The organism is Rhodanobacter sp. B04 (assembly GCF_002001125.1).
In the GTDB taxonomy this organism is placed as follows: Bacteria; Pseudomonadota; Gammaproteobacteria; order Xanthomonadales; family Rhodanobacteraceae; genus Rhodanobacter.
Genome location: NZ_MUNV01000006.1, coordinates 1 through 56461 on the forward strand (window position 1 = coordinate 1; position 56461 = coordinate 56461).

Here is a 56461-nt window from a genome sequence, read left to right on the forward strand (position 1 = left end):
ATCTCGGAGCCGGCGTGCTTTAAGCTTTGCTCCCTCCCCTGCTGGCAGGGGAGGGAGCAAAGCTTAAAGCACGCCGGCTCCGAGATCGGCCGTGGTCGCGGCTTGCCGGAACAGACCGAACAGTTCACGGCCCATGCCGCTGTGCTGGGAGGACAGGTCGGCGGTGTGCGGTAAACGTGCATCCAGTTCGTGCTGTTCCATCAGGACGTCCAGACGGCCATTCAAAGCGTCCAGGCGAATCATGTCGCCGTTGCGTATCTTCGCGATATTGCCACCGGCCACCGCTTCCGGCGTCACGTGGATCGCCGCTGGCACGCGGCCGGACGCACCGGACATGCGCCCATCGGTGAGCAGCGCGATGCGGTGACCGCGGTCCTGCAGCAGCGTCAGCGTCGGGGTGAGCTTGTGCAGCTCGGGCATGCCGTTCGCCTGCGGACCCTGGAAGCGCACCACCGCCACGAAATCGCGATTCAACTCGCCACGCTTGAACGCGGCGGGCACTTCATCCTGATCCTGGAACACGATCGCCGGTGCCTCGATCACCAGCCGGTCGTCCGGCACGGAAGAGACCTTGATCACCGCACGACCAAGATTGCCCTGCAGCATGCGCAGCCCGCCGTCGGCGCGGAACGGTTCGTCGATGCCGCGCAGCACGCCGCGGTTGCCGCTTTGTTTCGACACCGGCATCCAGTGCAATGCGCCGGCCGCGTCCAGCTGCGGAATCTGCGCATAGCCGTCCATGCCGGTACCGAAGATGGTATTCACGTCGGCATGCAGCAGGCCCGCACTGAGCAGCTGGTCGATCAGGAACGCCATGCCGCCGGCGTCGTGGAACTGGTTCACGTCGGCGTAGCCATTCGGATAGACGCGCGCCAGCAGCGGGATCACGCCGGACAATGCATCGAAATCATCCCACCGCAACGCGATGCCAGCGGCGTGAGCGATCGCCACCAGATGTAGCAGGTGGTTGGTGGAGCCGCCGGTGGCGTGCAGGCCGATTACCCCATTGATGATCGCGCGCTCGTCGATGATGTGGCCAATCGGCAGGAAGTGCTCGCCCAGCGCACTGAGCGTGTTGACCCGCCGCACAACGTCGGCAGTGAGCGCATCGCGCAGCGGCGTGTCTGGTGCGGTGAAGCTGGCACCGGGCAGATGCAGGCCCATGATCTCCATCAGCATCTGGTTGGAGTTGGCGGTGCCGTAGAAGGTGCAGGTGCCGGGGGCGTGATACGACGCGGCCTCGACTTCCAGCAGCTCGGCCTTGCTCGCCTTGCCGTCGGCCCAGGCCTGGCGCACTTTCGATTTCTGTTCGTTCGGGATGCCGCTGGGCATCGGGCCGGAGGGTACGAACGCGCCGGGCAGATGACCGAAGCTCAAGGCGCCGATCAGCAGGCCCGGCACGATCTTGTCGCAGATGCCCAGGTACAGCGCGCCATCGAACATGTCGTGCGACAGCGACACCGCGGTGGCCATCGCGATCAGGTCGCGCGAGAACAGCGACAGCTGCATGCCGGGCTGGCCCTGGGTGACGCCGTCGCACATCGCCGGCACGCCACCGGCGACCTGGGCGGTGAAACCGGCGTCGCGCGCGATCTGCCGGATCAGCGCGGGATAACGCTCGTACGGCTGGTGCGCCGAAAGCATGTCGTTGTAGGCGGTGACGATCGCGAGGTTGCCGCGGCGGCCGTTGCGCAGCGCATCCTTGTCCACGCTGCCGCAGGCGGCGAAGCCGTGCGCGAGGTTGCCGCAGGACAGATGTTCGCGTTGCGGTCCAGCGCGGTCGACGGCGTCGATCCGCTTGAGGTAGGCCGCCCGTGTTTCGCGGCTCCGCTCGCGCAGGCGTTCGGTGACTTCGGCGATGACGGGATGCAACGTGCTCATGATTCAAATCCAGTAGTGAGTGGAGAGCGGTGAGAAGTGCGGGAAGGCGCAAGTGGTCGGTGCATTTCTCTCACTTCTCGCCTTCACGGGCACCAGTACACCGCCACCGGCACGCGTGGCTGGGTCAGCACCGCGCGTACCGGATAATCCTTTGCGGCATCCAGGCCCAGCCGCACATCGGCGAGCAGTTCGCGCTTGTGCTCGCCCGTCACCAGCAGGTACAGCGCGTGGGTATCGAGCAGGGTCGGCAGGCTGAGCGTGATGCGCGGCTCGCCGGCGCCCGGCGCATGCATCGGCAGCACGCGGGCATGGCCGTCGAGGTCCAGTGCCGCGGCGAGATGGTCGCCACCGGGAAAGAACGAGGCGGTGTGGCCGTCGTCGCCCATGCCCAGCACCACGGCGTCGAACGGCAACGGCAGTGCGGCGATGCGTGCGGCGGCCACGGCCAAGCCTTCTTCCGGCGTGGCCGCGCCGGTGTAGAGCGGCACGAACGTGGCGGCTGCGGCGTGGTGCTGCAAAAGCAGCGATTTCACCAGCCGCGCATTCGAGCGTTCGTCGCTGTCCGCCACCCAGCGCTCGTCGACCAGGGTGACTTGCACGTGCTGCCAGTCCAGCGCCTCGCGCGACAGTCGTGCGAAGAAATCCTTCGGCGTGCTGCCGCCGGAGACGGCCAGCGTGGCGTGGCCGCGTTCGGCCAGTGCATGGCGCAGGCGTTCGGCGATCCGCTCGGCCAGCGCCACGGCTTGCGCGTTGCCGTCGGTGAAGCTGTGCGTGGTGACGTTCAGATGGGTAGTCATGGAAGGATGGTGGCGCGCCCGCTGATCAGTGGATGCCGGCGCACTTCGCTGGGATAGGGGAGGCAAAGTTTGCAGCACGCGTCGGCATGGTCGGGTGAAGCGACAGTAAAGATCGTGGGTTATTCACTGTCTTCATTCCAGGTGCGGCCGTCGCGCTCGATCAACGCCACCGCCGCGCTGGGTCCCCAGCTGCCGGCGGCGTACGGTCGCGGCGCCTCGCCACTGGCCGACCAGGCGGCGAGGATCGGGTCGGCCCAGCGCCATGCCGCTTCCACTTCGTCGCGGCGCATGAACAAGGTGGGATTGCCGCGCACCACGTCGAGCAGCAGGCGCTCGTACGCATCCGGCTGCTGCACGCCGAAGGCCTCGGCGAAGCTCATGTCCAGCGGCACGTGGCGCAGGCGCAGCCCGCCGGGGCCGGGATGCTTGATCGTCAGCCACAGCTTCACGCCTTCGTCCGGCTGCAGGCGCAGCACCAGCCGGTTCTGCTTCAGCGTGCCGGCATCGGCATTGAAGATCGAATGCGGCACCGGCTTGAAGGTGACCACGATCTCCGAGACACGGCTCGGCAGTCGCTTGCCGGTGCGCAGGTAGAACGGCACGCCGGCCCAGCGCCAGTTGGCGATTTCCGCCTTCAGCGCGACGAAGGTTTCGGTATTGGACTTGGTGTTGCCCAGCTCGTCCGGATAGCCGGGCACGCTGGCGCCTTCGGCCACGCCGGCGCGGTACTGGCCGCGCACGGTGAGCTGGGCGGCGTTGCTGTCGTCGATCGGTTTCAGCGAGTGCAGCACCTTCAGCTTCTCGTCGCGCACGGCATCGGGTGCCAGCGATGACGGCGGCTCCATCGCCACCATGCACAGCAGCTGCAGCATGTGGTTCTGCACCATGTCGCGCAGCGCGCCGGCACGGTCGTAGTACGCGCCGCGATGGCCGACGCCAAGGGTTTCGCCGACGGTGATCTGCACGTGGTCGATGTGCCCGGCGTTCCACAGCGGCTCGAACAGGGCATTGCCGAAGCGCAACACCAGGAGGTTTTGCACCGTCTCCTTGCCGAGATAGTGATCGATGCGGAAGGTCTGCGATTCGCTGAAGACCTTGCCGACCGCGTCGTTGATCTGGTTCGCGCTGGCGAGGTCGCGGCCGATCGGCTTTTCCAGCACCACGCGCGAGGCGCCCCGGTTGAGTCCGTAATGACCGAGTCGCGCACAGATGTCGACGAACAATTCGGGTGAGGTCGACAGGTAGAACACGCGGATGTGGTCGGGCTGCGTGCCGATGAAGCCGGCGAAATCGTCCCAGCCATCGTCCTTGCGCGCGTCCAGCGGGCGATAGAACACCTGCTGCAGGAACACGTCGAGCTTTGCCGCGTCGCAGATGCTGACCAGTGCCTCGCGCAGCAGTGCACGATAACCGCTGTCGTCCAGCGCCTCGCGGGCGACGCCGACGATCCGGCTGCTGGGCGGGATCTGGCCGTCGAGGAAGCGATGGAACAGGGCCGGCAGCAGTTTGCGCACGGCGAGGTCGCCGGTGCCGCCGAAGATCACCAGGTCGAACGGTTCGACCGATTGGGAGGAAGCACTCACGCAGTTACCTCGACTCGATGCCGGATGGCGGGCAGAGAGGGCCTGGCGGCGCGTCTTGCCCGGGGTGTGGATGATCGTACCAGTGAAATACCAGATCAGCTACCGCTATGCATACGAATTCATGGAAACGGGCTGCAACAACGAATGAATCGCAAACTTGCCGGTTTGCGCAGGTGGGCTTGCGGTTAGTGGTTTGCTATTGGTATCTTTACTGGAATGGAAACCGCACTGGCCAACGAATACCGCCGGATCTGCCACGACCCGGCCACGCATCAGCCGCTGGCATACCTGCGCCTGCGCCGGGCGATCCGCAACGTGGTCGAGCATCGCGACATCGAGCCGGGCCAGGCGCTGCCCAGCGAGCGCGACCTGTCGCAGGCGCTGAAGCTGTCGCGGGTGACCGTGCGCAAGGCGATCGCCGGCCTGGTCGAGGAAGGCCTGCTGACCCAGCGCCATGGCGCCGGCACCTTCATCGCCGAACGCATCGTCAAGCCGATGTCGCGGCTGACCAGCTTCACCGAGGACCTGCGCGAGCGCGGCCTGTCGCCACGTTCGGAATTCTTCGAGCGCGGCATCGGCGAAGTGACGCCGGAAGAGTCGATGGCTTTGAACCTGTCGCCCGGTTCGCTGGTGGTGCGGCTGCACCGGGTGCGCTACGGCCAGGACGAGCCGCTGGCGATCGAGCGCAGCGTGGTGCCGGCCAGCGTGCTGCCCGATCCGATGCTGGTGCACGACTCGCTGTACGAAGCGCTGGAACATCTCAATTGCCGCCCGCGCCGCGCGCTGCAACGGTTGCGTGCGGTCTCGCTGAATGCGCAGCAGGCGCGCCTGCTGCACGTGGCGGCGGGCAGCGCCGGCTTGAACATCGAACGGCGCAGCTTCCTGGACGACGGCCGCGTGGTCGAGTTCACCTGTTCCTGGTATCGCGGCGACATCTACGACTTTGTCGCCGAACTGCAGACCGACTGAGGCCAGCTTGAACACACATGCCCGCGACACCCTGATGTACCGCGAAGCGCACGAGGCGGCCGACGTGGTCGCGCGCCAGTTCGCAGCCAACGACAATGTGGTGACGACGCTGGCGCAAGCGCTGCGCGCGCAGCCGCCGCGCTTCATCGTCACCTGCGCGCGCGGCAGCTCCGATCATGCCGCGGCGTACGCGAAGTATGTGTTCGAGACCCAGCTGGGCATCGTCACGGCGTCGGTATCGCCATCGGTGACCTCGGTCTACGCGGCTCCGCAGCAATGGGAGGGCGCGCTGTTCATCGCGATCTCGCAGTCGGGCAAGAGCCCTGACCTGGTGCGCAATGCGCAGGCGGCCAAGCTGGCCGGTGCGCGCGTGGTGGCGCTGGTGAATGTCGAGGATTCACCGCTGGCGGCGATCGCCGACACGGTGATCCCGCTGCATGCGGGGCCGGAACGCAGCGTGGCGGCGACCAAGAGCTATATCGCCGCGCTGGCGGCCGTGCTGCATCTGTGCGCACGCTGGCACGGCGACCGCGCCCTGGCGGATTCGCTGCACGCGCTGCCCGATGCCTTGCGTGCCGGCTGGGACGCCGATTGGTCGGCGTTGAGCGATGGCCTGGTCGATGCGCACAACCTGTTCGTCGTCGGTCGCGGTTTTGGCTTCGGCATCGCGCTGGAGGCGGCGCTGAAGTTCAAGGAAACCTGCGGCCTGCATGCCGAGGCGTTCAGTGCAGCCGAGGTGAAGCACGGCCCGATGGCGCTGGTCGGGCCGGATTTTCCGGTGCTGTGCTTCGCCCAGGACGACGACACGCTGGCCAGCACGCTGGCGATTGCCGACGAGTTCCGCCAGCGCGGCGCGCAGGTTTTCGTGGCCACACCGGGCATGCAGGGCGCAGGCATGCTCCCGGTGCTGGCGGGACTTCCGGCGTTGTGCACGCCACTGCTGATCATCCAGAGCTTTTATCGCGCGGCGAGCGAGCTGGCGCTGCGCCGCGGCTTCAATCCCGATGTGCCACCGCATCTGAACAAGGTGACCGAAACGGTCTGAGCAACGCCATGACCCTCGCCCTCATCAATGGCCGCGTACTCACCGCTGACGGCTGGCGCAACGATCTCGCCGTGTTGCTGGAGGGCGAGCGCATCGTCGATCTGCTGCCGCCGTCCGACCCGCGCGTAAGTCGTGCGACCCTGCACGATCTGCACGGCGCGATGTTGCTGCCGGGCTTCATCGATACCCAGGTGAACGGCGGCGGCGGCGTGCTGTTCAACGACGCGCCCACGGTGGAGACGATCCGCCGCATCGGCGCGGGGCACCGGCGTTACGGCACCACCGGCTTCCTGCCGACCCTGATCAGCGACAGTGTGGACGTGATGCGCGCCGCACTCGCCGCGGTGGAGCAGGCGCTGGCCGAAGGCGTGCCGGGCGTACTCGGCATCCATCTGGAAGGCCCGTACCTGGCGCCGGCACGCAAGGGCGTGCACGACCCGAAATTTTTCCACGCGCCGGGCAGCGAGGAGCTGACGCTGCTGTGCGCGCCGCATCGTGGCGTGCGCCTGCTCACGCTGGCGCCCGAGCGGGTGCCGCTGGCCAGCATCGGCGCACTGGCCGCGGCCGGGGTGATCGTCTGCGCCGGCCATACCGCGGCCGACTACGCGACCACGCGCGCCGCACTCGCCCGCGGCGTGCGCGGTTTCACCCACCTGTTCAACGCGATGACGCCGTTTGGCAGTCGCGAACCGGGCGTGGTCGGCGCCGCGCTGGAGGATGCCGAAAGCTGGTGCGGGTTGATCGTCGACGGCCATCACGTGCATCCGGCCAGCCTGCGCGTGGCGATCGCGGCGAAAGCACGCGGCAAGATGCTGCTGGTCACCGACGCGATGCCGCCGGTCGGTGCGGACGATCCGACCTTCGTACTCAATGGCGAAACCATCATCGCCAAGGACGGTATCTGCCAGACCGCGCAAGGCGTGCTGGCCGGCTCCGCGCTGGACATGGCCGGCGCGGTGCGCAACGCCGTGCAGCTGCTCGGCCTGCCGCTGGACGAGGCGGTGCGCATGGCCAGCACCTATCCCGCCGAGTTCCTCGGCCTCGGCGCCAGCCATGGCCGCATCGCCGCCGGCTATCAGGCCGATTTGGTGGTGCTGACCGACGACTATCGCGTGCAGCGGAGCTGGATCGGCGGGATGATGCAGGGCGAGGAGTGAGAAGTGAGAGAGAGCCAGAGCCAGAGCTCCCGCCCCACGCCTCGACACCGCTTTCTCTCACTCCTCAATCCTCTCCACTCACTCCTGCTCCATTGCCCCAATAGCCGTCCGAAGCTAAAGTGGCGCGGTTCAGGTGTCCCGAAGGCTTAGCGCCGGAGGGATGAAACGGGAAGCCGGTGCGTGGTGTTCGACAACACTGCAAGGCCGGCGCTGCCCCCGCAACGGTAAGCGAGATCCACGTACGGCGAATGCCACTGTGCCTGAGCACGGGAAGGCGCCGTTCGGGACATGCGGATCGCCGCATGTCGCTCGCAAGCCCGGAGACCGGCCCGAACGATTCCTGGTGGCTCGCGGTGGGCGAGGCCGAACCACGCGTGTGGCGACCATGCCTGCCCGTCGTTCCGTCTCTTTCCTGCGTCTGCCGCCAGCTCATTGAAACCATGAGCCGTGCGCGGGTGCGCGGCCGAGGAACGACCTTGAACAAGACCTTGCTGGCAGCGGCACTCCTGAGCTGCATGACGGTTGCCCACGCAGCCGACCAGAACGACACGACCGCCCAGAACAATGCGACGACGTTTGATCCGGTGATCGTCACCGCCACGCGCACCGCGATCACCGTGAACGATGCGCTGTCGTCGGTCAGCGTGATCACCCGCGCCGACATCGAGCGGCTGCAGCCGGTGTCGGTGCTCGATCTGCTGACCGGCCTGCCGGGCGTGAACTTCACCCAGAGCGGCGGCCTCGGCCAGCAGAGCTCGCTGTTCCTGCGCGGCACCAATTCCACCCATACGCTGGTGCTGATCGACGGCGTGCGGATCGGTTCGGCGACCGCGGGGCTGGCCTCGCTGGAGCAGATTCCGGTGGAGCAGATCGAGCGCATCGAGATCGTGCGCGGTCCGCGCTCGAGCCTGTACGGCGCCGACGCGATCGGCGGCGTGATCCAGATCTTTACCCGCCATGGCCAGGCCGACGGCGGCATCACGCCGTCGCTGAGCATGACAGCCGGCAGCAACGGCCTGTTCGGCAGCCAGGCCGGCCTGTCCGGCGGCGACCAGCATGCCTGGTACAACGTCAGCCTGGGTGGCGAGTACACCAGCGGCTTTCCCGGCTGCAAATTCGGTGCGGCCGAGGCCAATGGCGGTAACGGCGCCGGCTGCTACGTCGACGACCTGCGCGATGACGCCTACCGCAACTGGAACGGCTCGGCGAACGCCGGTTACCGCTGGGACAACGGCACCGAGCTGGCCTTCACCTGGCTGCGCAGCAAGAACGACGTGGAATATGCTGGCAGCCCGTACGGCGGCAACGACGCCGTCAACGAGCAGCGCGTGGCTGGCGTGCGCTTGAGCTTCTCGCCGCTGGACATCTGGAAGGTCACGTTGAATGCGGGGCAGAGCAAGGACCTCGCCACCACCTATTACCAGGGCACCTATTACGGCACTTGGTACCCGTTCGCGCAGACGGGCTACTCGAATTCACGGCGCGACCAGTACTCGTGGCAGAACGACATCGCGTTGGCTTCGAACCAGCTGCTGACGGTCGGCGTGGATTACCAGCAGGAGCATGTCGACAGCAGCACCGGCTATCTGGCCGACCACCGCAACGACTCCGGCACCTATGTGCAGTACCAGGGCACGTTCGGTCGCAACGAGTTGCAGGCGTCCGTGCGGCATGACGACAACTCGCAGTACGGCGGCCACGATACCGGCGCACTGGCCTGGGGCTACAATTTCGACCACGACCTGCGCCTGATGGCCAGCTACGGTACGGCCTTCCACGCGCCGACCTTCAACGACTTGTACTACCCGCCGTACTACGGCATCCCGTCGGCCAATCCCAATCTCAAGCCGGAGAAGTCGCGCAGCGGCGAACTGGGCCTGAGCCAGAAGCTCGGCATCTGGAACTGGGCGGTGAATGCCTACCAGACCGACATCGACGACCTGATCCTGCTCGACCCCAGCCAGAACTACGTGCCGTTCAATGTCAGCAAGGCACGCATCCGTGGCCTGGAAGGCCAGCTCGGCGCGAACCTGGATGGCTGGCAGGTGCAAGGTTATCTGACCCTGCAGCAACCGAAGGACGACGGCGGCGCTGCCGATGCCAACAGCGGCAACCTGCTGCCGCGTCGCCCGGAGCGCACCGCGCGCATCGACATCGACCGTCGCTTCGGCGACTTCGGCGTCGGCACCACCTGGTATGTCGCCGGCAGGAGCTACGACGATGCCGCCAATGTGAATCGCCTCGGCGGCTACAGCACGCTGGCGCTGCGGGCCAGCTGGCATTTCACGGCCGACTGGCAGGTCGAGGCCAAGCTCGCCAATGCGTTCGATAAGGAGTACGAGACCGTTTACTACTACAACCAGCCCGGGCGTACCTGGTACCTGACCCTGCGTTACAGCCCGTCCACGCACTGAGTGGTTGCATGAACCGCCGGCATGGAAGCCGGCGGTGTCGATGCATGGAGTGAAGGGGGAGGCTGCATGGGCCGGGCGGCACGTATAGGGGAAGCCGCACCCATGCCTTCCGACAGGGTGTGGACTTCAGGCACATACGCCGGGACCCGACTGCTGGCATAAAGCCGGCATGATCGAGATACCATTCCCCGTTGTGGCCAGCACGCTGCCTCCGGCAAGGCTTTATGGCTGCCACATTTCGCCGCCATGCTGGCCGGCCATGGACGCGCCGTGAATATCTTCGCACCCCTGATCCGCCGTCCGGCGGGGACCTCGCTGCTGGCGCTGGGCCTGACCCTGGCCGGCATCTGCGCCTATCTGCTGCTGGGCGTGGCCGCGTTGCCGTCGCTGGATTTCCCGGGCGTCTACGTGGTGGCCAACCAGCCGGGCGCCAGTGCGCAGACCATGGCCAACACCGTGCTGGCGCCGCTGGAGCGTCATCTCGGGCAGATCCCCGGCATCGACGACATGTACGGCAACGCCACCGAGGGTGCCGCTTCGGTGAGCGTGCGCTTCAACTTCTCGCGTACCGCGGACAGCGCGGCGCGCGACGTGCAGGCGGCGATCAATGCCGCCGCGGTCGACCTGCCGTCGGGCATGCCGTCGCCGCCGCAGTACTTCAAGTTCGACACTTCGCAGATCCCGATCGTGTTCATCACGCTCACTTCGAGCGGGTTGCCGCAGGACAAGCTGTACGACCTCGCCGATACCTTGCTCAAGCCCGCGGTCGCGCAGATCGACGGCGTGGCGCAGGTGCAGGTATTCGGTGGCACGCCGCATGCGGTGCGCATCGAACTGGACAACAACGCGCTGGCGGCGAAGGGACTCACCTCGAACGACGTCGCCAATGCGCTGCGTGCAGCCAACGTCACCTCGCCGCAGGGGGCGCTGAGCGATGGTCACACGCAGATGACGGTGACCGCCAGCGATGGCCTGCAGGAGCCGGCCGAATTCGCCCGCCTGCTGATTTCGGTGAAGAACGGCACGCCGGTACGGCTGTCCGACGTGGCCAAGGTCTACAGCGGCGAGCAGGACGAATACCAGGCGGCATGGTTCAACCAGGAGCACACGGTCGGCCTGCAGATCACCAAGCGACCGGAAGCCAACGCGGTAGCCACGGTGGAGGCGATCCGCGCGCGACTGCCGCAGCTGCGGGCTTCGCTGCCTTCCAACATCACCCTCACGCCGGTGTTCGACCTCACCCAGACCACCAAGTCGGCGCTGCACGAGGTGAAGGTGGCGCTGCTGATCTCGATCGTGATGGTGGTGCTGGTGATGCTGGTGTTCCTGCGCCGGCTGCGACCGACCATGATCGCCACCTTGAGCGTACCGCTGTCGCTGGCCGGTGCGTTCGTGGTGATGTGGGCGCTCGGTTATACGCTCAACACCTTGTCGCTGGTGGCGCTGGTGCTATGCATCGGCTTCGTGGTGGACGATGCGATCGTGGTGATCGAGAACATCGTGCGCCACATGGAACATGGCATGTCGCCGATGCAGGCGGCGCTGACCGGCGTGGGCGAGATCGGTTTCACGGTGATCTCGATCACGCTGTCGCTGGTGGCGGTGTTCGCGCCGCTGCTGTTCGGCAACAACATGTTGATCATGTTGTTGCGCGAGTTCTCGGTGACGCTGACCGCGGCGGTGGTGATCTCCGCGCTGGTCTCGCTCACGCTCACCCCGGCGCTGTGCGCCTATCTGCTCAAGCACGAACCGGCCAACCCGCCGCCGCCGGGCCGGCTGGAACGCGCGGTGGAGCGTTTCGATCGCGGTATGCTGCGCATGTACGAGCGTGCGCTGGACTGGGCGATGCGGCACCGGCGGATCATGCGCTGGCAGCCTTTGATCCTGCTGATCGTCACCGTTCTGCTCGGCATGGCGGTGGTGAAGACCGCAGGCGGTACCTTCATGCCGGAAGAGGACACCGGGCAGTTGCAGGTGGAGATCAGTGCGGATGCCAACATCTCGCCGGCGCAGCTGACCGAGCGCACCCAGTCTGTGATGAAGATCATGCTGGCCGATCCGGCCGTGCTCGACCAGCTGACCATGCTCGGTGGCAACGACGCCGGTGGCGCGGTAGGCAATACGGCGCAGATGTTTGTCGACCTGAAGCCTCGCGGCAGCGGCCCGGGCGAGCGGCCGGAGAACATCAAGAAAGTCATCGAGCGGCTGTCCAAACAGTACGACAAGCTGGCCGACGTGAAGGTTTCGGTCAGTGCCTCGCAGTTCCTCGGCGGTGGCGGCAGCGGCGACAAGGGCGGCCAGTACGAATTCCAGCTGGTCGACAGCAACGGCGGCGACCTGCAGCCGTCGGCGCTGAAGATGGTGCGCCAGATGCGCACGATGAAGGAATTCCGCGACGTCAGCAGCAACTTCGACCAGGTCGGCAAGCAGCAACTGCTGAAGGTGAATCGCGAGGCAGCCAGCCGCCTGCAGGTCAGCATGGGTGCCGTGGATACGGCGCTGTACAACTCGTTCGGGCAACGCCAGGTCTCGACGATCTATTCGGACATCAACCAGTACTTCGTGGTGCTCACCACCGGCTCGGCCGACAGCGTCAGCCCGGAGGGCCTGCTGAATTTGCGCGTGCGCAACAACCAGGGGCTGATGATTCCGCTGTCTGCGTTGGCGCACATCGAACCCAACAGCACGCCGCTGCGCATCCGCCATCACAACCAGATGGAAGCGGCCACGATCACCTACAACCTCGCCAAGGACGTGCCGCAGGACAGCGGCATCAAGCTGGTCGAGCAGGCCGCCTATGCGGCCGGGCTGCCGGCCGGCATCCGGGTCGATTTCACCGGCCAGAACCAGCGCCTGCAGCAGGCCCAGTCCAACGGCATGGTGCTGCTGATCGGCTCGATCATCGCGATGTACATCGTGCTCGGCATCCTCTACGAGAGCCTCGGTCATCCGCTGACGATTCTTTCCACCCTGCCGGCGGCCGGTGCCGGCGCGTTCCTGGCGATGCTGGTGACGCAGACGCAGCTCTCGCTGATGGCGATCATCGCGATCCTGATGCTGATCGGCATCGTCAAGAAGAATGCGATCCTGATGGTCGACTTTGCCCTGGTCGGCGAACGCGAGCGCGGGCTGCCTGCGCCCGAGGCGATCCGCGAGGCCGCGCTGGTGCGCTTCCGCCCGATCACCATGACCACGCTGGTGGCGATGGGGGCGGCGCTGCCGCTGGCGATCGGTTTCGGCATCGGCTCGGAAATGCGCCAACCGCTCGGCATCGCGATCGTCGGCGGCCTGCTGGTGTCGCAGCTGTTGACCCTGCTCAGCACGCCGGCGATCTACCTGTGGAACCACGACCGCAAGATCCGCAAGGCGGCGCGGCGCGAGCGCCGCGCCGAGAAGCGCCGGCTGAAGGCGCTGCCGGCGACATGAGCGGCGCAGTCAGTCGGGCATGACGAGAGTGGAGAGGGCGGGGCCTTTCAGGCACATTTGCAGGTACGCCGCCGCAGGCATGAAGCCGGCATGACCCGAATGCCGACCATTGTCGTTACCCTGTCGTCCACCGCGGGCATGCCTGACCATGGCGACTCACCGTTATGCTTGCGGGCCAGGGAAGCGCCATGAATATCTTTGCACCACTGATCCGCCGCCCCGCCGGCACCTCGCTGCTCGCCATCGGCCTGATGCTGGCCGGGATGTGGGCATACCTGCTGCTGGGCGTGGCGGCGTTCCCGTCGATCGAGTTTCCCGGCGTGGCGGTGTTTGCGCAGATGCCCGGCGCCAGCGCGCAGACCATGGCGACCACCGTGGTGGCGCCGCTGGAACGGCATCTGGGACGGATCGCCGGGGTCAAGCAGATGTTCTCCAGCGCCAGCGAGGGCGGCGCGCAGATCCAGGTTCTGTTCGACACCAGCCGCAAAGTCGACGCCGCAGCGCGCGACGTGCAGGCAGCGATCAATGCCGCCTCCGCCGACCTGCCGTCGGGCCTGCCCAGCCCGCCCAGCTACATCAAGTTCGACACCTCGCAGATTCCGGTGCTGCTGGTCTCGCTGACCTCCACCAGCCTGCCGCCGGACAAGCTGTACGACCTCACCGACACCTTGCTGAAGCCGGCGGTGGCGCAGATTCCAGGGGTGGCGCAGGTGACCGTGTCCGGCGGTGCGCCGCACGCGGTGCGCATCGCGTTGAACGCCGCGGCGCTAGCCAACAAGGGCATCACCGCGAACGACGTGGCGAACGCCTTGCGCGCGGCCAATGTCACCTCGCCGCAGGGCACGCTCAGCAACGGCGTCTCGCAGATGACGGTGACCGCCAGCGATTCGCTGCATACCGCGCAGGAGTTCGCGCAGCTGGTGATCGCCAGCCACAACGACATTCCGGTGAGACTGTCCGATGTGGCCACGATCAGCAGCGGCCAGCAGGACCAGTATGCGGCGGCGTGGTTCAACGGCACCCGTGCGGTGACGATGCAGATCAGCAAGCGGCCGGAGGCGAACGCGGTGGCCACAGTGGAGGCGATCCGCGCCGCGCTGCCGACGTTCCACAACCTGCTGCCGGCTGACGTGCAGATCGTGCCGATCTTCGACCTCACGCCGACCACCGAGTCCGCGCTGCACGAGGTGGAGGTCGCGTTGTTGATGAGCATCGTGATGGTGGCGCTGGTGATGCTGGTGTTCCTGCGCCGGCTGCGGCCCACCGTGATCGCCATGTTCAGCGTGCCGCTGTCGCTGGCCGGCGCCTTCGTGCTGATGTGGCTGCTCGGCTTCACCCTCAACATCTTCTCGCTGGTGGCGCTGGTGTTGTGCGTGGGCTTCGTGGTGGACGACGCGATCGTGGTGATCGAGAACATCGTGCGCCACATGGAGCGGGGCATGGCGCCATTGCAGGCGGCGCTCACCGGCGTGCAGGAGATCGGCTTCACGGTGATCTCGATCACGCTGTCGCTGATCGCGGTGTTCGGCCCGATGGTGTTCGGCGACAACATCTTCACCACGCTGATGCGCGAGTTCGCGGTGACCCTGATCGCCACCATCGTGATCTCGGCGCTGGTCTCGCTCACGCTTACGCCGGCGCTGTGCGGCAGCTGGCTGCTGCACGAGCCGCAGGGCGCTGTGCGCGCACCGGGCCGGCTGGAGCGCATGGCGGAGCGTTTCGACAACGGCATGCTGCGCATCTACGAGCGCGGGCTGGATTGGGCGATGCACCATCGCCGCGTCATGCGCTGGCAGCCACCGATCCTGCTGGTGCTGACCGTGCTGCTGGCGGTGGTGGTGGCCATGGTTGCCGGCGGCGGCCTGATGCCGAAGGAGGACACCGGCCTGCTGCGCGCAGTGATCGTCGCCGACGCCAATATTTCGCCGACCCAGCTGGCCCGCCGCACGCAGGCGATGGCCACGGTGTTGCAGGCCGATCCGGCGGTGCTCGACGTCTCCACCATCCTGGGCGGCGGCAACAACAACAGCACGGTGACCAACCGCTCGATCCTGTTCGTCGATCTCAAGCCGCTCGGCGATGGCCCCGGCGACCGCCACGATTCGGCGCAGGCGGTGGTCGACCGGCTGGCCAAGTACTACAAGACGGTGACCGACCTCAACGTGTCGCTCACCGCGGTGCAGTTCATCCAGGGCGGTGGCCCCGGCGACAGCAGCCAGGGCCAGTACGCGTTCCAGCTCAGCAGCAACGACGGCACGCCGCTGCAGCAACCCACGCTGCAGCTGGCGCGGGTCATGCGCGGCATGAAGCAGTTCCGTGACGTCAGCACCAGCTTCGACAGCGTCGGCAAGCAGCAGATGCTGCAGGTGGATCGCGACGTCGCCGCGCGCCTCGACGTCAGCATCGGCCAGGTCGATTCGGCGCTGTACGACGCGTTCGGCCAGAACCAGGTGTCGACGATCTATTCGGACATCAACCAGTACCGCGTGGTGCTCACCGCCGACAATGCCGACGCGCTGAGCCCGGCCACCCTGCTCAACACCTACGTGCGCAGTTCGACCGGCAAGATGATTCCGCTGTCCGCGCTGGCGCGGATCCAGCCCGGCATCGCCCCGGTCACCGTCAGCCATTACAACCAGCTCGAATCGGCCTCGATCAACTACAACCTGGACAAAGGCGTCAGCCAGGCGGACGGCCTCAAGCTGGTCGACCAGGCGATGTTTGCCGCCCACCTGCCGCCGGGCGTGCAGAAGCAGTACACCGGCGACAACCAGAACCTGATGGATGCGTTGAGCAATGCGCTGATCATGCTGCTGGCGGTGATCCTGGTGATGTACGTGGTGCTGGGCATCCTCTACGAGAGCCTGATCCATCCGCTGACGATTCTTTCCACCTTGCCGGCCGCAGGCATGGGCGCGTTCCTGGCGATGCTGGTCACGCACACCCAGCTCACCCTGATGTCGGTGATCGCGGTGCTGATGCTGATCGGCATCGTCAAGAAAAACGCGATCCTGATGGTCGACTTCGCCCTGGTCGCCGAACGCGAGCACGGCCGCACGCCGCCGGAGGCGATCCGCGAAGCCGCGCTGGTGCGCTTCCGCCCGATCACCATGACCACCCTGGTGGCGATGGGCGCGGCGCTGCCGCTGGCGATCGGTTTCGGCTACGGCTCGGAGATGCGCCAGCCGCTCGGCATCGCCATCCTCGGTGGCCTGTTCGTGTCGCAGCTGCTGACCCTGCTCAGCACGCCGGCGATCTACCTGTGGCAGCACGACCGCCGCGAACGCAAGGCGAAGCGCCAGCAGCTGCGCGCCGAGATCCGGCGCCAGCGCCTGCTGCAACAGCAGATGCCGGCATTGCCGAAATAGCGGCTTCCCGCAGTCCGCGCAGGGATAAGGATGGTCTGAAGGACTCGCCATCCCGGTTCTTGCCCCCTGTTCGGGGTTCGCCGGGATGACGAGCAAAATGTATTCAGGCCATCCCTGGCAACCGCGGTCTCTCTAGATCATTGATCGGATGCATGGCTGAGCAGTCATCATCTTCACGCCTCGGCCGGTCGTGCCGCACCGATGCTGCGCAGCGCCGGGCTGGTCATGCAGCCGAGCGCGATCGCGCTCAGCGTCAGTCCCGCACCGACGAACAGCGCCGGCAGCGAGATCACCTTCAGCAGGCTGCCGGCGATCGCCGCCGACAGCGGCCCGAGGCCCATGAAGGTGAACATCAGCACGCTCATCGTGCGGCCCATCATCTCCGGCGCCACCCGGCGCTGGATCCAGCTGACGATGGCGATCTGCGCGATGCCGCCCAGCATGCCGGTGGCGGCCAGCAGCGCGGCACCGCCCACGGTCGAGTGATCCAGCGCCAGCGTGGCCAGCACCAGTCCGACGAGGCTGTCGATGCCCAGCACCATCAGGCCCAGCCGGCCGCGTACCAGCTTGCTGGCGAAGCCGGACAGCGCGCTGCCCAGCAGCATGCCGACACCGTTCGCGGTCATCAGGATGCCCAGCGAGGCTGCGCCCAGATCCAGCCGGGTATCGGCCAGCACCGGCAGGCCGACCTGGATCGGGCCGCCCACGAACACCGACACCACCGCCGCATACAGGATGAAGGCGCGCAACGGCAGGTCGGCCCAGATGGTGCGGATGCCGCTGGCGACATTGCCCAGCACGCTGCCGACCGGTGCCTTCGGGTGATGGTCGCTGTGGATGCGCACCAGCATCAGCGAGCCGAGCGAGAACAGGAAGCTCACCGCATCCACGCCGAAGGCCAGCCCGAGTCCGCTGGCGTCGGCGACGACCTGCCGCTGTCCCGCATGCGCACCGGTGCCGATCACCAGGCCGGCCAGCACCGGGCCGACGATCATGCTCAGCTGGCGCATGCCCATGAACAGCGCATTGGCCGGCTGCAGCTGCGTCGGCTCCACCAACTGCGGCAGGATCGCCGAACCCGCCGGATAGGCAAACGCGGTGGACAGGCCGATGCCCAACGCGATCACGTAGATCATCCACATGTGGATGGCCCCGGCCAGCACCAGCAGCGCCAGCAGGCTGACCAGCAGGGCGTTGACCGCGCGTCCGGCAAGCAGCACCCGTCGCGGCGACATGCGATCCACCACCGCGCCGCCGATCAGCATGAACACCGCACGCGGCAGCGCGATCGCCGCCAGCACCAGGCCCAGCGCGGCCGGGTCGCCGGTGAGCTTCAGCACCAGCCACGGCAACGCCACCAGGGTGAACTGGTCGCCGATCGCCGAGATCGTGCTGCCGCCGAACAGCAGGGTGAAATTGTGGTTGGCGAACAGCGAGCTGCGCGGAGTGGGCTGCATCGGGAAGTCCTGGGGCGCCGCTGCTTATCGGCGCTGTCGTGGAGGGACGTACTTGGAAACGGCGTTGCATGGTAGCTGGGCGAAGCGGTCAGCGACCACCGCGGGACGACCTTGGCCATGCATGAACGCATGCGACGAGGCTTTGACAACAAACGAGGATGGCGCGAGGACTGATGAAGGCCTGAAAGCCCAAGACAAGGGCATCAAGCGCGTGGCGTTGACGGGAAGTCTGTTGCGGCGTTTTCAGGCCGCAGGGAGCGCACTGATCATCACGTAGTACCCGTCGGGATCGCGCAAGGCGAATTCTTCGGTGCCCGTGCTTGGATTCAGGTGAGGCTCCTCTTCCAGCGCTGAAGCCAGAGCACGTGCCCGCGGCAGCGCCGCGGCAAAATCATCGACGCGGAAGAACAGAAGCAGTCCGTTTCCGGGCGGCGAGCGGTCAGGGCTGGTCAAGGGTGGGTGCCCGTGGGCCCCCCACTGGTGCAGGCAAAGCAGGACCGTCCCATCCGTGTCGAGGATTTGCCCGAAGTAGTCGTGGGCGGGACGTGTTGCCGGTTGGCCAAACAGCGACTGATACCACGCGAAGCTGCGCGCAACGTCGGCGACTCCGATGATTGTCCATGTGCGTTTCATTGCCTGTTCCTGCGGCCTAATGCTGGAGTTAAGCTGCGCCGGAGGCGTCCGCCTTGAACGAATTGTTACGCTTAGCCGGTTTCTGCATTAAAGCAAGAAGGCTTGACTTGATGAAGGTTGGGTACGGCTTTTGGATCACCATTCTCGTGCGTGATCAAGACCCCGCAGACTAGCCCGGATTTGCGAAAACTCACCAGATAGTGCTCTTTCGCGGCTGGGATGAAGGACTCTGTGATGCTGCAGCTTTTTGTCTCCGTAAACCCTGGTGCGCCTGACTGATAGATATAACTGACAACAGCGGTACGTCCAGCCGGCATCAATCTAGCAACTCCGTCATGAGGATCCCCCTTACCCTGAATTGCCTTAGTCGTGAAGGTGGCTAAGCGGGTTCCGGAATCACTTGGCGCGCAGCCATCGTTCTTGAAGCTTTGAACAAGAATCCAGTCCCCGTGATCTATCCCACTTGCGGAGAACGTGACAGTTGCCACCGGTCCGGTCGTTGGTTCTACGTAGTGCGAGGCGCAGCCGGTAAGAAAAGCGGCGACCGCAAGAAGTAACATTCCTTTCATGTTGCCCCCGACGCTTGATGGAACCTAACGCTGGAGTTAAGCGGCGGCGGAGCCGTCCGCCTTGAACGACTGGTTAGGGCGGCTGCCCCGAAAGAACGAGCCAGTTTTTGCACTAAGGAGCGCCCACGCGTTGATAGCAATTTCTAAGGTATTGCGTATGACATTAGCCCAGAGCTTCGGTGCAGCCTCGGCCGGCAGTGATGCTCCGGATGAAACGAGAAGAGCCAAGCTTTGAAAGCCAAGAATGCCAAAAAATATTAACGCGGCAGCCAACATGAGCCAACGAGCGAATTGAAGGCGGAGCAATGCAAGTACAGAAGCGACGATGAGGAGGCCGGCGGTGCCAAGGGCAAGCAACGTTGTTGAGAGTCCTGGCCTCATGCTCTCGGGAATATTTGGGTTCGAGCTGAGCAGAAGAAACGCAACAGCTGCAACGCTGATGGCCGCAACGAGAATATTCATGATTGCCGCAACCCAAAGTCTTTTAGGACGCGGAAGTTCCGTGACAGTCATTGTCTGATGAGCCCTAACGCTGGAGTTAAGCGGCGGCGAAGCCGTCCGCCTTGAACGATCAGTTAGCTGGGAACTGCCACGTTCGACCATAGCACCACGATACGTTGGTTGTTACGGCGTTTTTTTGAGGTTTGAACTGCCACAGCTGAAACGCAGCAGACAACGGAGCTACTAGAGATTTTGGCAAAGGCGTAAGTGCCGTGGCTACTGCAATGGAGCCTTGGCGGTCGATGATAAGTTCGAAAATGACCATTCTTGGAAGGTCATTTGATGCACGGCTCGACAGGACTGGCTGAATGACGCGAGTAAGAATTGCGGTGGACTTGCTGGGGGCCTGGTTCCAGTGCGGACGCCAGTAAACAGACGTCAAACCGTGTGCGTCTCCTACTTCAGTTGGAGACAGCTCCTTTTCGTCTGGGCAGAGCGGCGCACTCGTTGCCCCCGAGGTAGCCAACGCTGAAGAGATAAGTAGGCCTGCCAATATGCTCATAGAAGCTAACGCTTATTAGACCCCGCATCGGGGCATGTGCACGGATGTTGGGCTGCCCTGCAATAAGCCGTCAAGCGGGAAGTCGATGCGTGCGACAAGGGGTTGTGAGTGATGCGCCGAAGATTGCCGAGTTGCATGTCGCACGGATCGAGGCGCCAGGTCTTATCTGCCCGAAACAGCAATACGCACCCGTCCAACTGGGCCAGAAGTCATGGGTGCGCTGGCGGGTCGGCTTGCTATGGTTGACCTTTCACCTGAAGGGAAGAAGGGGATGACCATGCGTCTGCGTCCGGCCGCCTTGCTGGCCTCGATCACCTTGTTCACGGCGGCGCTGGCGCCGCCGCTGGCTGCCGCCGAACTGGAGATACCGCCGATCCAGTACCACCAGCGTACCTTGCCGAACGGCCTGCAGGTGATCAGCGTTGAGGATCACGCCAGCCCGAACGTGGCGGTGCAGATGTGGTACCACGTCGGCTCGAAGGACGATCCGCAGGGGCGCTCCGGCTTCGCGCATCTGTTCGAACACCTGATGTTCAAGAGCACGAAGCACATGCATGCCGAACAGATGGACCGGCTCACCGAGGATGTCGGTGGCGAGAACAACGCGTCCACCGGTGATGACGTCACCAACTACTTCGAGGTGGTGCCGAGCAATTATCTGCAGACCCTGCTGTGGGCCGAGGCCGAGCGGCTGTCCAATCTCAACGTGGACGAACCGAACTTCAAATCCGAGCGCGCGGTGGTGGAGGAGGAATACCGCCAGAGCGTGCTGGCCAACCCGTACGGCAAGCTGTTCAACGCGATCGACCCGTACTCGTACACGGTGCACCCGTACAAGCGCCCGACCATCGGCAGCATCGAGGAGCTGGAGGCGGCCTCGCTGCAGAACGTGATTGATTTCCACGGCACCTTCTATCGGCCGGACAACGCGACCCTGATCGTCAGTGGCGATTTCGATCCGAAGCAACTCGATGCCTGGGTCGACGCGTATTTCGGTGGCATCGCGAAGCCGGCCACGCCGGTGCCGCAGGTCACCGTACAGGAGCCGGCGCGCAAGAAGAACCAGCATTACACCGTCACCAGCGAGACCGCGCCGCTGCCCGCGGTGGCGATGACCTGGCTGATTCCGCCGGCATCCGACAGCACGGACCTGATTCCGCTGCAGATTGCCGCCGCGCTGCTGTCGCAGGGCGATTCGTCGCGGCTGTACCAGTCATTGGTGTATCGCCATCAGGTTGCCCAGCAGGTGGGTGCCGATGCGGATGGCCGGGTCGGGCCGGGCTTGTTCACCGCATACGCCATTCTCGCCAGCGGGCATTGGCCGGCCGAGGCGACCAAGCTGCTGAACGAGGAAATCGTCTGGCTGGCGACCCAGCCGATTCCTGCCGCCGAACTCGACAAGGTGAAGACGCAGCTGCTGACCCGCGAGTTGCTGCAGCGACAGACCGCGCAAGGCGTCGCGTTCGCGCTGGGTCAGGCCAGCCTGATCAATGGCGGCGTCGAGCACGTCAACACCGATCTGGCCGCGCTGCAGAAAGTCACCGAGGCCGACGTGCATCGCGTGCTGCAGAAGTACGTCACCGGCGCGCACAGCGTCACCATCGATTACCTGCCGCAGGCCGCCACGGCCGCGCCGGCCACCGGCAAGGGAGCAGCGCAATGAACCGTCCGATGAAGATGTTGCGTCTGGCTGCCCTGACGGTGGCCCTGTTCGCCGCCACCCATGCGCTGGCGACTTCGCCGATCGCACCGGCTTTCCCGACCGAGCCGCCGGCACCCGGCCCGGCTCCCACGCTGACCGTGCCCACGCCGTCCGTGCAGGTTCTGGCGAACGGCCTGCAGGTCGTCAGTGTACGCCGCGCCGGCCTGCCGCTGGTCACCGCGCAGCTGGTGTTGCGCAGTGGCGGCGAGATGGATCCACCGCAGTTGGCCGGCCTGGCCGACCTCACCGCGAACCTGCTGAGCAAGGGCGCCGCCGGCAAGAGCGCACCGCAGATCGCCGGCGCCGCCGAGGCACTGGGTGGTTCGCTGGCCGCCGCGGCGGGGTGGGATGAAAGCGGGGTCGGCATCACGGTGACCACGCCGAAACTGCCGCAGGCGCTGGGCCTGCTGGCCGAGGTGGTACGTCAGCCGGATTTCAGCGCGGACGAACTCAAACGCGCGCAGGCGCAGGCGATCGACGATCTGCATCTGTCGCTGAGCCGGCCGACCGCGCTGGCTTCGCTCGCCGCCGGTCGCGGCGTGTTCGGCGAGGGTGCCTACGGACATTCGCGCAGCGGCACGCCGGCCTCGCTCGCGCGGATCAGCCGTGCCGACGTGCAGCAGCTGCATGACCGGCTGTACCGGCCGGACAACGCGATCCTGGTGCTCACCGGCGACATTACCCCGGCGCAGGCGCAGCAGCTGGCGCAGACCAGCTTCGGCGACTGGCAGAAGCCGGCCACGCCGCTGCCGGTGCGGCCGGCCGGCACCCGTGCCAGCCATGTGCCGGCGATCCTGCTGATCGATCAGCACGGCGCCGGTCAGGCCGGCGTGGTCGCCGCCCATGCCGCGCCGCCGCGCAACGACGCCGACTACTACGTCGGCACGGTGGCCAACGCGGTACTGGGTGGTTCGTACTCGGCGCGTCTGAACGAGGAGATCCGCATCAAGCGCGGGCTGTCCTACGGCGCCAGCAGCCGGTTGCAGTCGCTCGGCGATGCCGGCATGTGGCTGGCATCGGCGCAGACCAAGAACCCGTCGGCGCCGCAGGTGGTGGATCTGATGCTGGGCGAGTTCAACCGCCTCGGCACGACCAGGGTCGATGTGCAGGAACTGGCCGCGCGCAAGGCGACCCTGATCGGCAGCTACGGACGCAGCCTGGAGACCACGGCCGGACTGGCCGGGCAGGTCGGCGACCTGGCGGTCTATGGCGTGAAGCTGGACGAGATCGGCAAGTACATCGCGCAGGTGCAGGCCGTCACGCCGAAGCAGATCGAGGCGTACGCGCACAAGCATCTGGATGCCGCCGGCAGCAAGGTGGTGGTGGTCGGCGACGCGGCGCAGTTCGGCGACGCGATCCGCAAGGCGCATCCGAAGGCGGTGTTGTTGTCATCGACCGCGCTCGACCTGGACAGCCCCAGCCTGCAGCCGGGGGCTGCGCCGGCGGCGACCGGCAAGCACTAGCCGCATATCGTCTCCGGGGATCGCCGGGAATTCTTGGCGATCCCCTATGATGGGCGACTCATCGCGGTCCAGCCGGTCTATTGAGGGGCGAGCCTTTTGTTTGTCCATGTCGAAACACGCCGCCGCCCACGCTGGCACTGGGCCACCTTGCTGGTGGTCACCCTCTGCGTGGTGTGTTTTGTCGCGTTGGCGCTGACCCCGGCGCCGCAGCGGATTTCGTTGCTGCTGGAATGGGGCACCGTACCGGCGAACATCTTCAATCCGCATGAGGCCTTGTTGCCGCAGTTGGCCGATCCCGCCTTGCTGCGACTGTTCACGGCCTTGTTCATCCATGTGACCTGGCTGCATCTGCTGAGCAACCTGCTGTTTCTCGCCATCTTCGGCTTGCCGGGCGAGCGCGCGCTGGGCTCGTTGCGGTTTCTGTTGCTGTTCGTGCTCGGCGGGATCGTGGCCAACCTGATCGGCGCCTTGTCGCTGGCGGGCGTGCGCCTGCCGATCATCGGCTGCAGCGGCGCGGTGTCGGCAGTGGTCGGCACCTACGTGGCACTGTTTCCGCGCGCCAAGCTGGGGCTGGTGTTGCCGCTGGGGCTGTATCTGGAATTCGTGCGGGTACCGGCCTTTCTGCTGATCGGTATCTGGGTATTGCTGCAGCTGCTTTTCAGCTATGCCGGACCGAGCTACGGCGCCTATGTGTGGTGGGCGCATATCGGCGGCTTTCTGTTCGGCGTGGTGTTTGCCCTGTTCTCACGCGACGCGATCGCCCGCCGCCTGCGCGGCTAGCGCAGGCGCGTCACGCTGCGGCGTGGCTCCAGCCATGCCGGCGGGCGAATTGGCGTAGTAGCCGGCGGGCGATCGGCGTGGCCGCGACGTTGCCGAAAGCCTGCCGCGGATCCGCCCCTTCGCGCTGCATGTCGGCATGCTTGCGCTTGATGTAGGCACGCATCACATCGGCATTGAACTCCGGGTGGAATTGCGTGCTGATCGCGTGCGGCCCATGCCGCAGCAACTGGTGCGGGTCGCGCACGGAGCGGGCCAGCACGGTGGAGTGGCGCGGCAGTTCGAGCACGCTCTGTTCGTGGGTGGTGTGCGCACGGAAGCTGGCCGGTAGGGTGCTGGCCAGCGGATCGCTCGCGGCCTCGTCCAGCAGTTCGATCGGTTGGGTGCCGATCTCGCGACCGCCGGGCAGGTAGTCGACGTGCCCGCCCAGCGCATGCGCCATCAGCTGGTGGCCGTAGCAGACGCCGAACAGCGGCAGTTCTGCATCCATCGCGTTGCGGATCCAGCCGGCGGCGCGTTCGCTCCATGCCAGGCGTTCGGTGACCATCGCCGCCGAGCCGGTAATCATGGCGCCGGCCACTTCGTGCGGCGGCGGCAGGGCTTCACCCGCGGCGACATCGACCACGCTGATCTGGCGGGGCAGCAATTGCGCACCGAGGCGGAACCAATGGGGGAAATCGCCATGCCGGCCGCGGATATTGTCCGGCGCGCGGCCGGTTCGGATGATCAGTACAGGTTTCATGCAGGACAGGGTCGGGTACGCAATGGACATCTTTACGGCGGGGTATCGTCGAAGGCCTCGATCGGCGGCAGGACGGTGAGGATTTCCTGCACGGTGGTCAGGCCGGCGGCCACCTGGTCGGCGGCGGAGATGCGCAAGGGGCGCATGCCTTCGGACAGCGCGGCCTGGCCGAAGCTGCCCAGGTCGAGCTCGGCCGAGATGAGCCCGCGCAAGCGCGGCGAGAGCTTCATCATCTCGTAGATGCCGGTACGACCCATGAAGCCGGTATTGCGGCATTCCAGGCAGCCGACCGGCTCGAACACCTTGTCCGGCACCGGTATCGACCAGCCGTGGGTAAGGACCAGCCACGCCTGCGGGTCCTGCGCGGTTTCCCGCTTGCAGTGCGGACACAGCGTGCGCACCAGTCGCTGCGCGACCACGCCGGTGAGGGTGGACTGGATCAGGTAATGCGGCACGCCCAGATCGAGCAGGCGGGTGACCGCGTTGGGGGCGTCGTTGGTGTGCAGGGTGGACAGCACCAGGTGGCCGGTCAGCGACGCCTGCACCGCCATCTGCGCGGTTTCCAGGTCGCGGATCTCGCCGACCATGATGATGTCCGGGTCCTGGCGCAGCAGCGTGCGCACGCCGGCGGCAAAGTCCAGATCGATCGCGGCATGCACCTGCATCTGGTTGAATTCCGGCGAGACCATTTCGATCGGGTCTTCCACCGTGCACACGTTCAACTCCGGTGTCGCCAGGTGCTTCAGCGTCGAATACAGCGTGGTGGTCTTGCCCGAGCCGGTCGGGCCGGTGACCAGCACGACGCCGTGCGGGCGCTCCACCATGGTGCGCCAGTTCGCATCCTCGCTTGGCGAGAAACCGAGCTGGGCGAAGTCCTTCACCACCAGGTCGGGGTCGAAGATGCGCATCACCACCTTCTCGCCGAACGCGGTGGGCATGTTGGAGATGCGCAGCTCCACCTCGCGGCCGCCGGATGAGCGGGTCTTGATGCGGCCATCCTGCGGCCGGCGTTTCTCGGCCACGTCCATGCGCGCGAGGATCTTGATGCGCGCCGTCACCGCCGTCATCACCGGCGACGGCAGCTCGAATACCTTGTGCATGATGCCGTCGATGCGGAAGCGGATATGCCCGGTTTCGCGGCGTGGCTCCAGGTGGATGTCCGAGGCGCGCTGCTCAAATGCATATTGCAGCAGCCAGTCGACGATGTGCACCACGTGGCGGTCGTCGGCGCCGATCTCGCCGCTTTTGCCCAGCTCGACCAGCTGCTCGAAGTTGAGGATTGCCGAGGCGTTGTTGTCGTTGGCCTTGGCATCCCTGGCCAGCTGGATCGAGCGCTGGACGCCGTAGAACTCCTGCAGATAACGGTTGATGTCGATCGGGCTGGATACCACGCGCCGCACGTCACGCCGCAGCATCTGCGCCAGATCGCCGGCCCAGCCCGCATCGAACGGTTCGCAGGTGGCGAACGTCACCTCGCCGGTGGCGACCGCCACCGGCAGGATCCGGTGGCGCTGCGCATAGGCATGGCTTACCACCTGGGTCGCCGAGGCGACGTTGATCTTCATCGGATCGATTTTCAGGTACGGCAGGCCGGCGTGATTGGCCAGCCATTCGGTCAGCGCCTCCAGTTTCAGCGGCCGGCCCGGCTCGCGTTGATTCGCCAGCTTGGCGTTGGCGATCAGCACCAGCGGATGCAATTCCACCGTGCTGCGTCCGGCGCGCGCACCCATGCGCACCTGCTTGGCGTCGTCGGCCAGCAGGTAGCCGTCGACCACCAGCGCGGCCAGCAGATCGTCCAGCTCCAGTCGGCCGCGACGGCCAAGCAGAGATGCGATTTGCGGTGATGCGGCCATCCTGATGTAACCCTCGTGGTGCTTTTTGCCGGCCGGAGCCCAGTGGGAAAGCAAGCTGCCGCTATACTAACGCGCTTTACCCACGGTCACGGAAAGCCATGTCCGCGCGCACCTTTCAGGATGTGATCCAGACCCTCAACCGCTATTGGGCGGCGCAGGGTTGTGTGTTGCTGCAGCCGCTCGATACCGAGGTCGGCGCAGGTACATTCCACCCCGCCACCTTCCTGCGCGCGCTCGGTCCGGAGCCGTGGGCGGCGGCTTATGTGCAGCCTTCGCGCCGGCCCACCGACGGCCGCTACGGCGAGAACCCGAACCGCCTGCAGCATTACTACCAGTACCAGGTGGTGATGAAGCCGAACCCGGAAAACATCCTCGATCTGTACATCGGTTCGCTGAAGGAACTCGGCCTCGATCCGCTGGTGCACGACCTGCGCTTCGTCGAGGACAACTGGGAGTCGCCCACGCTCGGTGCCTGGGGCCTCGGCTGGGAAGTCTGGTTGAACGGCATGGAAGTGACCCAGTTCACCTACTTCCAGCAGGCTGGCGGCCTGGAGTGCCGTCCGGTGACCGGCGAAATCACCTATGGTCTGGAACGGCTGGCGATGTACCTGCAGAACGTGGACAACGTCTACGACCTGGTCTGGACCGATGGCCCGCGCGGCACCGTCACTTACGGCGACGTGTTCCACCAGAACGAGGTGGAGCAGAGCACCTACAACTTCGAGCATGCCAATGTGGCCGATCTGCTGTACTGGTTCGACGCGTGCGAGGCGACCGCGAACCGGCTGATCGCCGCGAACCTGCCGTTGCCGGCCTACGAGCAGGTGATGAAGGCCAGCCACACGTTCAACTTGCTCGATGCGCGCCGTGCGATCAGCGTCACCGAGCGCCAGCGCTACATCCTGCGCGTGCGCACGCTGTCGCGCAGCGTCGCCGAAACCTATGTGGCACAGCGCGAGAAACTCGGTTTCCCGGGCCTCAAGCAAGTGAAGGAGCTGGCCCATGGCTGAGCACAAGCCGCTGTTGATCGAACTGGGTACCGAGGAACTGCCGCCCAAGGCGCTGGATGAACTTGCCGCTGCATTTCTGCGCGGCATCTGCGACGGGTTGGGCAAGCGCGGCATCGACGCCGCGCTGGATCAGGCGAAGGCCTACGCCACGCCACGTCGCCTGGCCGCGCATATTCCCGCGGTCGCGCAGGCGCAGCCGGAGCAGACGATCGAACGGCGCGGCCCCGCGATGAACGCCGCGCTGGATGCCGAGGGCCAGCCGTCCAAGGCGCTGCTCGGCTTCGCCCAGTCGTGCGGGGTCGGCGTCGAGCAGTTGGAAAAACTCGAAACCGACAAGGGTGCGTGGTTCGTGTTCCGTGCGGTGAAGCCGGGTCAACCGGTGGCCGTCCTGTTGCCGGAAATCCTCGAGGAGGCGCTGAAGGACCTGCCGATTCCGCGGCCGATGCGCTGGGCCGATCACGACTACAGCTTCGTGCGCCCGGTCCACTGGCTGGTGATCCTGCACGGTGCCGAGATCGTCGATGGCGGCGTGCTGGGCTTGACCAGCGGTCGCAAATCGCGTGGCCATCGCTTCATGCATCCGCAGCCAATGCACGTGGCCGATGCCGACAGCTGGCTGGACGCGATGCGCGCTTCCAGTGTGCTGGCCGATCCGCAGGAGCGGCGCCAGCGCATCCGTGCGCAGGTTGAACAGGTCGCCGGGCAGACCGGCGGTGTGCCGCGACTGGATGCTGCGTTGCTGGACGAGTTGGCCAATCTCACCGAGTGGCCGGTCGCGATTGCCTGCACGTTCGAGCGCGAATTCCTCGGCGTGCCGCCGGAGGCGCTGGTGACCACCATGGTGGCGAACCAGAAGTTCGTGCCGGTGTTCGACGCCGCGGGCAAGCTCACCGAACACTTCATCGGCATCGCGAACATCGACAGCAAGGATCCCGCCGAAATCCGCAAGGGCTACGAGCGGGTGATCCGCCCGCGCTTCGCCGATGCCAAGTTCTTCTGGGACGAAGACCTGAAGACGCCGCTGGCCGGTTATCAGGAGCAGCTCAAGAGCGTCACCTACCAGCAGGCGCTGGGCAGCCTGTGGGACAAGAGTGTGCGCGTGGCCGAACTGGCGCGCGTGATCGCGAACCGGGTCGGCGTCGATGCCGGCGCCGCAACTCGCGCCGCTTCGTTGAGCAAGTGCGACCTGTTGACCCGCATGGTCGGCGAGTTCCCCGAGTTGCAGGGCGTGATGGGGCGCTACTACGCCGGCCATCACGGTGAATCGGCCGAAGTGGCCGAGGCGCTGGACAGCTATTACCAGCCGCGCTACGCCGGCGATGCGATCGCCGCTGGCCAGCTTGGCCAGGTGCTGGCGGTGGCCGAACGGTTGGATACGCTGGCCGGCATCTTCGCCGTCGGCATGAAGCCGAGCGGCAACAAGGATCCGTTCGCGCTGCGCCGTGCTGCACTCGGCCTTGCGCGCACGCTGATCGAGGGCGCTCTGGAGCTCGATCTGCGCGGCAGTTTCGTCGAGGCGCTGGAACTGCTGCCCGAGGGTGCCTTGGCCGCCGGCTTGAAACCGGGCAAGGACGGCAAGCCGCCGGTCCTGCATGCCGGCGAGCGCCGGGCGATCCTGCTCGACGAGCTGTACGACTTCGTGCTCGATCGCCTGCGCGGCTACTACGCCGAACAGGGTTTCGACAACGCGCAATTCGAGGCCGTACTGGCGGTGCAGCCGCGCAGCCTGGCCGACTTCGACCGGCGTCTGCGTGCGGTGGCCGAGTTTGGTCGCCGTCCGGAAGCCGCCAGCTTGGCGGCGGCCAACAAGCGTGTCGCCAATATCCTGCGCAAGCAGGCCGAGGAAGCCGGTGCGCCGGCGATCGGCCGTGAGGTCGATCCGGCGCATTTCGAGGCGGATGCGGAACGTGAGCTGGCCGTCGCCCTTGCTGCCGCGAAACAGGACACCGCCGGCGCCCTGGCCGCCGGCGACTACACCGCCGTGCTGGCGCGCTTGTCGCAGTTGCAGGCGCCGGTGGATGCGTTCTTCGACAGCGTGCTGGTGAATGCCGACGATCCGGCGGTGCGCGCCAACCGGCTGGCCCTGCTCGGCCAGCTGAAGGCGCAGTTCGGCGCGATCGCCGATATCGCCCTGCTTTGAGTAAGAGCCATAAAAAAGCGCGGCAGCCTGTGGCTGCCGCGCTTTTTATGGTTAGTGCGCTGCGGCGAGAATCAGGCCGAGGCGCGGCGCTCCTGGCGAATGCGTTCCTCAAGCCGGTGATTGAACGTCACCATGGCAAGCGGATCCACATGCGAGCCGCCGGGACCGAGGATTTCGTACAGCTGGGTCAGCAGGTCGGTGTTGTCCGACAGGGAAAGCTGGCTGCCGGCCAGGCTCAGCTCCGACTGCAGGATGCGCATGGCGGTGTTCAGGCGCTGGGCGTCGACACCCGAAACCTCGGCATGTCCACCCTGATGGTTGATGCCCAGCCGGCCGCGTGGACGATGGGAAGCCACGCTTTCCGAGTTGTACTGGTCATCCTGGATGGGTACGTTCGGATCCATCTGCAGGGTGCCTTCGCCCGCGACCAGCCACACCAGCGAAATGCCCAGTGTGCGGGCCAGCGTGACGCAGCGCGCTCGTGACGGATCGGTGTTGCCGTCGCGCCAGCTGCGCACCACGCCTTCCGAGAATCCGCACATTCTGGCGATCTCGGTAGCGCTACCCACGCGCTGGATCAGCAGCTTAATGCGATCCGAGAAGGTTCCCGTGGTCGAGGGGATCGTGTTTTTTTGCGCGTTCATCGGCTTTGGCCAGTGCGATGATGGAAGGAGAGCTGGCATATCCTAATACCGAATGCCAGCGGAATTCTGAAGATTGAATAAAGTTGCGAAGTGTTACGCCCGCAAATTACCGCAGAAACCGCAATAACGTGTCGTTATATGGCAATAAGTTACGAAAAATCCCGTGTTGTGGGCGTGAAGGCAGCTGTCCCGGGTGCCGTACTTCGATGCGGCTGCCGCGCAAAAGTTTCATGGCCAATCTGCGCCGTCCCACCACGACCTTGCGGGCTCCCGCGGTCAGGCGCAGGTTGCCCCCTGCGCTTCAGATTGCGAATGGGATCATCGGGAAACGCGGATTTCCGCGACGTCCGTGCCATCGCTGCTCGTGATTGGGCGGTACCTTGAGCGGTGTCGATGCCAGCGTCCAGGCGGAACGAGTGGTTTCGATCCGGTAGGCCCGGATGCCGGCCCGGCCTGCGTTGTGCGCAAGACTTTCCCATGGCCATAATCCATCGGACGATGGGGCCAGGCGGGCCGACCCGGATCTTCCTCCACAAGGGAAATGCATGAGCCAGTTCGCACTGCTGGGCAAGCGGCGCTTCGCACCGTTCTTCTGGACCCAGGCACTCGGCGCGTTCAACGACAGTGCATTCCGCAACGCGATGGTCATGCTGGCCGCGTTCCAGATGGGGCTGCCGGAGCGGCAGGTGTCGCTGTACACCAATTTGGCACCGGCGCTGTTCATCCTGCCGTACTTCCTGTTCTCGGCCACCGCAGGGCAATTGGCCGAGAAATTCGAGAAGACGCGGATCATCCGCTACGTGAAGCTGTTCGAGATCGCGGCGATGCTGCTGGCGGCCTGGGGTTTCCACACCCACCATCTGCTGCTGTTGCTGATCGTGCTGTTCATGATGGGCGTGCACTCGACCGTGTTCGGGCCGATCAAGTACGCGATCCTGCCGCAGGCGTTGAAGCCTGCCGAGCTGGTCGGCGGCAACGGCATGGTCGAGATGGGCACCCAGCTGGCGATCCTGATCGGCATGATCGCGGGCAATGCGTTGATGCTGCTGGCCGGGGTGGGACCGCTGGCTTCGGCGGCGCTGACCATCGCGGTGGCGCTGACCGGCTATGGCGCGAGCCGTGCGATTCCGCCCGCACCGGCGACGGCACCGGAGCTGAAATTCAACTGGAACCCGGTGAGCGAAACAGTGCGCGTGCTCGGCATCACGCGCAGCGATCGCGCGGTGTTCAATGCCGTGCTGGGCATCTCATGGTTCTGGTTCTTCGGCACCGTGCTGGTGGCGCAACTGCCGATCTACACCAAGTTCAACCTTGGCGGCGACGGCTCGGTGAGCACGCTGGTGCTTACCCTGTTCTCGCTGGGCACCGGCGTGGGCTCGCTGATGTGCGAGAAGATGTCGGGCCGGCGGGTGGAGATCGGGCTGGTACCGCTGGGTGCGTTCGGGCTTACCGCCTTCGGCATCGACCTGTATTTCGCGCGGCCGGGTGCGGCGGTGCTGCAAGGCCTGGACTGGCAGGCTTTCCTGCATGCGGCGGGCAGCTGGCGCATCGTGCTGGATCTCACGGCAATCGGCGTTTTCGCCGGTTTCTACGTGGTGCCGCTGTTCGCCTTCGTGCAGGCGCGTGCGCCGCGGGAAAAGTTGTCGCGGATCATCGCCGGCAACAACATCATCAATGCGTTGCTGATCGTGATCGCTTCGCTTTTCGGGCTGACGTTGGGCCGCCTGGGCATGAGTGCGGCGGAGATCTTCGCAGTCGATGCCCTGCTCAATGTGGCGGTGGCCGTCTACATCTTCACCCTGGTGCCCGAATTCCTGATGCGTTTCATCACCTGGGTTCTGGTGAACACGCTGTACCGGGTGCGCGCCGACGGCGTGCAGCACATTCCCGAAGAGGGCGCCGCCCTGCTGGTGTGCAACCACGTCAGCTTCATGGATCCGCTGCTGCTGATGGCGAACCTGCGGCGACCGGCGCGCTTCGTGATGTATTACAGGATCTTCAACATTCCGCTGCTGAGCTTTGTGTTCCGCACCGCCAAGGCGATCCCGATCGCGGGCCACAAGGAAGATCCGGCTGTTCTGCAGCAGGCCTACGACGCGATCGACGAGGCGCTGGCAGATGGCGAGGTGGTGTGCATCTTTCCGGAGGGCGGATTGACTGCCGATGGCGAGATCGCAACCTTCCGCCCGGGTGTGGAAAAGATCCTGGCGCGGCGCCCGGTGCCGGTGGTGCCCATGGCACTGCGCGGGTTGTGGGGCAGCGTGTGGAGTCGCCGCGATACGATGCTGCGCCGGGCACGCCTGCCGAGGCGCTTCCGTGCACGCGTGGAGCTGGTGGTCGATACGCCGGCGGCACCGCAACAGGTCAGCGCGGTGACGCTGGAGGCGCGGGTACGCGAATTGCGAGGAACCCTCGCCTAGCTCTGTCACGCTGAGCGAGGGCAGGTTCGCCGGTCGATGCTGTCGGTGCGATGTTCAATTCACCCAGGCGCCGAGCACGATCAGCGCCACCACGCTCAGCCATGCCAGCAGCGCGCGCAACAAGGCACCCCGCAGGCGCACCAGCTCGACCAGCGGGTCGCTGTGTTCCTCGGCGTAGCCGTCGCCGGCCTCGATATCGATCAACACGTCGGCCTGTGCCGCTGCACCGAGAAAGCCCGGACCAGCGCTGTACCAGCTGGTCGCTGCCGCTTGGCTGTGCCAGCGCTTCCAGGCGCCGATCACGGCTTCCCAGTGGCCGACCACGGCCAGCGTGAAGGTCAGCAGCTGCGCCGCCGGCCAATCCATCGCGTTGGCGGCGTAGCGGGCCGCAGTGCGGCTGCCGGAGTCGAGTCGCAGCGAATCATCGCGGCCCAGCGTTTGTGCCAGGCGATACAGCAGGGCGCCGACCGGGCCAAGCAGGAAGAACCACAGCAGCACGCCAAAGCGCCGCCTCAGTGCCGCATAGGCGATGGCAACGCCCAGGGCGGCGGCGTTCCAGGCGATGGTCTCGCCCTCCTCGCTGAGGTTCTGCGCCGCGGCTTCACGACTCGCGCCATCGGGCGCCTTCAGGATCGCTTCCAGGTCCGCCTCGAATTCGCGCGGGCCGAAACAGTACAGAAGTACGGCCAGCGAGAACAGCAGTTGCAGCAGGTCGCCCAGCAACAGATGGCCGAGCAGCCATGACAGCAGCGCGCACAGCACCGCCGGTACCAGTAGCGCTAGCAGCACGCGGCCGCTGCCGCTGGTGTCCGCCAGTTGTGCCACCCAGCGGCGGAACAGCCCGTCGCCACGCCAGCGGGCCAGCTGCGGCATCACATGCAGCAGGCCGAGGACGATGAGGGCGACAAGCAGACGGATGGCCATGACAGTGCGGACTCGCGGACAGTAGCGGCATTGTATGCGAGGGACCGGCTACTTCGCAGGTGAAGCAAGCCGATACGTGTGCGGGGAGTCCTGGTGCGTTGGAGCGCCTCAGTTGCCGAATATCGCCTGATGGGCGATGGCATCGATCGTGGCATCGGCCGGCGCATGTTCGAGATGCGCCCCGCAGCCCTCCACCTCGAGTACGTGATCGATCATTTCAGGCGTGAACTGGTGGGCGCTGCTCTGCAGCTGGAATTGCTCGTTCGTGCACTGACTGGTTTTGACAAGCACGTGCACGACTCCCTTGATGCTGGAATGGACCCGAAGCTGGATGCCACCGATCCGTGGCGTGGCGAGGCCCGGGATGTGATCGGCCTTCGTTCGCTGCGCATTTTGTAGCGCCGACTGGAAATCGCCGGCCTGGTAGCCGCGCTGCGGATCGCCGGTCATCGACGGTGCCGTCATGATCAAGGTTGCAGCTGTCGTGGCCGGCGGGTTCGTCGAGCGCATGACGGTGGCGGGAGTGAGTGTGGACGATGCGAGCGGCGGTCGCGCGGGTTTCGTCTTGGTTGGCAGCCGTATTGCGGCAGGAGCAGGTGAAGCGCGGACGAGTTTCGGCAACCGGTCGAAGCGGAGCCTGAGCACGTGCCCATCTTGCTGGCGTGCCACAGGCGCGTCGCGCCGCCACGAGGGATGCAGCACCAGCAGCAGGATGCCGAGATGGCCGGCGAATACGCTGCCGAGAATGGCGCCACGTCGCGCGGCGTCATGCCATGTCGGTGCACCGGATTGATGCACCCTGTGCGGGCGCCGTGTTCCATCAAGCTGACCGCACCCGCGTTCCATCGCCGACCCCAGTGATGTGCAGGGGCTATGACAGGCTGGCCACGCTCAAGTTCGCCGATGAATGGCTGCGGTGGCGACGCTCGTCCGGGTCAGCGCGAATCGCCGCCGGCAACCAGCGCGTCCAGATCGAGCCCGGCACGTTCCTGCAACCAGTGCGCCAGCAACTGGTACGATACCGACAGGGCGGTTGACGGCACGAAGCTGCCGTCGGCAATGCCATCGACGACCTGCTGCGGAGTGAACCAGCGCGCGTCCTCCAGTTCGTGGTCGCGCATGATGATCTGTCGCGACCGCGCGGTGGCGATGAAGCCGACCATCAGCGACGCGGGCATCGGCCACGGCTGCGAAGAGTGGTAGTGCACCTCGTCGACGATGACGCCGGACTCTTCGGCCACTTCGCGACGCACCGCGTCCTCCAACGATTCGCCCGGCTCGACGAAACCGGCCAGCGTGGAATAGCGGCCAGGTGGCCAACTGGCCTGGCGACCGAGCAGGCAGGCGCCTTCGTGTTCGACCAGCATGATCACGGCGGCATCGGTGCGCGGGAAATGCAGGTGGCCGCACTCCGGATTCGTGCACTGCCCGCGATGGCCGGCGGCGACCAGTTGCAACGGGAAGCCGCAACGCGTGCAGTAGCGCGTCTCGCGCTGCCAGTGCGACAGACCCTTGGCGTAGGCGAACAACCCGGCTTCAGGTGCTGGCAGCAGCAGCCCGGCGGCACGCAGACTTGCGCGGCGCGCGTCGAGTGCGGTTTCCAGTGCCGTGATGCGTGCCGCGTCGTCCAGCAGCAGCAGGAAGTGCGGGTGTTCACCGGCGATGCCCAGAAGACTGGCCGGCAAGTCGTCGAGCCAGCGTTCGCGCTCGCTGATCTCAAGCCAGCGCAGCCTCTCGTGATCGCATTGCAGGAATGCCTCGCCAGCCCCGTCCAGCAACAGATAACGGGCCTGGGCGGAGCGTGCCTGTTCGGCAATCCACGCGGAGTCGTCACGCCGTTCGGCGACCCGGTCGAGCACCAGGCTGAGTCCTGCGAAGGTATTGGGAGGCGGCAGCTTGGCCCGGTCCATCGGACGGCCTTTCAGGTGGAGAACGAGGAGCCGCAGCCGCAGGTGGTCTTGGCGTTCGGGTTGCTGATCACGAACTGCGCGCCGCTTAGATTCTCGGCGTAGTCGATCTGCGCGCCGGTGAGGTACTGCAACGAGAGCGGATCGCATAGCAGGGTCACGCCCTCGCGCTCGACTGCAAAGTCGTCCTCGGCCTGCGCCTCGTCGAAAGTGAAGCCGTACTGGAAACCCGAGCAGCCGCCGCCGCTGATGTACACGCGCAGCTTCAGCGCCGGATTGCCTTCTTCGGCAATCAGTTCGTGCACCTTGTGCGCGGCCGCCGCGGTGAACACCAGCGGTGCGCCGCTGCTGCGGTAATCGGGGATCGAGAGCGGAGTTTCCATGGCGTTCAAATGGGGGCGTTGCCGGTTGATGCAAGCATACCGCGTCAGGCCGGCACGGCGTCGTCGAGCATGTCGGCGGCCGCAGCTCCCGGGGCCGGCAGTTCGCGCGGAGTGTCTTCGGTCTGGCGCGAGATGCGTCCGTTGACCTGCGCGCCGGCGGCCATTTCCAGCGTGTGATAGCGCAGGTCGCCGTCGATGCGCGCCTGCGCCGCCAGTTCGAGGCGGGCGCTGATGTGGACATCGCCGGTGACGTGGCCGTTGATCACCGCCTGCGGCACGCGGATCTCGCCCTGCACCTGGCCGGACTCGCTGAGCGTCAGCATCGCATCCTCGCCTTCGGCGAACACGGTGCCCTCGATGCGGCCATCCAGATGCAGTGCGCCACTGAAGCGCAGGTCGCCGCGGATCACGGTGCCGCGGGCGATCAGGCTGGTCTCATGGCTGCTGTTGCTGCGTTCGTTGCGCTTACGGTTGAGCATCTTGATCCCCTTGGGCTGTCGTTACATTGCCGCTCAGCGCGGCGCCCCAGGCAACGGTACGGTCAACCGCTTCGCCGCTGCTGGGTTGAATGAGAAGGTGCAGTCGCGTCGGGCGGAAATCCGCCGGCAGCACGAAGGTGCCGTGCAGCTGCTGGAAATAGACGAAACGGAACGGCAGGCCGTCCTTCTGCGCGGCATCGCCGAGTGCCGGCCAGTCGAGCGTCACCACCTTGTCGCCGCGCAGGCCTTCCACGCTGATGGTGGCGTTGCCGACGGTTTCCTCGTCGCGCTTCGCGTTCTGGGTCAGGCTGAGGGTGAGGTTCCAGCCGTGCGAACCGGTGATCGGTTGCAGTTTCACTTCCTGCAGTTTCAGGCCGGCCCGTTGGGCGTCGCCACCGACCAGCCTCGAATAGAAGCCCAGGTCGGCGCGCAGGCCACTGAGTTCTTCCTCGCGCTGGGCCAGGGTGCCGCGCAGGGAACGGGTGGCGACGTCATTGACCTGGGCCGCGCGCTGCAGGTTCGCGAGCTCCTGCTTGAGATCGTTGATCTGGGTGTTCAACGCGCGCTGCTGGCGCTGGTCGCTGGCCACCGGGCTCGCATGCCGGGACAACAGGCCAACCAGCAGCCCGGTCAACAACAGGCTGGCCAGCCATGCGCCGCCCAGCCACAGCCGACGCTTGCTGTTGCCGGCATCATCATGCCGGCGCACGACGAAGCGCGGTGGGGGGCGTGAAGCCATGCGGCCGTTCCGGAGTAAAACGGAGGATATAGCCCTGCCGCGATGAAAGCGTCAAGGAACCGGTGCACGCTTCGGTGCGCCGGCTGGCCGGATCAGTTCTGCATCTTGCTCTGCAGGTAACGTTCGGCGCCAATGTCCTTGATCAGGCTGAACTGGGTTTCCAGCCAATCGATGTGTTCTTCCTCGTCGTGCAGGATGTCCTTGAACAGGTCGCGGCTGATGTAGTCGGCGATGCCCTCGCTGTGCGCGATCGCGGCGCGCAGGTCGACCACGGCGGCCAGTTCCAGATCCAGGTCGCCTTGCAGCGATTCCAGCACGTTCTCGCCGATGCGCAACTTGCCCAGGTGCTGCAGATTGGGCAGGCCGTCGAGGAACAGGATGCGCTCGATCAGGTGATCGGCATGCTTCATCTCCTCGATCGATTCCTTGTACTCGTGCTCGGCCAGCTCGGTGTAGCCCCAGTCCTTGAGCATGCGGTAGTGCAGGAAATACTGGTTGATCGCCGTCAGTTCGTTGTAGAGCACCTTGTTGAGGAACTCGATGACCTTGGCATCACCTTTCATGGGGGCTCTCCGGCGGCTGACTTGGGCGGACACTATACAAACACCGTGCGCACGGTGACGAAATGCGAATGGCAACGGTTTGCCCGCGCACCGCCTGTGCGAAGGGTGCGCAGCATGCGTTTCGGAGGGGTGATTCAGGCGGTGAGGATGGGTAGCCGGCCGAGTACCTGTTCGACTGCCTTGTCCAGCGTGGCGCGGGCTTCCTGCTCGCAGCAGCCGCAGCAATCCGAGCAGCCGGTACGCGCCTGCAATTCGGCAAAGGTATGCACGCCATCGGCCGCTTCGCGGCGGATGTCATGGTCGGTCACGGCATTGCACATGCAGATGTACATGGCGCGTATAAGAACGCGAATGCGAATGATTGTCAACAATCAGCCGACGCCCGACGCCACCCGTTCAGGCGGCTTCACGGCCATCGCGCGGCCGTGGTGGCGGGCTGTCGCTATTGTCCTGTGGCGGCAGGCTGCCGAGTTCGACGCCGAACAGGCCTTCGACCAACGGCGCAAAGTGACGCAACGCGCGTTCGTAAACCTGCCGCTTGAAGTTGACCACATGTGCCGCCGGGTACCAGAAATCCACCCAGCGCCAGATATCGAACTCCGGTTTGTCGCAGGCGTCCAGCTTCAGCTCTTCCTCGCTGGCGACCAGCTTGAGCAGGAACCACACCTGCTTCTGGCCGATGCAGGTGGGTCGCTGGTGATGGCGTACATAACGGCTGGGCAGGCGGTAGCGCAGCCAGCCATGCGTGGCACTGAGCACTTCCACGTGATGCGGCGCCAGCCCGGTCTCCTCTTCCAGTTCGCGGTACATGGCTTCCAGCGGGGTTTCGTCCGAGCGCATGCCGCCCTGCGGAAACTGCCAGCCGTCACGATTGACCCGGCGTGCCCAGAACAGCTGCCCGGCCGCATTGAGCAGCACGATGCCCACGTTCGGACGGTAGCCATCAACATCAATCATGTCGCCTCCTGGAGTGGGTCGGCATGATTTTCGCCGGCATCGCCGCACCCAGTCCTGCACACGATTCAACCATAGCGCGCAAAGCGCCGGCAAGCCTCGGGCTTGAACGTGGCGGTCGACGCGACTACACTGCCGCGCCCCGCACAGGATCACTTTGATCCCGGTGTTCCGGGACTTTCTTTAAGGCTATGTAGCTCAGCTGGTTAGAGCACAGCACTCATAATGCTGGGGTCGGTGGTTCGAGTCCACCCATAGCCACCAAACATCGATTCCGGATCAAAAGCCCGCATCGAGAGCAAAAACCCCGCATGATCGCGGGGTTTTTTGTGCCCGTCTGACGGCGAAGCGTAGATGCGCGCCGTTGCCGCGCATCTGATGAACCCCAGGTCACCGCAACGTCGTCACAGCTCTTCTCAGACAGCGGCGTCCTTGAGCTTCTTCAGCGCACGTACCTTGATCTTCACGCTGGCCGGCTTGGCCGCGAATACCTGCTCAAGCTTGGTGAACGGGTTGATGCCCTTGCGCTTCGGCTTGGCCGGCACGTTGACGGCGGTGATCTTCAACAGGCCAGGCAGCATGAACGAGCCGGCGCCCTTCTTGTGGACGGATCCGGTGACGGCGCCTTCCAGCGCAGCGAGCACGGCGCGCACGTCCTTGGCCACCACGCCGCTCGCTTCGGCGAGATGCGCCACCAGTCCCGACTTGCTCAGGACTTCCTTGATCGGTTTGGGAGCTGCCGGCTTGGCGGCGGCTTTCGGGGCAGCCTTCTTCACGGCCTGTTTCGGGGTCTTTGCCATTACGTTTCCCTGCGCATTGTCGGTGGATGGGATGCCGGAGCCTCGCCCGGCAAGCGGAATGTAGGGCAAATCTGCAATGCGGCCAACAGCCGCAGCGTCATCCGTTGCCGACGAAGCGTGCACCATGTGCCTCGTGCATACATGGGGCGGCTGTGAAAGGAGGTCTCGCCATTGGCGGAAGCGACTGCGGAGCCGGGCCGGTGACCCTTGTCTTGCCGCGGTGTTGGCAATGCGTGGCTGTACAATGCCGCCATGAACATATTCAAGGTTTTCACGCTGGAGGCGGCGCACCGGTTGCCTAACGTGCCTGCCGGGCACAAGTGCGCACGGCTGCATGGGCATTCGTTTCGCGTCGAGATCCATGTGGCGGGCGAGCCTGATCCGAAGTTGGGCTGGGTAATGGACTTCGCCGACCTTAAGGCGGCTTTTGCCCCGCTCTATGACCAGCTCGACCATCACTATCTCAACGACATCGAAGGGCTGGAGAACCCGACCAGCGAGGTGCTGGCGCGCTGGATCGGGCAACGCCTGCTACCGCGCCTGCCTGGGCTGGACAAAGTGGTGGTGCATGAGACCTGTACCTCGGGTGCGAGCTGCGGCCGGAACGACTTTTGACGCAATGCGATATTTGGCAATTAGTCATAAAGTACCGGTTTGCATGAATTTTCTATGACTTGATTCGATTGCGACGAAAAATATATTGCATTGCACAAAAAGTGCTGCTAGAGTGCGTCCCACTACCCCATCCTCAGTGAGGACAACACCATGACTCAGCAATTCAATACCCAGCTTTTCGCTTTCACCAAGCAGTTCACCGACAGCGCCTTCAAGGCACAGTCGCTGGCACTGAAAGGTCTGGAGACGGTCGCCGAGCTGCAGCTCAAGGCGTTCGAGGAGCAGGCCAAGGTCTCCGCCGAGTTCGTTGCCGAAGCGCTGGAAACCCGCGACATCAACAGCCTGCGTGGTCTGTGGGAGAAGGGCGCCAGCCTGAACCGCGACAACGCCGAGCGTACCGTGGCGGTCTCGCAGGAAATCCTGGCCGTGACCCAGAAGACCGCCGAGTCGCTGAATGCGCTCGTGCAGGAGCAGCGTCAGGCTGCGAACGACGCCGTGACCGCGCCGGTCGCTGCCACCAAGAAGGCGGCTGCCAAGTAATTCAGCAGCACCATCGCGGTCTCCGCGAAAACAAGGCCGAACCTGGTGTTCGGCCTTGTTTTGTGTGGACGTCGTAAAATTTTGTGGCGATGGCAGGTCACTCCGGGGCTTGCTGTCAGGCACGGGACGAGATGCCACAGGTCGCACGGCTTGTCGCTGCAATCGGCGCACTGATATACTTTTACGGATTGGATCGTGGCCCGTAGCTGTATCGGTGCCGCCTGGTGGAAACCGCGCGGGGACGTTACGTGCTCAACAGTCTTGCTTCCGGTCGACGTCTCGCCTTGCGCATCATGTGGCTGCAGCTTGCTGTGGCGTTGCTGGCTGGCCTTGCATTCCTGGCGCTGGGGCGTCGTGAGGCAATGTCGGCGGCGGCTGGTGCGACGCTGGTGGCGCTGGGTACCGCGCTGTTGTCGGCGCGTTTCTTCGGTGGACTGGGTGGTGCGGGGCTGGCGTTGAGCCGATTGCTGACGGGCATGCTCCTGAAATGGATCGTGATCGTCGGGGGGCTGGTCGTGATCCTGATTCAATTCAAATTGCCGCCACTGGCCGCCATCACGGGGTTGGTGGCTGCTTACGCGGTTTATCTGCTGGCGTTCAGATTCAAGGGTTGAGACATGGCGAGCGAGTCGGGTGGCCTGACCGAATACATCCAGCACCATTTGACCCATCTGCGTCCGCAGGCGAGTCCGGATGGTTTCTGGGCAGTGCATATCGACTCGGTGACGGTGTCGCTGGTGCTGGGCGCGCTGTTCTGCCTGCTGTTCTGGCTGAAGGCGCGCAAAGCCACCGCTGGCGTGCCGGGCAAGGGCCAGGCTTTCGTCGAGATTGTGCTGGAATTCGTCGATGGTCAGGTCAAGGACGTGTTCCACGGCGATCGTCGTTTCCTGGGTCCGCTGGCGCTGACCGTGTTCGTCTGGGTCTTCCTGATGAATGCGATGGATCTGCTGCCGGTCGATCTGCTGCCCTGGATCACCGAGAAGTTCGGCGTCGGTCATTTCCGCGCCGTGCCGACCGCCGACATCAACATGACGTTCGCGATGTCGCTGACCATCTTCGTGCTGATCATCTTCTACAGCTTCAAGGCGAAGGGTGCTGGCGGCTACATGCACGAGCTGTTCACCGCTCCGTTCGGCGCGCATCCCCTGCTTTGGATCCCCAACTTCCTGCTCAACATCGTCGAGCTGCTGTCCAAGCCGGTGAGCCTGGCGATGCGACTGTTCGGCAACATGTATGCCGGCGAGCTGGTCTTCATGCTGATCGCTGGTTTGTTCAGTGCTGGCGCGGGCCTGGCAGGCTGGGCGCTGTATGGCGCGGGCATCATCGGTTACACGGTGTGGGGCCTCTTCCACATCCTGATCATCGGCATCCAGGCGTTCATCTTCATGGTGCTGACGATCGTGTACATCTCGATGGCGCACGATCACCACTGATCACGCTTATCGAATCGCGTTTTTCGAACCATCCGCTGCAACCGTTTTGATCTTTCAAGTTTAAATTTCTCAGGAGACCGTCGTGGAACTCATCGCTCATATTGCTCAAGTGCAGTCCTTCACCGCCATCGCGCTGGGTCTGATCATCGGCCTCGGTGCTCTCGGTGCCTGTATCGGTATCGGCGTCATGGGTTCGAAGTTCCTCGAAGCTGCTGCCCGTCAGCCGGAGCTGGTGCCGCTGCTGCAGGGCCGTATGTTCCTGCTCGCCGGCCTGATCGACGCGGCGTTCCTGATCGGCGTGGCGCTGGCGATGTACTTCGCCGTGGCCAACCCGCTGCTGTCGAAGCTGGCCGCAGGCTGAGTTGCTGGCGGCGCCGTGGCGCCGCCGTCCGTCTGGCACGGGCATCCATAGTGCCCGTGTCTGTTTCATCCCGTATCTACAGGTAACGCAGCGATGGATTTCAACGCGACCTTGATTGGCGAAATGATTTCGTTCGCCATCTTGATCTGGTTCTGTGTCCACTTCATCTGGCCGCATATCAACAAGGCCATCGAAGATCGGCAGATCAAGATCGCCGAAGGCCTGAATGCGGCCGAGCGCGCGCATGCCGAGCTGAAGGACGCCGACCACAAGGTGGCGGCCGAGATCAAGGTGGCCCGCCAGCAGGCTTCCGAGATCATCGACAAGGCCCAGCAGCAGGCCAACCAGATCATCGACAAGGCACGTAGCGAAGCCGTCCTCGAGATCAACCGGCTGAAGGCGAGCGCGCAGGACGACATCGCATCGATGGCGCAGCGTGCACGTGACCAGCTGCGCGAGCAGGTAGGCGCGCTGGCGGTGCAGGGTGCCAGCAAGATCGTGCAGCGCGAAGTCGATGCGTCGACGCACAAGGCACTGCTCGACCAGCTCGCGGCCGAGATCTGATCGATGGCACAGGCAATCACCCTCGCCCGTCCTTACGCACGCGCCGCCTTCGAAGTGGCGCATGCCGCCGGTTCGCTGGCGGCATGGTCGCAGGCGCTGGCCTTCGCCGCTGCGGTGGCGAAGGATCCGCGCGTGGCCGGCCTCGGCACCGATCCGCGGGTGCTGCCGGCCCAGCTGGTGGCGCTGCATCTGCCGGCCGGTGTCGCCGCCGATGCGCCGTTCGCGCAGTTCCTCACCGAGATGGCCGAGCAGCGTCGCATGGCGCTGCTGCCGGAAGTGGCCGAACTGTATGAGGCGTTCAAGCGTGAGTCCGAGTCGCAGCTGCTGGTCAAGGTGACCAGCGCGATGGCCCTGGACGCGGCGCAGGCCGAGCAGCTCAAGGTGTCGCTGAAGCGCCGCTTCAAGCGCGAGATCGAACTGGAAACCAAGGTCGATGCTTCGTTGCTGGCCGGCGTGGTGATCGATACCGGCGCAGAAGTGATCGACGGCTCCGCTCGCGGACGCCTGGCGCAGCTGGCCAGCGCTCTGGCGCACTGACCAAAGAATCAAAACCTATCGGGTGCCGCTGATGCGGCGCGAATCCCAGGAAAACTTGCCATGTCCAGCACCACTTTGAATCCGTCCGAGATCAGCGAACTGATCAAGAACCGCATCGAGCAGTTCAAGCTCGGCGCGGAAGCACGCAACGAGGGCACGATCATCAGTGTGTCCGACGGCATCGTGCGCATCCACGGCCTGGCCGATGTGATGCAGGGCGAAATGATCGAGCTGCCGGGCAATTCGTTTGCCCTCGCCTTGAACCTTGAGCGCGACTCGGTCGGCGCGGTGGTGCTCGGTGAATACCAGCACCTGCGCGAAGGCGATACCGCCAAGACCACCGGCCGCATCCTCGAAGTGCCGGTCGGCCCGGAACTGCTCGGCCGCGTCGTCGACGCGCTGGGCAACCCGATCGACGGCAAGGGCCCGCTCGGTGCCAAGCTCAACGCGGCGATCGAGAAGGTCGCGCCGGGCGTGATCTGGCGCAAGTCGGTCGACCAGCCGCTGCAGACCGGCTACAAGTCGGTCGACGCCATGATCCCGGTCGGTCGTGGCCAGCGCGAGCTGATCATCGGCGACCGCCAGACCGGCAAGACCGCGCTGGCGATCGACGCGATCATCGCGCAGAAGGATTCCGGCATTAAGTGCATCTACGTCGCGATCGGCCAGAAGCGTTCGTCGGTGGCCAACGTGGTGCGCAAGCTGGAAGCGAACGGCGCACTGGCCAACACCATCGTCGTGGTCGCCTCGGCGTCCGAGTCGGCCGCGCTGCAGTACGTCGCGCCGTACTCCGGTTGCGCGATGGGCGAGTACTTCCGCGATCGCGGCGAAGACGCGCTGATCGTGTATGACGATCTGTCCAAGCAAGCCGTGGCCTACCGCCAGATCTCGCTGCTGCTGAAGCGGCCGCCGGGTCGTGAAGCGTATCCGGGCGACGTGTTCTATCTCCACAGCCGTCTGCTCGAGCGCGCATCGCGCGTGTCCGAGGAATACGTCGAGAAGTTCACCAACGGGGCCGTGAAGGGCAAGACCGGTTCGCTGACCGCGCTGCCGATCATCGAGACCCAGGGCGGCGACGTTTCGGCGTTCGTGCCGACCAACGTGATCTCGATCACCGACGGCCAGATCTTCCTGGAAACCGATCTGTTCAACGCCGGTATCCGTCCGGCCGTGAACGCCGGTATCTCGGTGTCCCGCGTCGGCGGTGCCGCGCAGACCAAGATCGTCAAGAAGCTGTCCGGCGGCGTGAAGCTGGCGCTGGCGCAGTACCGTGAGCTGGCCGCGTTTGCGCAGTTCGCCTCGGATCTGGATCCGGCCACCCGCGCCCAGCTCGATCGTGGTCAGCGCGTGGTCGAACTGATGAAGCAGGCGCAGTACTCGCCGCTGTCGATCGCCGAGCTGGCACTGTCGGTGTACGCCGCCGAGAGGGGCTACCTCGACGACCTGCCGGTCAACAAGGTGCTGCCGTTCGAGAAGGGTCTGCACGCGTTCATGCACCAGAACCACGCCGAGCTGATGAGCAAGATCGTGGCCACCGGTGACTGGAACAACGACATCGAAGCCACCTTCAAGGCCTCGCTGGACGAGTACAAGAAAACCGGTAGCTGGTAAGTCGGTAGTAGTGAATCGGAAGGGCGAATAGCGTTCTCCCTTCCCACCAGCGAGCACAACGAGCGGATAAAGCATGGCCAGCGGACGCGAAATCAAAACCAAGATCAAGAGCACGCAGAACATGCGTAAGGTCACACGCGCGCTCGAAATGGTCTCTGCGGCAAAGATTCGTCGCGCGCAGGACATGATGAAGGCCTCGCGTCCGTATGCCCGCTCGATGCGCAAGGTGATCGCGCATGTAGCCCAGGCCAGCACCGATTTCAGCCATCCGTTCCTGACCCAGCGCGAGAAAGTGGCGCGGGTCGGCTACATCGTGGTGTCGACCGATCGTGGCCTGTGCGGCGGCCTCAATTCCAACCTGTTCCGTCGCCTGTTGCCGGCCATTGCCGAGTGGCAGCAGCAGGGCGTGCAAGTGGACGTGGTGGCGATCGGTCAGAAGGCGATTTCGTTCTTCCGCCGGCTCAAGGGCGTCAACCTGATCGGCAGCGTCAGCCATCTCGGCGAGAAGCCCAAGCTGGAGCAGCTGGTCGGCGTGATCAAGGTGATGATGGACGCCTATACGTCCAACGGCCTGGATCGCGTGTTCCTCGCCTACAACGACTTCGTCAACACCATGACGCAGAAGCCGACCATCGACGCGCTGCTGCCGCTGCCGTTGGTGGCGTCGGAAATGGAAGCGCATCAGGCCGCTGGTGAGTCGGCTTATGCCGGCGTCAAGCTGGAAGCGAGCCACGACTGGGACTACATCTACGAGCCCGATGCGCAGACCGTGCTGGAGCACGTGCTGGGTCGTTACATCGAGTCGGTGGTGTACCAGGCGTCGCTGGAGAATCTGGCCAGCGAGCATGCCGCGCGGATGGTGGCGATGAAGAGCGCGTCGGACAACGCGAACAAGGTGATCGGCGAACTGACGCTGATCTACAACAAGGCGCGTCAGGCGGCGATCACCCAGGAAATTTCGGAAATCGTCGGCGGCGCCGCGGCGGTTTAAGCAGTACCCAACCTATTCATGGCGACGCATAGCGGCGCCGACACAGACACTAAAAGATCCATCCGGAGCATTCCATGAGCCAGGGCAAAGTTGTTCAGATCATCGGCGCGGTTATCGACGTCGAGTTTCCGCGCGATCAGGTACCGCAGGTGTATGACGCACTGAAGATCGACGGCACCGAGATCACGCTGGAAGTGCAGCAGGTGCTGGGTGACGGCATCGTGCGCACGATCGCGCTCGGTTCCACCGACGGCCTGCGCCGCAACCTGATCGCCCGCAACACCGGCGAAGGCATCAAAGTGCCGGTCGGCAAGCAGACGCTCGGCCGCATCATGGACGTGCTTGGCAACCCGATCGACGAAGCCGGCCCGATCGGCGAGCAGGCCCAGTGGGTGATCCACCGCGAGGCGCCGAGCTACGACGAGCAGGCGGCCGCGAACGACCTGCTGGAAACCGGCATCAAGGTGATCGACCTGATGTGCCCGTTCGCCAAGGGCGGCAAGGTCGGCCTGTTCGGCGGCGCCGGCGTGGGCAAGACCGTCAACATGATGGAATTGATCAACAACATCGCCAAGGCGCACGAAGGCCTGTCCGTGTTCGCCGGCGTGGGCGAGCGTACCCGCGAGGGCAACGATTTCTACCACGAGATGAAAGACTCCAACGTGCTCGACAAGGTCGCGATGGTGTACGGCCAGATGAACGAGCCGCCGGGCAACCGTCTGCGCGTGGCGCTGACCGGCCTGACCATGGCCGAGTACTTCCGCGACGAGAAGGACGCTTCCGGCAAGGGCCGTGACGTGCTGTTCTTCGTCGACAACATCTACCGCTACACGCTGGCCGGTACCGAAGTATCCGCACTGCTCGGCCGCATGCCGTCGGCGGTGGGTTACCAGCCCACTCTCGCCGAGGAAATGGGCGTGCTGCAGGAGCGCATCACCTCGACCAAGACCGGCTCGATCACCTCGATCCAGGCCGTGTATGTGCCCGCGGATGACCTTACCGATCCGTCGCCGGCCACCACCTTCGCCCACCTGGACGCGACCGTGGTGCTGAGCCGCAACATCGCTTCGCTGGGCATCTACCCGGCGGTGGATCCGCTCGATTCCACCAGCCGCCAGCTGGACCCGAACGTGATCGGCAGCGAACACTACGACGTCGCCCGCCGCGTGCAGGGCACGCTGCAGCGCTACAAGGAGCTGAAGGACATCATCGCGATCCTCGGCATGGACGAGCTGTCCGAAGAAGACAAGCAGGCCGTGTCGCGCGCGCGCAAGATCGAGCGCTTCTTCTCGCAGCCGTTCCACGTGGCCGAAGTGTTCACCGGCTCGCCGGGCAAGTACGTGCCGCTGAAGGAAACCATCCGCGGCTTCAAGATGATCGTCGACGGCGACGTCGACCATCTGCCGGAGCAGGCGTTCTACATGGTTGGCGGCATCGACGAGGCGGTCAAGAAGGCCGAAGACATGGGCGCCAAGAAGGCTGCCTGATCCTCCAGGGCGGACACTCAGTCCGCCCTGTGTCTTACGCATTCGGAATCTGAGTCATGACCACCCAAACCATTCGCGTCGACATCGTCAGTGCCGAAGCCGAGATCTATCACGGCGACGCCGTGATGGTGGTCGCTACCGGCGAGCTGGGCGAACTGGGCATCACGCCCCGCCACGCGCCGCTGATCACCCGCCTCAAGCCGGGCCATGTCGACGTGGTGCTGGCCGGCGGTGAGCGTCAGCAGTTCTGGGTTTCCGGCGGCATCCTGGAAGTGCAGCCGCAGGTGATCACCGTGCTGGCCGACACCGCGGCCCGCGCGTCCGATCTGGACGAGGCGTCCGCGCAGCGCGCCAAGAAGGAAGCCGAGGACGCGCTGGCTCACCGCACCGATGCGGTGGACATTGCCGAGGCCCAGGCCAAGCTGGTCGAGGCAATGACCCAGCTGCAGGCGCTGGAGCGCCTGCGCAAGAACCTCAAGCACTGAGGGTTGCCTTCACCGGCACTGAGACGGAAACGCCGGCCCTGGGCCGGCGTTTTGCCATCCGAACAACACGGGTGAGCCAGCCTTCCACGCCACGCGAACATTCCGATGCCTAGAATCGGACGATTCGCGCCGTGGATCGATCCTCATGAAGCCTCATCACCGCCGCCACCTTGGCTGGCTGCTGGCCGTCATCCTGCTGCTGGCGATCGCGCGCGCGCTGCTGCCGTACGCGATGAAGCATTACCTCAATGCCCGCATGGACCGAATGGGTGACTACCACGGCCAGATCGCGGATATCAGCCTGCACCTGTGGCGCGGTGGCTATACCATCGAGGGACTGCGTATCGTCAAGACGACCGGCAAAGTGCCGGCGCCGTTGCTGGATACACCGCGTGCCGATATCGAGCTGAGCTGGTTTGCGCTGGGTCACGGCGTGTTTCGCGGCAAGGTGAATTTCACCGCGCCCACGATCAACTTTGTCGAAGGTCATGGCGATCAGGACAGCCAGACCGGCAAGGGCGTGGACTGGCGCGCAGAGCTCAAATTGCTGGCGCCGATGCGACTGGACGAGATCAACGTGAGCAACGGCACGGTCACCTTCCAGAGCTTTGTGTCGAATCCACGCGTCGATCTGAAGATGACCGACGTCAACGGTACCGTCACCAATCTCACCAACATCCAGCGGCGCAAGGGTAATCGGGTGGCGACTCTGCATGCCACCGCGAGGATTCTCGTCGATGCGCCGTTCGAGACCGACGCTAGCTTCGATCCGCTGAGCCATTTCGGCGATTTCTCCTACCAGCTGCAGGTCACCGGCATCCAGCTGACCCGTGCCAATGCTCTCGCGCAGGCGTATGCCGGGCTGGACTTCGCCGGTGGCACCGGCACCTTCTCGATGGAGCTTGAGGCCAGGAACGGGCAACTGGATGGCTACGCCAAACCGATTTTCCACGATCTGAAAATCTTCAGCTGGAAGCAGGATGTGGTGCAGGACAAGAAGGGACCGATCGGGCTGGCTTACGAAGCACTGGCTCAAGGCATGGTCTCGCTGTTGGAGAACCACGCGAACGATCAGTTCGCGACCCGTGTGCCGATCAGCGGGCGTATCGATGACAAGCAGCTTGACACCTCCCAGGCGATCATCGGTGTACTGCGCAATGCCTTCATCAAGGCCTATACGCCGCAGCTGCAGAAACTGAAGCCAGCTGACGCAGTCGCCACGCACTGAATCCGCAGAAACTGGTTGTATCCTGCGCGATCATTGATCCCCGAAACGTGGTACCTACATGGAAACTCCAGCCCTGCACGTGATTATCCTCGCCGCCGGCGCCGGCACGCGGATGAAATCGAATCGGGCCAAGGTGCTCATGCCTCTGGCGGGCAGGCCCTTGCTGGATCATGTGATCGGCGCGGCGCGTGCATTGCAGCCGGCCGCGATCCACATCGTCTACGGCCATTGCGGTGAACAGGTGCAGGCGGCATTCGCCGGTCAGTCCGATCTGCACTGGGTGCTGCAAGCCGAGCGGCTCGGCACCGGTCATGCGGTGGAGCAGGCGCTCGGCAGCGTGCCCAATGGCGTGCGTGTACTGGTGCTCTACGGCGACGTGCCGCTGACCCGGGTGGCGACGCTGCAGCAGCTGGTGGAGGCGGAGGGCGGGTTCAGCCTGCTCACTACCCGGCTCGCCGATCCTCACGGTTACGGGCGGGTGCTGTGCGACGGCAATGCCAAGATACGCGCGGTGGTCGAGGAAAAAGATGCCGACCCCGACCAGCGTGTCGTCACCCTGGTCAATACCGGCATCCTTGTCGCCGAAGCGAAAGCCTTGCGTGGCTGGATCAAACGGCTCGATCGCAACAACGCGCAAGGCGAGTACTACCTTACCGATATCTTCCGCATGGCGGCCGAAGAAGCCAAGGCCGCACTCAGTGTCGAATGTGCCGATCCGGTGGAGGCTGCTGGCGCCAACAACCCGCTGCAACTGGCCGAACTGGAGGCGCAATATCGCCTGCGTGCAGCCCATGCGCTGCTGGCCAATGGCGTGCGGTTGGCCGATCCATTGCGTACGGATGTGCGCGGTACCGTCCGCGCCGGTCACGATGTCGAGATCGATATCGACGTGATCCTCGAAGGCAGCGTGGTGTTCGGCAATGACGTGCGCATCGGCGCGTTCACCCGGCTGAAGGACGTGCAGCTGGCGACCGGCACGGTGGTGCAGTCGCACTGCGATCTGGAGGGCGTGATCACCCATGGGCCGTGCGTGATCGGCCCGTTCGCGCGGCTGCGGCCGGGCACCGAGCTGGATGCTGGCGCTCACGTCGGCAACTTCGTCGAGACCAAGAAAACCCGTCTGGGCGAGGGCAGCAAGGCGAATCATCTGAGCTATTTGGGTGATGCCGAGATCGGTCGCGGTGTCAACGTCGGTGCCGGCACCATCACCTGCAACTACGACGGCGTGAACAAGTCCGTGACCCGCGTCGGCGATGGGGCTTTCATCGGCTCCAACAGTGCGCTGGTAGCGCCAGTGACGATCGGTGCGCATGCCACCATCGGTGCCGGCTCGGTAATCACGCATGACGCGCCGACGGGTGAATTGACCGTGGCGCGCGGCAGGCAGCAAAGCTATCCGGGCTGGAAACGGCCGGTCAAGAAGACGGACTGATAAGCTTTGGCGATGTTCCATTTCCTCGAATAGAGCATCGTTGCCAACACGAACCCAAGCAAAGGAGTGTTTCATGCGTCTTCGGGTATGGATCGGAAGCATGCTCGTCGCGCTGGCATTGCAGGGTTGCGCTGGAACGGTGACGGTAGTCAGCCAGGACCAGCAGAAATCGCTGCAATCCCTGCCACTGTTCAATGCGGATTCAAGTCCGCGATTCAGTTTCTACCTGGCCTGTACCGGTGAAGACGTCAGCTGTATCAACGCGGTGAATGCATTTTCCGACTGGTCGCGAGAACGCAATATCACCATGCGATCGATCGATCCCGATGACGGGCTGTTCACGAGCGGCATTCCATCGGCCAGGCGAGATGCCGTCTTGCCCTACCGCGTGGCAATCCGGCTCGCACCGCTGGTCGTTCCCAGTTTCGACGACACCGGCGGTGTGCATGGAGACATGCGCGGCGGTTATACCCCTCCGAAAGTCGGCTACACCGCGACCATCCATGTGTTTGATGCAGTAACCGGGAAGCTCCTGCTGGACATCCGTGCCCACGACCAGCGCGTTGCCGACCCCAAGGGTGACGCGAGTGAGTATGTCCGTTCCGAGATGAACGTCCTGATCGGCAATCTGGATCCGGGCTATCTACGGACTTGACGCCACGCCAGCACAGGCTCGCGTTGATTTGTTGCCGGAAGACGAGCCGGACGGTCGTATGGCTGCTTGGGTCGGAGACCGGTCAGGGCGCGCCCGAAACCGGCGTGCACGCATCCGCGAGTCACGCGTAACGCCATCCATCGATCTCCACCAAAAGCTCACTGCGGCAGATATCGCCATGCAGCAAAAGTACCGGCACGCCAGGCAATCGCTGGCGAAAGAACTCGCGCACGCGGGGCGCGTCGGCGGCATGACGAACGTAGGCTTTCAGCGTGGAGTGGGTGTCGAAGCCTGCAGTCATATCGGCACTCGCCAGTAGCGCTTCGAGGTTGGTCAGGGTTTCGTCGAGCTGGGCATCCAGATCGTCGTGGTGCGCCGAGGCGTGGCCGACCACCGCGGCGGTGCCGGAGATCGCCAGCGCATCCTGGGCCGGCAGCAGCATGGCGCGGGCAAAACTGGGCGGGGTGCGACCGTACTGGCGCGGGTAGCGCCAGGCGCTGACCTGGCGCGGATTTTCCACCCACGTGCCGCTCTGGTCGCAGGCCAGCAGATAGACCTGGAGGCGGTGCGGGTCGCCGCGATGACCGATCGCGGTGGCGGCAGGGAAGCCTTCGGCGAAGAAATCGCCCATGCCGGCGGCGCGCCCATCGCAGAAATGCTTGTAGCGCTCGGCATCGCCTTCGCCGTGATTGATCGCGCCGAGGTAGTTCCATACGCGCAGTACGTGCTGCGCGCCACGCGCGGCGACGAAGCGGTGCAATTGTTCGTAGGCCAGCTGTGCGGTGGCGCTGGGGCCGCCGAGCCTGCTCTCGTCCAGCTCGATCGCCGCGAACAGCCAGCCACCACCGGCCGACCAGTGCAGCGCACCGTCGGTGCCGTGGATCACGGGTGCATCGACCTGCCAGATTTCCAGCGGTGCCGGTGCGTCAAAACACTCCAGTGCCACGCGAAGGTAGCGCGGATCGTCAGAGCCCGGGCTACCGGCGCCAAAGCCGAACAATGCCAGGGTACCTGGTTCCTTCAGCGCGACCGTGGCGTCCGCAAGCCGGTAGGAAATCCGCGGCGCACGGCGCAACAGCGGGTCAATCTGTGGGTTTTCACATCCCTGAATCATTGCGTGCAACCGGGAACGACAAGGGCGCTATGTTACACTCCGCGGCCACTGCCACCGGGGGGAGGCAATGAATCTAGAGTACGGAATCGAGCATGGCAGAGCAGACAGCGGCACAGCAGGAATTGGCCACGTTGATCGTGGAATGCCTGAATCTCGAAGCCGTCACCCCGCAGCAGATCGACCCGGATGCGCCGTTGTTCGGCGGCGAACTGGGGCTCGATTCGATCGATGCGCTGGAAATCGCGCTGGCCGTGTCCAAGCGCTACGGCTTCCAGCTGCGCTCGGACAATCCGGACAACCGGCAGATCTTCACCAGCCTGCGCACGCTGTCCGCGCATGTCGAGCAGCACCGCGTCGGTTGACGCCGGTTCGTGAGCGACGCCGGAGTGCGCGGTTCGTCACGTGGTATTCCCTCGCCGGTGGCAGGCTTGCACCACCGATGCTGCCATCGCGGAATGCTGCATGACGTTTTCATCCCCACCTGCTGAGCGTATGCCGCGGCGTTATGTATTGCCGTTGCTGCTTGCCTATCCGTTGCTGGCGATCGCCGGTGCGGTGACGCATCGGCAGATTTTCCCGCTGCTGGCGCTGCTGTTGCTGCTGACGGCGGTGATGTTGCCGCGGCTGCAGGCCCGCCGTGCCGGGCCATGGCTGGTCTGGCTGGGCATGTTGCTGGCATTGCTGTTGCTGTCGTTGTACGGGTTTGCCGGCCTGCTGCTGGAAACCGTGCCGGTGCTGACCAATGCGCTGCTGGCCTGCTGGTTCGGCGGCACGCTGCGTACGTCCGAGCCGCTGGTGACGCGCTTCATCGTCGCCATCGAAGGTGCCGATCGGCTGTCGCAGCCTGGCGTGGCGCGTTATGCCCGCCAGGTCACCTGGTTCTGGACCTTGTTGCTGGCGACGCAGGCGGTGGTGCTCGCGGTACTGCTGCTGTGTGCCGGGCACAGTGGATTGCTGGCGCGTTTCGGCATCGTCTCGCCGTTGCCGGTATCCGATCGCTGGGCCGCGGCGTGGCTGCATGCCGGCGGCTACGTGTTGCTTGGTGCCGCATTCTTGCTCGAATACGGCTATCGCCGCTGGCGCTTGCGCCACCTGAGTCATCCCGGCCTGCACGACATGCTGCTGCAACTGGCCCTGCACTGGCCGCAGCTGGTGCGTGGCCACCGGGCCGTTGCGCCATGAACGATGCCGGTTTCGAACAGGCCGTGCGCATCGACGCCGGGCATCCGGCTCTGCCGGGCCACTTCCCGGGTCATCCGCTGGTGCCGGGAGTGATCCTGCTGGAACAGGTGGCGCTGGCCTTGCGGGCATGGCGCGGACAGCGTCTGGCAGGGGTGGTGGAGGCAAAGTTCATGGCGCCGTTGTTGCCGGATGAAGCGGCGATGCTGTGCTTGGCGGAAGCCGGTGCCGCACGGTTCCGTTTCGAGATTCGGCGTGACGGCAGCCTGCTGGCACGTGGCTTGGTCGAGGGAGCGGCATGAGCACGAACGAACACTGGCAGAGCCGCCCGGAAGGCGGTGGGCGTTTCGCGATCTGGCTGATCCGGGCGATCGCGTTGTACGGCGGTCGCCGGGTAGCGCGGCTGTGCCTGTATCCGATCACGCTGTATTTCTATCTGCGGCGCGGGCCGGAACGCTTGGCGTCGAGGCAGTATCTGCAGCGCGCGCTCGGCCGCGCGGCGACCCCCTGGCGGGTGCTCAAGCATATCCATTGCTTTGCCGCCACGATCATGGACCGGGTGTTTCTGCTGGCGCATGGCGAGAAGCCGTTCCAGATCGAGACCGAAGGCCTGGATGTGCTCGACCAGCGGATTGCGCAAGGGCGTGGCGTACTGTTGTTCGGTTCGCACCAGGGCAGCTTCGAGGCGTTGCGGGCGCTTGGCGCGCGCCGGCCGGAGATGCCGCTGCGGGTGGTGCTGGACAAGCAGAAGACGCCCGCGATGACCGAGCTGCTGGAGGCGCTGGCGCCGGAAGTGGGCGCTTGCGTGATCGATGCCGCGCAGGATGGCACCTCAATCGCGCTGGCGATGGCCGAGGCCTGCCAGGATGGTGCCGTGGTGGCCATGCTGGCCGACCGCGGCCGTGGCCACGAGGTGCTGCGGCACGCCGACTTTCTCGGCTCGCCGGCGCCTTTCCCGATCAGCCCATGGCTGCTGGCGCATACGCTGAAGGTGCCGGTGGTGCTGTGCTTCGGCCTGTACCTGGGTGGCAACCGTTATCGGCTGATCTTCGAGCCGCTGGCCGACCAGGTGGAGATTCCGCGGCACAACCGCGGCCCGGCGCTGGATGCGCTCATCGGCGGTTATGCTCGGCGGCTGGAACATTACGTCCATGTCGCTCCCTACAACTGGTTCAATTTCTATGATTTCTGGCAGCAAGATCTGCGCGCTCCTGCTAGGCATGAGCCCACTGTTGTGGGGCAACGCGTCGGCATCTGAGGCACCCTCTGCAACATCGACGCCGGCTACGACGTCCTCATCCGCGCAAGCACTGATCGCCACCCTGGGCCAGCCGGCGCCGGCGCGCACGGCGTTTGCCGAGGCGCGCTTCATGCGGGTGCTGGAGCGACCGCTGGTGGTGTCCGGCGAGCTGGCGTGGCTGGGTGGTGACCGGCTGCAGCGCCGCGTCGATCATCCGCAGCAGGAAACGGCCACCATCGCCGACGGCGAGGTGACCCAGCAGCGCACCGGCAAAAGCCCGCGTCACTTCTCGCTGTCGCGCGCGCCGCAGCTGCAGGTGCTGCTGGACAGTTTTGTGGCGTTGCTCAGCGGCGATGCCGGGCGTTTGCAGCAGGCGTTCGAGGTCCGGCTCAGCGGCGATCCCGCGAGTACGTGGACGCTGACCCTGTTGCCGCGCGATGCGAAGGTGGCAAAGACCGTGGCCAGCATTGCGATCGATGGCGTCGGCAAGCAGTCGCTTTGCATGCGCATGCAGGAAGCCGATGGCGATCTTGCGATCGATCTGCTCGGCACGCTGGCGGCGAAGATGCCGGTGCAACCGACCCGCGAGGCGCTGCAGGCGTTGTGCCAGGGCATGCACTGAGCATGCGTGCAGGCGCGCGCGCGACGTTGTTGATCGTCTGGCTGCTGGCGCTGGCCGGGCTCGGCTGGCTGGTCGCCCAGCGACTGAAGGTCAGCACGGATCTGCGCAGTTTCATGCCGGCGCCGACCACGCCGGATCAGCGCCTGTTGATGGAGCAGGTCGGTGACGGGCCGGGTTCGCGCTTGCTGCTGCTGGCGATCAGCCAGCGGCCGGATACGAGACTTGCCGATGCGCAGCTGGCGGCACTGAGCCAGGGTCTGGCCAGTGCATTGCATAACGACAAACGCTACAGCCAGGTACTCAACGGCAGTTTCGACCTCGGCGCGCTGGATCCCAGCCTGTTGCCGTATCGCTACCTGCTGTCGCCGACACTGGATACGCAGCCACTGGATGAGGCCTATCTGGCCGATCAGCTGCAGCAGCGGCTGGATGATCTGTCCTCGCCGGCAGCGAGTCTGCTTAAGGGGCTGTTGCCAAGCGATCCCACGCTGGAAGTACTGAAGCTGGCAGAGCGCTGGACGCCGGCAAAATCGCCGGAAGTACGCGAAGGGGTGTGGTTCTCGCC

At 65.1% G+C, this 56461-nt stretch carries 53 protein-coding genes, 1 tRNA gene and 1 riboswitch (1 of these 55 cut by a window edge); of the genes, 33 read left to right on the forward strand and 21 right to left on the reverse strand.

Annotation, left to right across the window (positions count from 1 at the left end; translation table 11 throughout):
- Positions 1-63: 63 nt before the first annotated feature.
- From edd to zwf, 3 genes are all read right to left on the reverse strand, one after another.
- Complete coding sequence (edd, locus tag B0E46_RS02795; RefSeq protein ID WP_077554191.1) at positions 64-1881, reverse strand: phosphogluconate dehydratase; 1818 nt, start codon at positions 1879-1881, stop codon at positions 64-66.
- An 83-nt stretch (positions 1882-1964) separates the two neighbouring features.
- The gene (pgl, locus tag B0E46_RS02800; RefSeq protein WP_077554192.1) at positions 1965-2678 is read right to left on the reverse strand and encodes a 6-phosphogluconolactonase; all 714 of its coding nucleotides are present in this window, start codon (positions 2676-2678) and stop codon (positions 1965-1967) included.
- Positions 2679-2797: 119 nt separating this feature from the next.
- Positions 2798-4261, reverse strand: coding sequence for a glucose-6-phosphate dehydrogenase (zwf, locus tag B0E46_RS02805; RefSeq protein WP_077554193.1), 1464 nt, complete (start codon positions 4259-4261; stop codon positions 2798-2800).
- Positions 4262-4477: 216 nt separating this feature from the next.
- On the opposite strand from zwf, the gene B0E46_RS02810 reads away from it, so the two are divergent.
- From B0E46_RS02810 to B0E46_RS02835, 6 genes are all read left to right on the forward strand, one after another.
- The gene (locus B0E46_RS02810) at positions 4478-5230 is read left to right on the forward strand and encodes a GntR family transcriptional regulator (RefSeq protein ID WP_077554194.1); all 753 of its coding nucleotides are present in this window, start codon (positions 4478-4480) and stop codon (positions 5228-5230) included.
- Between the two features lie 34 nt (positions 5231-5264).
- The gene (locus tag B0E46_RS02815; protein WP_077554195.1) at positions 5265-6275 is read left to right on the forward strand and encodes an SIS domain-containing protein; all 1011 of its coding nucleotides are present in this window, start codon (positions 5265-5267) and stop codon (positions 6273-6275) included.
- A gap of 8 nt (positions 6276-6283) precedes the next feature.
- A complete protein-coding gene (gene nagA, locus B0E46_RS02820) occupies positions 6284-7432 on the forward strand; it encodes an N-acetylglucosamine-6-phosphate deacetylase (protein ID WP_077554196.1) in 1149 nt (382 codons plus the stop codon).
- Between the two features lie 114 nt (positions 7433-7546).
- Positions 7547-7780: riboswitch (cobalamin riboswitch) on the forward strand.
- 128 nt (positions 7781-7908) lie between these two features.
- A complete protein-coding gene (btuB, locus tag B0E46_RS02825) occupies positions 7909-9846 on the forward strand; it encodes a TonB-dependent vitamin B12 receptor (protein ID WP_077554197.1) in 1938 nt (645 codons plus the stop codon).
- Between the two features lie 270 nt (positions 9847-10116).
- A complete protein-coding gene (locus B0E46_RS02830) occupies positions 10117-13272 on the forward strand; it encodes an efflux RND transporter permease subunit (protein ID WP_077554570.1) in 3156 nt (1051 codons plus the stop codon).
- 188 nt (positions 13273-13460) lie between these two features.
- Positions 13461-16640: an efflux RND transporter permease subunit gene (locus tag B0E46_RS02835; RefSeq protein ID WP_077554571.1), complete on the forward strand. Its 3180-nt coding sequence runs from the start codon at positions 13461-13463 to the stop codon at positions 16638-16640.
- Between the two features lie 173 nt (positions 16641-16813).
- Here the strand turns inward: B0E46_RS02835 and B0E46_RS02840 are convergent, their stop codons facing one another.
- The 4 genes from B0E46_RS02840 to B0E46_RS02850 form a co-directional block, all read right to left on the reverse strand.
- A complete protein-coding gene (locus tag B0E46_RS02840; RefSeq protein WP_077554198.1) occupies positions 16814-18097 on the reverse strand; it encodes an MFS transporter in 1284 nt (427 codons plus the stop codon).
- A 243-nt stretch (positions 18098-18340) separates the two neighbouring features.
- Entirely contained in the window at positions 18341-18730 is a 390-nt protein-coding gene (locus B0E46_RS02845; RefSeq protein ID WP_077554199.1) for a VOC family protein, read from the reverse strand.
- A 71-nt stretch (positions 18731-18801) separates the two neighbouring features.
- Positions 18802-19299, reverse strand: a complete 498-nt coding sequence (locus tag B0E46_RS17160; RefSeq protein ID WP_139350399.1) for a hypothetical protein — start codon at positions 19297-19299, stop codon at positions 18802-18804.
- Between the two features lie 36 nt (positions 19300-19335).
- Positions 19336-19761, reverse strand: coding sequence for a hypothetical protein (locus B0E46_RS02850; RefSeq protein ID WP_077554200.1), 426 nt, complete (start codon positions 19759-19761; stop codon positions 19336-19338).
- An 812-nt stretch (positions 19762-20573) separates the two neighbouring features.
- On the opposite strand from B0E46_RS02850, the gene B0E46_RS02855 reads away from it, so the two are divergent.
- From B0E46_RS02855 to B0E46_RS02865, 3 genes are all read left to right on the forward strand, one after another.
- The gene (locus B0E46_RS02855; RefSeq protein ID WP_254425019.1) at positions 20574-21965 is read left to right on the forward strand and encodes a pitrilysin family protein; all 1392 of its coding nucleotides are present in this window, start codon (positions 20574-20576) and stop codon (positions 21963-21965) included.
- Positions 21962-23467 (forward strand): pitrilysin family protein, encoded by a 1506-nt coding sequence (locus B0E46_RS02860; RefSeq protein WP_077554201.1) that lies wholly within the window; start codon positions 21962-21964, stop codon positions 23465-23467. Before B0E46_RS02855 ends, B0E46_RS02860 begins: the two co-directional genes overlap by 4 nt.
- Before the next feature lie 96 nt (positions 23468-23563).
- Complete coding sequence (locus tag B0E46_RS02865) at positions 23564-24247, forward strand: rhomboid family intramembrane serine protease (RefSeq protein WP_077554202.1); 684 nt, start codon at positions 23564-23566, stop codon at positions 24245-24247.
- Between the two features lie 10 nt (positions 24248-24257).
- Here B0E46_RS02865 and B0E46_RS02870 read toward each other — a convergent pair whose 3' ends face one another.
- Together B0E46_RS02870 and B0E46_RS02875 are read right to left on the reverse strand one after the other, a co-directional pair.
- A complete protein-coding gene (locus B0E46_RS02870) occupies positions 24258-24986 on the reverse strand; it encodes a glutamine amidotransferase (protein ID WP_077554575.1) in 729 nt (242 codons plus the stop codon).
- Between the two features lie 32 nt (positions 24987-25018).
- Positions 25019-26839 carry a GspE/PulE family protein gene (locus B0E46_RS02875; RefSeq protein ID WP_077554203.1) on the reverse strand — a complete coding sequence of 607 codons (1821 nt, stop codon included), beginning with the start codon at positions 26837-26839 and terminating at the stop codon, positions 25019-25021.
- Positions 26840-26937: 98 nt separating this feature from the next.
- On the opposite strand from B0E46_RS02875, the gene glyQ reads away from it, so the two are divergent.
- Positions 26938-27849: a glycine--tRNA ligase subunit alpha gene (gene glyQ, locus B0E46_RS02880; RefSeq protein ID WP_077554204.1), complete on the forward strand. Its 912-nt coding sequence runs from the start codon at positions 26938-26940 to the stop codon at positions 27847-27849.
- Complete coding sequence (glyS, locus tag B0E46_RS02885) at positions 27842-29989, forward strand: glycine--tRNA ligase subunit beta (RefSeq protein ID WP_077554205.1); 2148 nt, start codon at positions 27842-27844, stop codon at positions 29987-29989. Before glyQ ends, glyS begins: the two co-directional genes overlap by 8 nt.
- Before the next feature lie 71 nt (positions 29990-30060).
- Here glyS and B0E46_RS02890 read toward each other — a convergent pair whose 3' ends face one another.
- Positions 30061-30633 carry a helix-turn-helix transcriptional regulator gene (locus B0E46_RS02890; RefSeq protein ID WP_077554206.1) on the reverse strand — a complete coding sequence of 191 codons (573 nt, stop codon included), beginning with the start codon at positions 30631-30633 and terminating at the stop codon, positions 30061-30063.
- 545 nt (positions 30634-31178) lie between these two features.
- Between B0E46_RS02890 and B0E46_RS02895 the strand changes: the two genes are divergently transcribed.
- Positions 31179-33053 carry an MFS transporter gene (locus B0E46_RS02895; protein WP_077554207.1) on the forward strand — a complete coding sequence of 625 codons (1875 nt, stop codon included), beginning with the start codon at positions 31179-31181 and terminating at the stop codon, positions 33051-33053.
- 54 nt (positions 33054-33107) lie between these two features.
- On the opposite strand, the gene B0E46_RS02900 is transcribed toward B0E46_RS02895, so the two are convergent.
- The 9 genes from B0E46_RS02900 to B0E46_RS02940 all read right to left on the reverse strand — a co-directional run bounded on the left by B0E46_RS02900 (position 33108) and on the right by B0E46_RS02940 (position 39005).
- Entirely contained in the window at positions 33108-33977 is an 870-nt protein-coding gene (locus B0E46_RS02900; protein WP_077554208.1) for a beta-lactamase induction protein, read from the reverse strand.
- 108 nt (positions 33978-34085) lie between these two features.
- Positions 34086-34622 (reverse strand): hypothetical protein, encoded by a 537-nt coding sequence (locus B0E46_RS17165; RefSeq protein ID WP_139350400.1) that lies wholly within the window; start codon positions 34620-34622, stop codon positions 34086-34088.
- A 290-nt stretch (positions 34623-34912) separates the two neighbouring features.
- The gene (gene nudC / locus B0E46_RS02910; protein ID WP_077554210.1) at positions 34913-35887 is read right to left on the reverse strand and encodes an NAD(+) diphosphatase; all 975 of its coding nucleotides are present in this window, start codon (positions 35885-35887) and stop codon (positions 34913-34915) included.
- 11 nt (positions 35888-35898) lie between these two features.
- Positions 35899-36267 carry an iron-sulfur cluster insertion protein ErpA gene (gene erpA / locus B0E46_RS02915; protein WP_077554211.1) on the reverse strand — a complete coding sequence of 123 codons (369 nt, stop codon included), beginning with the start codon at positions 36265-36267 and terminating at the stop codon, positions 35899-35901.
- 44 nt (positions 36268-36311) lie between these two features.
- A complete protein-coding gene (locus B0E46_RS02920; RefSeq protein ID WP_077554212.1) occupies positions 36312-36746 on the reverse strand; it encodes a polymer-forming cytoskeletal protein in 435 nt (144 codons plus the stop codon).
- Positions 36733-37485, reverse strand: coding sequence for a DUF6776 family protein (locus B0E46_RS02925; RefSeq protein ID WP_077554213.1), 753 nt, complete (start codon positions 37483-37485; stop codon positions 36733-36735). The genes B0E46_RS02920 and B0E46_RS02925 overlap by 14 nt, the downstream gene beginning before the upstream one ends.
- A gap of 92 nt (positions 37486-37577) precedes the next feature.
- Positions 37578-38048: a bacterioferritin gene (gene bfr / locus B0E46_RS02930; RefSeq protein WP_077554214.1), complete on the reverse strand. Its 471-nt coding sequence runs from the start codon at positions 38046-38048 to the stop codon at positions 37578-37580.
- Positions 38049-38182: 134 nt separating this feature from the next.
- Positions 38183-38380, reverse strand: coding sequence for a (2Fe-2S)-binding protein (locus B0E46_RS02935; protein ID WP_174567054.1), 198 nt, complete (start codon positions 38378-38380; stop codon positions 38183-38185).
- Between the two features lie 64 nt (positions 38381-38444).
- The gene (locus tag B0E46_RS02940; protein WP_077554215.1) at positions 38445-39005 is read right to left on the reverse strand and encodes an RNA pyrophosphohydrolase; all 561 of its coding nucleotides are present in this window, start codon (positions 39003-39005) and stop codon (positions 38445-38447) included.
- Positions 39006-39189: 184 nt separating this feature from the next.
- Here B0E46_RS02940 and B0E46_RS02945 point away from each other — a divergent pair.
- Positions 39190-39266, forward strand: a tRNA-Met gene (locus B0E46_RS02945).
- 152 nt (positions 39267-39418) lie between these two features.
- On the opposite strand, the gene B0E46_RS02950 is transcribed toward B0E46_RS02945, so the two are convergent.
- Complete coding sequence (locus B0E46_RS02950; RefSeq protein ID WP_077554216.1) at positions 39419-39802, reverse strand: HU family DNA-binding protein; 384 nt, start codon at positions 39800-39802, stop codon at positions 39419-39421.
- 252 nt (positions 39803-40054) lie between these two features.
- Here B0E46_RS02950 and queD point away from each other — a divergent pair, with 252 nt between their 5' ends.
- From queD to B0E46_RS03020, 14 genes are all read left to right on the forward strand, one after another.
- The gene (queD, locus tag B0E46_RS02955) at positions 40055-40417 is read left to right on the forward strand and encodes a 6-carboxytetrahydropterin synthase QueD (protein ID WP_077554217.1); all 363 of its coding nucleotides are present in this window, start codon (positions 40055-40057) and stop codon (positions 40415-40417) included.
- 150 nt (positions 40418-40567) lie between these two features.
- A complete protein-coding gene (locus tag B0E46_RS02960; protein ID WP_077554218.1) occupies positions 40568-40957 on the forward strand; it encodes a phasin family protein in 390 nt (129 codons plus the stop codon).
- 248 nt (positions 40958-41205) lie between these two features.
- Positions 41206-41571 carry a hypothetical protein gene (locus tag B0E46_RS02965; RefSeq protein ID WP_077554578.1) on the forward strand — a complete coding sequence of 122 codons (366 nt, stop codon included), beginning with the start codon at positions 41206-41208 and terminating at the stop codon, positions 41569-41571.
- 3 nt (positions 41572-41574) lie between these two features.
- A complete protein-coding gene (gene atpB / locus B0E46_RS02970) occupies positions 41575-42390 on the forward strand; it encodes a F0F1 ATP synthase subunit A (protein ID WP_077554219.1) in 816 nt (271 codons plus the stop codon).
- A gap of 82 nt (positions 42391-42472) precedes the next feature.
- Complete coding sequence (gene atpE / locus B0E46_RS02975; RefSeq protein ID WP_077554220.1) at positions 42473-42751, forward strand: F0F1 ATP synthase subunit C; 279 nt, start codon at positions 42473-42475, stop codon at positions 42749-42751.
- 93 nt (positions 42752-42844) lie between these two features.
- The gene (locus B0E46_RS02980) at positions 42845-43315 is read left to right on the forward strand and encodes a F0F1 ATP synthase subunit B (protein WP_077554221.1); all 471 of its coding nucleotides are present in this window, start codon (positions 42845-42847) and stop codon (positions 43313-43315) included.
- 3 nt (positions 43316-43318) lie between these two features.
- A complete protein-coding gene (locus B0E46_RS02985) occupies positions 43319-43852 on the forward strand; it encodes a F0F1 ATP synthase subunit delta (protein ID WP_077554222.1) in 534 nt (177 codons plus the stop codon).
- Positions 43853-43912: 60 nt separating this feature from the next.
- Positions 43913-45463 (forward strand): F0F1 ATP synthase subunit alpha, encoded by a 1551-nt coding sequence (atpA, locus tag B0E46_RS02990; protein ID WP_077554223.1) that lies wholly within the window; start codon positions 43913-43915, stop codon positions 45461-45463.
- Between the two features lie 73 nt (positions 45464-45536).
- Positions 45537-46454 carry a F0F1 ATP synthase subunit gamma gene (atpG, locus tag B0E46_RS02995; protein WP_077440239.1) on the forward strand — a complete coding sequence of 306 codons (918 nt, stop codon included), beginning with the start codon at positions 45537-45539 and terminating at the stop codon, positions 46452-46454.
- A 74-nt stretch (positions 46455-46528) separates the two neighbouring features.
- A complete protein-coding gene (atpD, locus tag B0E46_RS03000; RefSeq protein ID WP_077554224.1) occupies positions 46529-47941 on the forward strand; it encodes a F0F1 ATP synthase subunit beta in 1413 nt (470 codons plus the stop codon).
- Positions 47942-47997: 56 nt separating this feature from the next.
- The gene (locus tag B0E46_RS03005) at positions 47998-48426 is read left to right on the forward strand and encodes a F0F1 ATP synthase subunit epsilon (RefSeq protein WP_077444773.1); all 429 of its coding nucleotides are present in this window, start codon (positions 47998-48000) and stop codon (positions 48424-48426) included.
- Between the two features lie 145 nt (positions 48427-48571).
- On the forward strand, positions 48572-49654 hold the full coding sequence (locus tag B0E46_RS03010; RefSeq protein WP_077554225.1) for a DUF748 domain-containing protein: 1083 nt from the start codon (positions 48572-48574) through the stop codon (positions 49652-49654).
- A 58-nt stretch (positions 49655-49712) separates the two neighbouring features.
- Positions 49713-51086 (forward strand): bifunctional UDP-N-acetylglucosamine diphosphorylase/glucosamine-1-phosphate N-acetyltransferase GlmU, encoded by a 1374-nt coding sequence (gene glmU, locus B0E46_RS03015; protein ID WP_077554226.1) that lies wholly within the window; start codon positions 49713-49715, stop codon positions 51084-51086.
- Positions 51087-51186: 100 nt separating this feature from the next.
- Positions 51187-51741 carry a hypothetical protein gene (locus B0E46_RS03020; RefSeq protein ID WP_077554227.1) on the forward strand — a complete coding sequence of 185 codons (555 nt, stop codon included), beginning with the start codon at positions 51187-51189 and terminating at the stop codon, positions 51739-51741.
- A 121-nt stretch (positions 51742-51862) separates the two neighbouring features.
- Here B0E46_RS03020 and B0E46_RS03025 read toward each other — a convergent pair whose 3' ends face one another.
- A complete protein-coding gene (locus B0E46_RS03025) occupies positions 51863-52855 on the reverse strand; it encodes a pteridine-dependent deoxygenase (protein ID WP_077554228.1) in 993 nt (330 codons plus the stop codon).
- A 92-nt stretch (positions 52856-52947) separates the two neighbouring features.
- Here B0E46_RS03025 and B0E46_RS03030 point away from each other — a divergent pair, with 92 nt between their 5' ends.
- The 6 genes from B0E46_RS03030 to B0E46_RS03055 all read left to right on the forward strand — a co-directional run.
- Positions 52948-53217 (forward strand): phosphopantetheine-binding protein, encoded by a 270-nt coding sequence (locus tag B0E46_RS03030; protein ID WP_077554229.1) that lies wholly within the window; start codon positions 52948-52950, stop codon positions 53215-53217.
- Between the two features lie 100 nt (positions 53218-53317).
- On the forward strand, positions 53318-54037 hold the full coding sequence (locus B0E46_RS03035) for a xanthomonadin biosynthesis protein (RefSeq protein ID WP_077554230.1): 720 nt from the start codon (positions 53318-53320) through the stop codon (positions 54035-54037).
- The gene (locus tag B0E46_RS03040) at positions 54034-54336 is read left to right on the forward strand and encodes a hydroxymyristoyl-ACP dehydratase (protein ID WP_077554231.1); all 303 of its coding nucleotides are present in this window, start codon (positions 54034-54036) and stop codon (positions 54334-54336) included. Before B0E46_RS03035 ends, B0E46_RS03040 begins: the two co-directional genes overlap by 4 nt.
- Entirely contained in the window at positions 54333-55292 is a 960-nt protein-coding gene (locus B0E46_RS03045; RefSeq protein WP_077554232.1) for an acyltransferase, read from the forward strand. The genes B0E46_RS03040 and B0E46_RS03045 overlap by 4 nt, the downstream gene beginning before the upstream one ends.
- Entirely contained in the window at positions 55255-55896 is a 642-nt protein-coding gene (locus B0E46_RS03050; protein WP_254425020.1) for a LolA-related protein, read from the forward strand. Before B0E46_RS03045 ends, B0E46_RS03050 begins: the two co-directional genes overlap by 38 nt.
- A 2-nt stretch (positions 55897-55898) precedes the next feature.
- A protein-coding gene (locus B0E46_RS03055; RefSeq protein WP_174567055.1) for an MMPL family transporter crosses the window boundary here: on the forward strand, positions 55899-56461 show its 5' portion. 1771 nt of this gene lie beyond the right edge of the window; only the first 563 of its 2334 coding nucleotides appear in the window; the start codon lies at positions 55899-55901; the stop codon falls past the right edge of the window.

What these genes read in the sequence shown, in the direction of transcription:
- B0E46_RS02810 (WP_077554194.1), top strand. Translation starts at nt 4,478, where the DNA reads ATGGAAACCGCACTGGCCAACGAATACCGCCGGATCTGCCACGACCCG.
- atpB (WP_077554219.1), top strand. Translation starts at nt 41,575, where the DNA reads ATGGCGAGCGAGTCGGGTGGCCTGACCGAATACATCCAGCACCATTTG.
- B0E46_RS02835 (WP_077554571.1), top strand. Translation starts at nt 13,461, where the DNA reads ATGAATATCTTTGCACCACTGATCCGCCGCCCCGCCGGCACCTCGCTG.
- B0E46_RS03005 (WP_077444773.1), top strand. Translation starts at nt 47,998, where the DNA reads ATGACCACCCAAACCATTCGCGTCGACATCGTCAGTGCCGAAGCCGAG.
- B0E46_RS02900 (WP_077554208.1), bottom strand. Translation starts at nt 33,977, where the DNA reads ATGGCCATCCGTCTGCTTGTCGCCCTCATCGTCCTCGGCCTGCTGCAT.
- erpA (WP_077554211.1), bottom strand. Translation starts at nt 36,267, where the DNA reads ATGGAAACTCCGCTCTCGATCCCCGATTACCGCAGCAGCGGCGCACCG.
- atpD (WP_077554224.1), top strand. Translation starts at nt 46,529, where the DNA reads ATGAGCCAGGGCAAAGTTGTTCAGATCATCGGCGCGGTTATCGACGTC.
- B0E46_RS02845 (WP_077554199.1), bottom strand. Translation starts at nt 18,730, where the DNA reads ATGAAACGCACATGGACAATCATCGGAGTCGCCGACGTTGCGCGCAGC.
- B0E46_RS03035 (WP_077554230.1), top strand. Translation starts at nt 53,318, where the DNA reads ATGACGTTTTCATCCCCACCTGCTGAGCGTATGCCGCGGCGTTATGTA.
- B0E46_RS02850 (WP_077554200.1), bottom strand. Translation starts at nt 19,761, where the DNA reads ATGAATATTCTCGTTGCGGCCATCAGCGTTGCAGCTGTTGCGTTTCTT.
- B0E46_RS03045 (WP_077554232.1), top strand. Translation starts at nt 54,333, where the DNA reads ATGAGCACGAACGAACACTGGCAGAGCCGCCCGGAAGGCGGTGGGCGT.
- queD (WP_077554217.1), top strand. Translation starts at nt 40,055, where the DNA reads ATGAACATATTCAAGGTTTTCACGCTGGAGGCGGCGCACCGGTTGCCT.
- B0E46_RS02855 (WP_254425019.1), top strand. Translation starts at nt 20,574, where the DNA reads ATGACCATGCGTCTGCGTCCGGCCGCCTTGCTGGCCTCGATCACCTTG.
- B0E46_RS03040 (WP_077554231.1), top strand. Translation starts at nt 54,034, where the DNA reads ATGAACGATGCCGGTTTCGAACAGGCCGTGCGCATCGACGCCGGGCAT.
- nagA (WP_077554196.1), top strand. Translation starts at nt 6,284, where the DNA reads ATGACCCTCGCCCTCATCAATGGCCGCGTACTCACCGCTGACGGCTGG.
- B0E46_RS02920 (WP_077554212.1), bottom strand. Translation starts at nt 36,746, where the DNA reads ATGCTCAACCGTAAGCGCAACGAACGCAGCAACAGCAGCCATGAGACC.
- B0E46_RS03025 (WP_077554228.1), bottom strand. Translation starts at nt 52,855, where the DNA reads ATGATTCAGGGATGTGAAAACCCACAGATTGACCCGCTGTTGCGCCGT.
- B0E46_RS02935 (WP_174567054.1), bottom strand. Translation starts at nt 38,380, where the DNA reads ATGTACATCTGCATGTGCAATGCCGTGACCGACCATGACATCCGCCGC.
- B0E46_RS17160 (WP_139350399.1), bottom strand. Translation starts at nt 19,299, where the DNA reads ATGAAAGGAATGTTACTTCTTGCGGTCGCCGCTTTTCTTACCGGCTGC.
- B0E46_RS02980 (WP_077554221.1), top strand. Translation starts at nt 42,845, where the DNA reads ATGGATTTCAACGCGACCTTGATTGGCGAAATGATTTCGTTCGCCATC.
- glyS (WP_077554205.1), top strand. Translation starts at nt 27,842, where the DNA reads ATGGCTGAGCACAAGCCGCTGTTGATCGAACTGGGTACCGAGGAACTG.
- nudC (WP_077554210.1), bottom strand. Translation starts at nt 35,887, where the DNA reads ATGGACCGGGCCAAGCTGCCGCCTCCCAATACCTTCGCAGGACTCAGC.
- bfr (WP_077554214.1), bottom strand. Translation starts at nt 38,048, where the DNA reads ATGAAAGGTGATGCCAAGGTCATCGAGTTCCTCAACAAGGTGCTCTAC.
- atpA (WP_077554223.1), top strand. Translation starts at nt 43,913, where the DNA reads ATGTCCAGCACCACTTTGAATCCGTCCGAGATCAGCGAACTGATCAAG.
- B0E46_RS03020 (WP_077554227.1), top strand. Translation starts at nt 51,187, where the DNA reads ATGCTCGTCGCGCTGGCATTGCAGGGTTGCGCTGGAACGGTGACGGTA.
- pgl (WP_077554192.1), bottom strand. Translation starts at nt 2,678, where the DNA reads ATGACTACCCATCTGAACGTCACCACGCACAGCTTCACCGACGGCAAC.
- glyQ (WP_077554204.1), top strand. Translation starts at nt 26,938, where the DNA reads ATGTCCGCGCGCACCTTTCAGGATGTGATCCAGACCCTCAACCGCTAT.
- edd (WP_077554191.1), bottom strand. Translation starts at nt 1,881, where the DNA reads ATGAGCACGTTGCATCCCGTCATCGCCGAAGTCACCGAACGCCTGCGC.
- B0E46_RS02950 (WP_077554216.1), bottom strand. Translation starts at nt 39,802, where the DNA reads ATGGCAAAGACCCCGAAACAGGCCGTGAAGAAGGCTGCCCCGAAAGCC.
- B0E46_RS02960 (WP_077554218.1), top strand. Translation starts at nt 40,568, where the DNA reads ATGACTCAGCAATTCAATACCCAGCTTTTCGCTTTCACCAAGCAGTTC.
- B0E46_RS02870 (WP_077554575.1), bottom strand. Translation starts at nt 24,986, where the DNA reads ATGAAACCTGTACTGATCATCCGAACCGGCCGCGCGCCGGACAATATC.
- B0E46_RS03010 (WP_077554225.1), top strand. Translation starts at nt 48,572, where the DNA reads ATGAAGCCTCATCACCGCCGCCACCTTGGCTGGCTGCTGGCCGTCATC.
- B0E46_RS03030 (WP_077554229.1), top strand. Translation starts at nt 52,948, where the DNA reads ATGGCAGAGCAGACAGCGGCACAGCAGGAATTGGCCACGTTGATCGTG.
- B0E46_RS02940 (WP_077554215.1), bottom strand. Translation starts at nt 39,005, where the DNA reads ATGATTGATGTTGATGGCTACCGTCCGAACGTGGGCATCGTGCTGCTC.
- B0E46_RS02860 (WP_077554201.1), top strand. Translation starts at nt 21,962, where the DNA reads ATGAACCGTCCGATGAAGATGTTGCGTCTGGCTGCCCTGACGGTGGCC.
- B0E46_RS02985 (WP_077554222.1), top strand. Translation starts at nt 43,319, where the DNA reads ATGGCACAGGCAATCACCCTCGCCCGTCCTTACGCACGCGCCGCCTTC.
- atpG (WP_077440239.1), top strand. Translation starts at nt 45,537, where the DNA reads ATGGCCAGCGGACGCGAAATCAAAACCAAGATCAAGAGCACGCAGAAC.
- B0E46_RS02925 (WP_077554213.1), bottom strand. Translation starts at nt 37,485, where the DNA reads ATGGCTTCACGCCCCCCACCGCGCTTCGTCGTGCGCCGGCATGATGAT.
- B0E46_RS02840 (WP_077554198.1), bottom strand. Translation starts at nt 18,097, where the DNA reads ATGCAGCCCACTCCGCGCAGCTCGCTGTTCGCCAACCACAATTTCACC.
- glmU (WP_077554226.1), top strand. Translation starts at nt 49,713, where the DNA reads ATGGAAACTCCAGCCCTGCACGTGATTATCCTCGCCGCCGGCGCCGGC.
- B0E46_RS03050 (WP_254425020.1), top strand. Translation starts at nt 55,255, where the DNA reads ATGAGCCCACTGTTGTGGGGCAACGCGTCGGCATCTGAGGCACCCTCT.
- B0E46_RS02895 (WP_077554207.1), top strand. Translation starts at nt 31,179, where the DNA reads ATGAGCCAGTTCGCACTGCTGGGCAAGCGGCGCTTCGCACCGTTCTTC.
- B0E46_RS02815 (WP_077554195.1), top strand. Translation starts at nt 5,265, where the DNA reads ATGTACCGCGAAGCGCACGAGGCGGCCGACGTGGTCGCGCGCCAGTTC.
- B0E46_RS02890 (WP_077554206.1), bottom strand. Translation starts at nt 30,633, where the DNA reads ATGAACGCGCAAAAAAACACGATCCCCTCGACCACGGGAACCTTCTCG.
- B0E46_RS02875 (WP_077554203.1), bottom strand. Translation starts at nt 26,839, where the DNA reads ATGGCCGCATCACCGCAAATCGCATCTCTGCTTGGCCGTCGCGGCCGA.